Annotated in this window: 49 protein-coding genes and 2 pseudogenes (2 of these 51 running past the window's edge); 34 read left to right on the forward strand and 17 right to left on the reverse strand. The window is 57.6% G+C overall.

What is annotated here, in order from left to right:
• On the forward strand, nt 1-647 hold the 3' portion of the coding sequence (locus CCGE531_RS32985) for a LysR substrate-binding domain-containing protein (RefSeq protein ID WP_120671073.1). Its footprint begins 283 nt before the window's first position; 647 of the gene's 930 nt are visible here — the last part of the coding sequence; the start codon falls outside the window, past its left edge; its stop codon occupies nt 645-647.
• A gap of 71 nt (nt 648-718) precedes the next feature.
• Here the strand turns inward: CCGE531_RS32985 and CCGE531_RS32990 are convergent, their stop codons facing one another.
• Nucleotides 719-1,567, reverse strand: coding sequence for an alpha/beta fold hydrolase (locus CCGE531_RS32990; protein ID WP_120671074.1), 849 nt, complete (start codon nt 1,565-1,567; stop codon nt 719-721).
• Nucleotides 1,564-2,412 carry an NAD(P)-dependent oxidoreductase gene (locus CCGE531_RS32995; protein WP_245459630.1) on the reverse strand — a complete coding sequence of 283 codons (849 nt, stop codon included), beginning with the start codon at nt 2,410-2,412 and terminating at the stop codon, nt 1,564-1,566. The genes CCGE531_RS32990 and CCGE531_RS32995 overlap by 4 nt, the downstream gene beginning before the upstream one ends.
• Nucleotides 2,413-2,928: 516 nt before the next feature.
• Between CCGE531_RS32995 and CCGE531_RS33000 the strand changes: the two genes are divergently transcribed.
• The 3 genes from CCGE531_RS33000 (at nt 2,929) to CCGE531_RS33010 (ending at nt 7,440) form a co-directional block, all read left to right on the forward strand.
• Nucleotides 2,929-3,945, forward strand: a complete 1,017-nt coding sequence (locus CCGE531_RS33000) for a TRAP transporter substrate-binding protein (protein WP_120671075.1) — start codon at nt 2,929-2,931, stop codon at nt 3,943-3,945.
• Nucleotides 3,946-4,044: 99 nt separating this feature from the next.
• Entirely contained in the window at nt 4,045-5,820 is a 1,776-nt protein-coding gene (locus CCGE531_RS33005) for a TRAP transporter large permease subunit (RefSeq protein ID WP_245459635.1), read from the forward strand.
• A gap of 621 nt (nt 5,821-6,441) precedes the next feature.
• Nucleotides 6,442-7,440, forward strand: coding sequence for an MBL fold metallo-hydrolase (locus CCGE531_RS33010; RefSeq protein WP_120671077.1), 999 nt, complete (start codon nt 6,442-6,444; stop codon nt 7,438-7,440).
• Between the two features lie 178 nt (nt 7,441-7,618).
• Here CCGE531_RS33010 and CCGE531_RS33015 read toward each other — a convergent pair whose 3' ends face one another.
• From CCGE531_RS33015 to CCGE531_RS33025, 3 genes are all read right to left on the reverse strand, one after another.
• Complete coding sequence (locus CCGE531_RS33015) at nt 7,619-7,870, reverse strand: hypothetical protein (RefSeq protein ID WP_120671249.1); 252 nt, start codon at nt 7,868-7,870, stop codon at nt 7,619-7,621.
• 584 nt (nt 7,871-8,454) lie between these two features.
• Entirely contained in the window at nt 8,455-10,899 is a 2,445-nt protein-coding gene (locus CCGE531_RS33020) for a glycoside hydrolase family 3 C-terminal domain-containing protein (protein ID WP_120671078.1), read from the reverse strand.
• Between the two features lie 25 nt (nt 10,900-10,924).
• Complete coding sequence (locus tag CCGE531_RS33025; RefSeq protein ID WP_120671079.1) at nt 10,925-11,122, reverse strand: hypothetical protein; 198 nt, start codon at nt 11,120-11,122, stop codon at nt 10,925-10,927.
• A 246-nt stretch (nt 11,123-11,368) separates the two neighbouring features.
• On the opposite strand from CCGE531_RS33025, the gene CCGE531_RS33030 reads away from it, so the two are divergent.
• The 6 genes from CCGE531_RS33030 to CCGE531_RS33055 all read left to right on the forward strand — a co-directional run bounded on the left by CCGE531_RS33030 (nt 11,369) and on the right by CCGE531_RS33055 (nt 18,978).
• Complete coding sequence (locus CCGE531_RS33030) at nt 11,369-13,885, forward strand: methyl-accepting chemotaxis protein (RefSeq protein ID WP_120671080.1); 2,517 nt, start codon at nt 11,369-11,371, stop codon at nt 13,883-13,885.
• An 82-nt stretch (nt 13,886-13,967) separates the two neighbouring features.
• The gene (locus CCGE531_RS33035; RefSeq protein ID WP_120671081.1) at nt 13,968-14,861 is read left to right on the forward strand and encodes an MBL fold metallo-hydrolase; all 894 of its coding nucleotides are present in this window, start codon (nt 13,968-13,970) and stop codon (nt 14,859-14,861) included.
• A gap of 12 nt (nt 14,862-14,873) precedes the next feature.
• Nucleotides 14,874-15,998 (forward strand): zinc-dependent alcohol dehydrogenase family protein, encoded by a 1,125-nt coding sequence (locus CCGE531_RS33040; RefSeq protein ID WP_120671082.1) that lies wholly within the window; start codon nt 14,874-14,876, stop codon nt 15,996-15,998.
• A gap of 21 nt (nt 15,999-16,019) precedes the next feature.
• Nucleotides 16,020-16,796, forward strand: coding sequence for an N-acyl homoserine lactonase family protein (locus tag CCGE531_RS33045; RefSeq protein ID WP_120671083.1), 777 nt, complete (start codon nt 16,020-16,022; stop codon nt 16,794-16,796).
• A gap of 151 nt (nt 16,797-16,947) precedes the next feature.
• Nucleotides 16,948-17,637, forward strand: coding sequence for a GntR family transcriptional regulator (locus tag CCGE531_RS33050; protein ID WP_007636440.1), 690 nt, complete (start codon nt 16,948-16,950; stop codon nt 17,635-17,637).
• Between the two features lie 108 nt (nt 17,638-17,745).
• The gene (locus CCGE531_RS33055) at nt 17,746-18,978 is read left to right on the forward strand and encodes an alpha/beta hydrolase (protein WP_120671084.1); all 1,233 of its coding nucleotides are present in this window, start codon (nt 17,746-17,748) and stop codon (nt 18,976-18,978) included.
• A 340-nt stretch (nt 18,979-19,318) separates the two neighbouring features.
• On the opposite strand, the gene CCGE531_RS33060 is transcribed toward CCGE531_RS33055, so the two are convergent.
• Entirely contained in the window at nt 19,319-20,086 is a 768-nt protein-coding gene (locus CCGE531_RS33060) for an SDR family oxidoreductase (protein WP_120671085.1), read from the reverse strand.
• Nucleotides 20,087-20,216: 130 nt separating this feature from the next.
• On the opposite strand from CCGE531_RS33060, the gene CCGE531_RS33065 reads away from it, so the two are divergent.
• The 16 genes and pseudogenes from CCGE531_RS33065 to CCGE531_RS35140 form a co-directional block, all read left to right on the forward strand.
• Nucleotides 20,217-20,726 carry a flavin reductase family protein gene (locus CCGE531_RS33065; RefSeq protein WP_120671086.1) on the forward strand — a complete coding sequence of 170 codons (510 nt, stop codon included), beginning with the start codon at nt 20,217-20,219 and terminating at the stop codon, nt 20,724-20,726.
• A 72-nt stretch (nt 20,727-20,798) separates the two neighbouring features.
• A complete protein-coding gene (locus CCGE531_RS33070) occupies nt 20,799-21,218 on the forward strand; it encodes a carboxymuconolactone decarboxylase family protein (protein WP_007636445.1) in 420 nt (139 codons plus the stop codon).
• 55 nt (nt 21,219-21,273) lie between these two features.
• Nucleotides 21,274-22,398, forward strand: a complete 1,125-nt coding sequence (locus tag CCGE531_RS33075) for an LLM class flavin-dependent oxidoreductase (protein ID WP_120671087.1) — start codon at nt 21,274-21,276, stop codon at nt 22,396-22,398.
• 128 nt (nt 22,399-22,526) lie between these two features.
• Nucleotides 22,527-23,696 carry an ABC transporter substrate-binding protein gene (locus CCGE531_RS33080; protein WP_120671088.1) on the forward strand — a complete coding sequence of 390 codons (1,170 nt, stop codon included), beginning with the start codon at nt 22,527-22,529 and terminating at the stop codon, nt 23,694-23,696.
• Between the two features lie 67 nt (nt 23,697-23,763).
• On the forward strand, nt 23,764-24,969 hold the full coding sequence (locus CCGE531_RS33085; RefSeq protein ID WP_120671089.1) for an LL-diaminopimelate aminotransferase: 1,206 nt from the start codon (nt 23,764-23,766) through the stop codon (nt 24,967-24,969).
• A gap of 21 nt (nt 24,970-24,990) precedes the next feature.
• Nucleotides 24,991-25,389, forward strand: a complete 399-nt coding sequence (locus CCGE531_RS33090; RefSeq protein WP_028753485.1) for a GFA family protein — start codon at nt 24,991-24,993, stop codon at nt 25,387-25,389.
• 511 nt (nt 25,390-25,900) lie between these two features.
• Entirely contained in the window at nt 25,901-27,460 is a 1,560-nt protein-coding gene (locus CCGE531_RS33095) for a sugar ABC transporter ATP-binding protein (RefSeq protein WP_120671090.1), read from the forward strand.
• Nucleotides 27,460-28,428 carry an ABC transporter permease gene (locus tag CCGE531_RS33100; RefSeq protein ID WP_120671091.1) on the forward strand — a complete coding sequence of 323 codons (969 nt, stop codon included), beginning with the start codon at nt 27,460-27,462 and terminating at the stop codon, nt 28,426-28,428. The genes CCGE531_RS33095 and CCGE531_RS33100 overlap by 1 nt, the downstream gene beginning before the upstream one ends.
• Before the next feature lie 36 nt (nt 28,429-28,464).
• A complete protein-coding gene (locus CCGE531_RS33105) occupies nt 28,465-29,457 on the forward strand; it encodes an ABC transporter permease (protein WP_245459636.1) in 993 nt (330 codons plus the stop codon).
• A gap of 16 nt (nt 29,458-29,473) precedes the next feature.
• A complete protein-coding gene (locus tag CCGE531_RS33110; RefSeq protein WP_120671093.1) occupies nt 29,474-29,983 on the forward strand; it encodes an NADPH-dependent FMN reductase in 510 nt (169 codons plus the stop codon).
• 15 nt (nt 29,984-29,998) lie between these two features.
• Nucleotides 29,999-30,808, forward strand: a complete 810-nt coding sequence (ribB, locus tag CCGE531_RS33115) for a 3,4-dihydroxy-2-butanone-4-phosphate synthase (RefSeq protein WP_120671094.1) — start codon at nt 29,999-30,001, stop codon at nt 30,806-30,808.
• Nucleotides 30,809-30,814: 6 nt separating this feature from the next.
• Nucleotides 30,815-31,004 (forward strand): annotated as a pseudogene (locus tag CCGE531_RS35135) (IS6 family transposase); the annotation flags it as partial.
• A gap of 299 nt (nt 31,005-31,303) precedes the next feature.
• On the forward strand, nt 31,304-32,314 hold the full coding sequence (locus tag CCGE531_RS33125) for an AraC family transcriptional regulator (RefSeq protein WP_205586544.1): 1,011 nt from the start codon (nt 31,304-31,306) through the stop codon (nt 32,312-32,314).
• 271 nt (nt 32,315-32,585) lie between these two features.
• Nucleotides 32,586-34,853: a methyl-accepting chemotaxis protein gene (locus CCGE531_RS33130; protein WP_120671095.1), complete on the forward strand. Its 2,268-nt coding sequence runs from the start codon at nt 32,586-32,588 to the stop codon at nt 34,851-34,853.
• A 173-nt stretch (nt 34,854-35,026) separates the two neighbouring features.
• Nucleotides 35,027-37,726 (forward strand): bifunctional diguanylate cyclase/phosphodiesterase, encoded by a 2,700-nt coding sequence (locus CCGE531_RS33135; RefSeq protein ID WP_120671096.1) that lies wholly within the window; start codon nt 35,027-35,029, stop codon nt 37,724-37,726.
• A 273-nt stretch (nt 37,727-37,999) separates the two neighbouring features.
• Nucleotides 38,000-38,110 (forward strand): annotated as a pseudogene (locus CCGE531_RS35140) (DDE-type integrase/transposase/recombinase); the annotation flags it as partial.
• 433 nt (nt 38,111-38,543) lie between these two features.
• On the opposite strand, the gene CCGE531_RS33145 reads toward CCGE531_RS35140, so the two are convergent.
• Both CCGE531_RS33145 and CCGE531_RS33150 read right to left on the reverse strand, forming a co-directional pair.
• Nucleotides 38,544-39,236 carry a GntR family transcriptional regulator gene (locus CCGE531_RS33145; protein WP_205586545.1) on the reverse strand — a complete coding sequence of 231 codons (693 nt, stop codon included), beginning with the start codon at nt 39,234-39,236 and terminating at the stop codon, nt 38,544-38,546.
• Complete coding sequence (locus CCGE531_RS33150; RefSeq protein ID WP_120671097.1) at nt 39,236-40,009, reverse strand: arylmalonate decarboxylase; 774 nt, start codon at nt 40,007-40,009, stop codon at nt 39,236-39,238. Before CCGE531_RS33150 ends, CCGE531_RS33145 begins: the two co-directional genes overlap by 1 nt.
• Before the next feature lie 160 nt (nt 40,010-40,169).
• Between CCGE531_RS33150 and CCGE531_RS33155 the strand changes: the two genes are divergently transcribed.
• The 6 genes from CCGE531_RS33155 to CCGE531_RS33180 all read left to right on the forward strand — a co-directional run bounded on the left by CCGE531_RS33155 (nt 40,170) and on the right by CCGE531_RS33180 (nt 46,557).
• On the forward strand, nt 40,170-41,315 hold the full coding sequence (locus CCGE531_RS33155) for a Xaa-Pro peptidase family protein (RefSeq protein ID WP_120671098.1): 1,146 nt from the start codon (nt 40,170-40,172) through the stop codon (nt 41,313-41,315).
• Nucleotides 41,316-41,494: 179 nt separating this feature from the next.
• On the forward strand, nt 41,495-42,568 hold the full coding sequence (locus CCGE531_RS33160; protein WP_120671099.1) for an ABC transporter substrate-binding protein: 1,074 nt from the start codon (nt 41,495-41,497) through the stop codon (nt 42,566-42,568).
• A 97-nt stretch (nt 42,569-42,665) separates the two neighbouring features.
• Nucleotides 42,666-43,772: an ABC transporter ATP-binding protein gene (locus tag CCGE531_RS33165; protein ID WP_120671100.1), complete on the forward strand. Its 1,107-nt coding sequence runs from the start codon at nt 42,666-42,668 to the stop codon at nt 43,770-43,772.
• On the forward strand, nt 43,765-45,015 hold the full coding sequence (locus CCGE531_RS33170; protein ID WP_120671101.1) for an ABC transporter permease: 1,251 nt from the start codon (nt 43,765-43,767) through the stop codon (nt 45,013-45,015). Before CCGE531_RS33165 ends, CCGE531_RS33170 begins: the two co-directional genes overlap by 8 nt.
• A 9-nt stretch (nt 45,016-45,024) precedes the next feature.
• Complete coding sequence (locus tag CCGE531_RS33175; protein ID WP_120671102.1) at nt 45,025-45,864, forward strand: ABC transporter permease; 840 nt, start codon at nt 45,025-45,027, stop codon at nt 45,862-45,864.
• Between the two features lie 18 nt (nt 45,865-45,882).
• Entirely contained in the window at nt 45,883-46,557 is a 675-nt protein-coding gene (locus tag CCGE531_RS33180) for a hypothetical protein (RefSeq protein ID WP_120671103.1), read from the forward strand.
• A gap of 96 nt (nt 46,558-46,653) precedes the next feature.
• Here the strand turns inward: CCGE531_RS33180 and CCGE531_RS33185 are convergent, their stop codons facing one another.
• From CCGE531_RS33185 to CCGE531_RS33225, 9 genes are all read right to left on the reverse strand, one after another.
• The gene (locus tag CCGE531_RS33185; RefSeq protein ID WP_120671104.1) at nt 46,654-47,112 is read right to left on the reverse strand and encodes a RidA family protein; all 459 of its coding nucleotides are present in this window, start codon (nt 47,110-47,112) and stop codon (nt 46,654-46,656) included.
• A 36-nt stretch (nt 47,113-47,148) separates the two neighbouring features.
• On the reverse strand, nt 47,149-48,054 hold the full coding sequence (folD, locus tag CCGE531_RS33190; RefSeq protein ID WP_120671105.1) for a bifunctional methylenetetrahydrofolate dehydrogenase/methenyltetrahydrofolate cyclohydrolase FolD: 906 nt from the start codon (nt 48,052-48,054) through the stop codon (nt 47,149-47,151).
• Nucleotides 48,051-48,935, reverse strand: coding sequence for a formyltetrahydrofolate deformylase (gene purU, locus CCGE531_RS33195; protein ID WP_120671106.1), 885 nt, complete (start codon nt 48,933-48,935; stop codon nt 48,051-48,053). The genes folD and purU overlap by 4 nt, the downstream gene beginning before the upstream one ends.
• Nucleotides 48,936-49,034: 99 nt before the next feature.
• The gene (locus CCGE531_RS33200) at nt 49,035-50,009 is read right to left on the reverse strand and encodes a threonine/serine dehydratase (protein WP_120671107.1); all 975 of its coding nucleotides are present in this window, start codon (nt 50,007-50,009) and stop codon (nt 49,035-49,037) included.
• A 33-nt stretch (nt 50,010-50,042) separates the two neighbouring features.
• Entirely contained in the window at nt 50,043-51,167 is a 1,125-nt protein-coding gene (locus tag CCGE531_RS33205; protein WP_120671108.1) for a beta-eliminating lyase-related protein, read from the reverse strand.
• Nucleotides 51,118-51,744, reverse strand: coding sequence for a sarcosine oxidase subunit gamma family protein (locus CCGE531_RS33210; RefSeq protein WP_120671109.1), 627 nt, complete (start codon nt 51,742-51,744; stop codon nt 51,118-51,120). The genes CCGE531_RS33205 and CCGE531_RS33210 overlap by 50 nt, the downstream gene beginning before the upstream one ends.
• Nucleotide 51,745: 1 nt before the next feature.
• A complete protein-coding gene (locus CCGE531_RS33215; protein WP_120671110.1) occupies nt 51,746-54,631 on the reverse strand; it encodes a 2Fe-2S iron-sulfur cluster-binding protein in 2,886 nt (961 codons plus the stop codon).
• A complete protein-coding gene (locus CCGE531_RS33220; RefSeq protein WP_120671111.1) occupies nt 54,628-54,903 on the reverse strand; it encodes a sarcosine oxidase subunit delta in 276 nt (91 codons plus the stop codon). The genes CCGE531_RS33215 and CCGE531_RS33220 overlap by 4 nt, the downstream gene beginning before the upstream one ends.
• Before the next feature lie 10 nt (nt 54,904-54,913).
• Nucleotides 54,914-56,152: an FAD-dependent oxidoreductase gene (locus CCGE531_RS33225; protein ID WP_120671252.1), complete on the reverse strand. Its 1,239-nt coding sequence runs from the start codon at nt 56,150-56,152 to the stop codon at nt 54,914-54,916.
• A gap of 236 nt (nt 56,153-56,388) precedes the next feature.
• Between CCGE531_RS33225 and CCGE531_RS33230 the strand changes: the two genes are divergently transcribed.
• Both CCGE531_RS33230 and CCGE531_RS33235 read left to right on the forward strand, forming a co-directional pair.
• A complete protein-coding gene (locus CCGE531_RS33230) occupies nt 56,389-57,309 on the forward strand; it encodes a GlxA family transcriptional regulator (protein WP_205586546.1) in 921 nt (306 codons plus the stop codon).
• Between the two features lie 164 nt (nt 57,310-57,473).
• Nucleotides 57,474-57,671 (forward strand): IS630 family transposase gene (locus CCGE531_RS33235; RefSeq protein WP_120669925.1); it runs 884 nt beyond the window's last position. Within the gene, nt 57,474-57,671 belong to an annotated coding region that runs on past the window's edge; the region does not span the whole gene.

The raw sequence follows: 57,671 nt of genomic DNA on the forward strand, positions 1-57,671 counted from the left end.
ACATCCTGAATATCCATTCGGTTGTCAGTCTCGCTTCGCAGTGGCTCATGCCTCGCCTGGCGCGGTTCAGCGCCCGCTATCCGGAGATCGATCTTCGACTGCACGCCTCGGGTGACCCGGCCGAGCTGAGGACCGGTAACGTCGATATAGACATTCGCTACGGAACGCAGCCGGTAGAAGTTGGCATCGCCGTCGAGCCCTTCCCGCCGGAGCCAATCATGGTCCTGTGCGCCCCTTCTTTGGTCGAGGGCGCAAACGGACTACGCTCACCGCGGGATCTCACTAGATTTCCGCTCATTCACTCCGAAGTGAACCTCTATCGCTGGCAGGATTGGGCGGACGACCACGGCGTTACGCTCAACATCGCCAGAGGACTACGTTTCGATAGATCTTTCATGTCCATCAACGCGGCCGCAGATGGACTCGGCGTTTGCCTGGAAAGCCGCATACTCGTCCGGCAAGATCTTAAAAGCGGAAGGCTCGTTGCGCCTTTTGGCCTGGAAGGCCCCAGCATCAATTGCCATAGTCTCGTGTACTTACGGTCCAGGGCGAGAACGCCAAAGATCGCTCTGTTCAGACAATGGATCGAAGAGACCCTGGCTGCCGACGCGGCTTCTGGGAGTGAAATCGACGTCGGCGGGAGGTGAGTTGTGACGACTTATGTTCGATGATGCGCGAATGGTGGATCAAACGCGCATCATCGACTTCAGGCAGTCGTTTAGCCGAAGAATTTCCGGAGTTCGCTCGCTATGAATTCGGGAGCTTCTTCCGCAATCCAGTGACCGGAGCCCGGGATCACTCCGCCTCGAACGTCACTTGCCACGCGCTGCATTGATTCCATCGTCTCCATGCCGCGGCCAAAACCACTGTCTCCGCCCAGGGCAAGGACCGGCATTTCGATCTTGCCATCCCTCTCGAGGAATAACTCGTTGTCTTTGACGTCGGTTGGAAACCCGCGATAATAGGCGAGAAGTGTGCGCAAGCCGCCGGGTTTCAGGTAGGTACGGAAGTACTCGTTCTTATCTTCCTGAGACAGAACGTTTGGACGGCTCCCATAATTGTCAAACAACCATTCCAGATAGATATGCTCGCGACCGCCGAACATCGCTTCGGGCAAATCCGGCGTCCTGAAGAAGGGGTGGTGCCAACGCCGGCCGCCTTGCGACATGTCCGCTCCATCGCCAGGAATGGTAACGTCCAGGATCGCGAGCTTGCTAACAGCCTCCCGGTGCTGCGCGGCCAGGGCAAACGCCACCGGGCCGCCCCAGTCGTGTCCCACAAGATTGAAGCGATCGATCTTCAGATGTTCAGAAAGAAGCTCCCACACGTCTGCGGCAACAGTTTTCTTGTCATAACCATCGACGGGCCGGGAAGTGTCGCCGAGGCCCCGCAGGTCCGGCGCAATGATCGCGTACTTGTCGGCGAGGAAGGGGATCACGTGCCGCCATTCGTGCGAACTCTGCGGCACCCCGTGAAGGAGAACCAGCGACTCGCCGGATCCTGCGGTCAGGTAGTGCATGGTGATGCTGGACAGGCGCGCGTAATTGCTTTTGATTTCGGGACTCATTTCTTTGCCTCCTTCTGACCGGCGGTCATACCCCGATACGCACGAATGACCTGACTGTCATCTGCCGAGCCTGACCCCTGCCCGGACGCGGCAAGGAAGAACTGATGCGCAACGGAGGCGAGTGGCAGGGCGGCCTTGGCAGAGGAGCCAGCGGCAAGCACGATACCGAGATCTTTCACAAAGATGTCGACGGCGCTCGTTACCTCAGGGTCCTCCAGAAGCATACGCTGGCCACGATCGTTGAGCATCCAGCTGGCAGCCGCCGAGCCGGACACGATCTCGAGTACCGTTGAGGTGTCAAGACCAGCCCTTTCGGCGAGCGATAGCGCCTCAGCCGCCGCCGCCAAGTGCACGCCGCACAGCAGCTGGTTGACCGCCTTGGCAACCGATGCCTGGCCAGGCCGCTCTCCGAGATAATAGATCTTGGAGCCGAGCACGTCGAAAAGATCGCGGCTCATTTCATAGGTTTGCCTGTCGCCAGCCACCATGATGGAAAGCGACGCGTCGCGCGCTCCGGCGACGCCGCCGGAAACAGGCGCATCCAGAAACCGGTGACCGCGAGCAGTAACCGCCTCGGCGAGCTGTTCAACCTCGCCGGGAGGGCATGTTGACATCAGGACTACGACGCTGGCCCTGGTTGAATTTGCCAGGGCGCCCCGTTCGAAGAGGGCTTGGTGCGCTTGGTCGATGTTGACCACCATCAACATCAAGACGTCAGTCTCGCTGGCGGCTTCCGTAGCGTCTGGATAGGCGGTCCCGCCACTGTCAGCGAAGCTTCTTAGAGCATTCTCCGAGATGTCAAACCCCTTGACCCTGAAGCCGCTTTTCAGGAGATGCGACGCCATGGGCAATCCCATGGAGCCGAGACCGATAAAACCGATTGTCGGTTTTCCCGGTCCTCGTGCCGGGCTTGGCTTTGTTTCTAAAGCTTTGTGCACTTCCGGGTCTCCTCCGAGATACTGGCACGTCATAGGCCGGCACATTCCATAGGCGGGTGCCGTACTCGCATGCGAAGCGGTTACCATGGTCGCTTCCTCCGCATCAAAAGAGTTTGTTCGGTGAACATGTGACCTGGATTCATGTTGCCTGACGCCTGCACCCGGAAACCTTCGTCATCCTCCCGCATCTCGCCGAACTTCCCTGAGCTCAGTTCACCAATGTCCCGTGGCAATTCATTTGCGGACGTTTGGCGCAAGCGCCTATTTTACGTGCAGCCGCACACTGGGAGGCTTCCAGCTTTCAAGGGACACCAATCAAAGGTCAGCGACCTGCGAGTGCTGAGGGACGCTTACGAGGAGAGCGCCTGCACAGCAAATTCCCAAAAACATCGACATAGATCAACACGGTTAGAGGAGGAACCAATGATCACAATGAATCGACGCACGCTTATTATGAGTTCCGTGGCTATGGGCGCCACGCTTGCAGCGCCGCGCATCATGCTCGCGAGCGCGCCTGAGTTTTCGTTTAAATTTGCCAACATCATGCCCGTTGACCATCCGCTCAACACCCGCATGACCGAGGCTTCCAACAAGATTAGCGAGCAAACCGACGGCCGGGTCAGCATTCAGGTGTTTCCCGCGAGCCAGCTCGGCACGGATGCTGATATGCTAAGCCAGCTTCGATCGGGTGGCTTGGACCTTCTTGCGCAGACAGGCCTCATCGCAGCCACACTCGTCCCGCCGGCGGCCATCACCGGCGTAGGATTTGCCTATCCCGACTACGCGCAGGTCTGGAAGTCGGTGGATGGCGAGCTCGGCCGGAGCATCCGGACGGCTTTTGAGAAGGTCAACCTGATCGCCTTCGAGAAGATGTGGGACAACGGCTTCCGGCAGACGACCTCGATCGGCAAACCGATCAAGTCGCCCGAGGACCTCAAGGGCTTCAAGATCCGCGTCCCTCCTGCGCCGCTCTGGACATCGCTCTTCAAGTCTCTCGGTGCCGCGCCGACGTCGATTCCATGGGGCGAAACATATTCCGCGCTTCAGACCCACGTCGCGGACGGTCTCGAAAACCCGCTCGCTGGCATTTACTTTGCCAAGATGTACGAGGTTCAAAAGTATCTCTCCCGGACCAACCATATGTGGGACGGCTTCTGGATCCTCGCCAATCGGGACAACTTCGAGGTGCTGCCTGAGGACTTGCGTGACATTGTCGTCACCGAGATCAATCGCTCGGCCCTCGTGCAACGCGCCGATGTCGAAAAGCTGAATTCCGAACTCCAGGCAGAGCTGACGAGCAAGGGTCTTGAATTTATCGACGTTGATGTATCCAAGTTTCGCGCGACGCTGCAAGCTTCGTCGTTCTACTCCGATTGGAAGGGGCGTTTTGGCGAGGAAGCATGGGCGTTGCTGGAGTCTACCTCGGGCAAATTGATCTGAGGCGTTAACATGGCTACTTCTGAAAATGTCAGCCCCCCAGTGGTCGGCACATGGCCAGTCCTGGCGAAAGCTGAAACGGGCGTCGTGCGCCTGATTGAAATGATCGCGGCAGCACTTGTTGTCGTCGAGGTACTCGTGCTGTCGGCGGGCGTCTTCGCCCGCTATGCCTGGGGCAAGCCGCTCATCTGGTCGGACGAGCTCGCTTCCATGTTGTTCCTCTGGCTTTCGATTGCGGGCGCGGTCCTCGCTTTTCACCGCGGACAGCATATGAGGATGGGCGTTATCGCGGACGCGATGCCGCCTGTCGTAAGGGCAAGGCTGGAGGTGGCTGCACTTGTCTTTTGCCTTTCGGTCTCCGTGCTTCTTCTGCCCGAGGCCACGACCTACGCTCTTCATGAAGTTCCGGTCGTCACTCCCGCAATGGAAGTTTCGGTCGCATGGCGTTCGTTTGGTCTTCCGATCGGACTTGGGCTGATGCTTATCCTTGGCGTGACCAACGCTCTCCAGCGCATCAGGCTGAGCGATTTCCTGGTCGGGGTCCTTGTAGCCGCATGCTTGATAGGGTTGGCGATTGCGGCGAAACCGTTGATCATGGCGATGGGCAACTGGAACCTCGTGCTTTTCTTCGTAGTCTTCATCGCACTGGGTGTGCTGAGCGGCGTACCAATCGCGTTCGTGTTCGCTCTCGCTGCCATCAGTTATGTGGCTCTGGGTACGAGCCGTCCGATAAGCGTAATCGCGGGTCGGCTTGATGAGGGAATGTCGCATCTTCTCCTGCTGGCGGTCCCACTGTTCGTGCTGCTGGGTATGCTGATGGAGGTTACGGGCATGGCAAAAGCGATGCTGAACTTCCTGGCGTCCTTGCTCGGACATGTCAGAGGCGGCCTGTGTTACGTCCTCGTAGCGGCAATGTACCTGGTATCGGGGATATCGGGTTCGAAGACCGCCGACATGGCTGCCGTCGCCCCGGCACTGTTCCCGGAGATGAAGGCGAGAGGATCAAAGCCCGGCGATCTCGTGGCCCTGCTTGCGGCTACGGGTGCGCAGACGGAGACGATCCCGCCGAGCCTGGTATTGATCACCATCGGATCGGTCACGAGCGTATCGATTTCGGCCCTGTTCATAGGCGGTCTTTTGCCGGCATTCGTCTGCGGATTAATGCTTTGCGTTGTCGTCTGGTGGCGCTATCGCAACGAGGACATGTCGGGTTTTCGCAAGCCGCCAGCCAGGGAGATCTTCCGCACATTCCTGATTGCGCTTCCGGCTTTGGCCCTGCCTTTTATCATCCGTACAGCGGTTGTCGAAGGTGTTGCTACCGCCACGGAAGTCTCGACAATCGGCATTGCCTACTCGCTGCTGGCAGGCCTCCTCATTTACCGCCGGTTCGACTGGAAGCGGGTAGGTCCGATGCTGGTGGAAACGGCGGTCTTGTCCGGAGCCATCCTTTTCATCATCGCGGCGGCAACGGCTGTGGCTTGGTGCCTGACTCAATCGGGTTTTTCGCGTGGTTTGGTTCAGACAATGGCGGGTCTTCCCGGAGGAGCGCCGATCTTTATGATCGTGTCGATTGTCGCGTTCATTGTGCTCGGTAGCGTGCTGGAAGGTATTCCCGCGGTGGTTCTGTTCGCACCCCTGGTATTTCCGATCGCCAAGGGATTGGGGATCCACGACGTGCACTATTCGATCGTGGTCATTCTGGCCATGGGAGTGGGCCTGTTTCTCCCGCCGTTCGGCGTCGGTTATTATGCCGCCTGTGCAATCGGCCGTGTGAACCCGGTGGAAGGCATAAAGCCGCTGTGGGGGTACATGATCGCCCTGCTTCTCGGGCTTGCGATCGTCGCGGCGGTGCCCTGGATCTCGATCGGTTTCCTGTGAGGTGTGACCGTAGGCGGCCGACAGATATGTCGGCCACTTCGTTGCGCCACCATCTCGCTGATTTAAGGACGAATGCTGGCTGGCAACGAGCTTGCGAAGCATGGTGCCAGCTCCGAAACATGTCCAGCGCAATGGAAAGTGCGTCCATTGGAAGAACGTGACGTTCGCGCGGTGTGGCGCTTCTTCAAGTAGCCCTGCGCGTCTTCGCGAGCAGAGGTAAGACCCTCGGACGGCTGAACGCCCGTTGGCAACCTGACGCCGAGCCACTCACATGACGATCAGGCAGGCAAGGAGACGGGTGATATTCTTGCCGACATTCGGATGCGAGCCGCGAGCCGCGGTCAATAAGCCAAGAGTTCTTCCGAACTCGCCGAACGCTAACGGGATCGGATGGCCGAGGCAGCGCCGCCCCTCCTAACCTATTGATTCGGTTTATGCACAGCATGTCCGATCGAGATCATTTGTTGAGCGATGCTCATAGAAACGGACATGCAATTCAATTGTCCTACAACTGCTACTTGATACGTTTCCGATGCAGTCAAAGCCGAAATCCGTCGCAAGACAAGCGCGGTGCATTGCGCTCGCACCGCAAACGCACTTTTGCAACTGGGGAGGAGTGAAATGAGAAATGCACGTTTCGAGATCGACCGCCGCAACTTACTATTGGCAGGAGGAGTTGCTTTGAGTGGAGCCGTTTTGGGTGCGAACAGTATAGCGGCTCCCGCTGAGGCAAGCCCCGTTTCCGGCGCACAAGCTCCGGATTTTTATCGATTTCCCATTGGGGACGCCCAGGTAACCGTCGTTTCAGACGGCCCACTTCCGCTCGGCGACCCGACACAAAGCTTTCTCGGCGTTCCTGCCGACGAGATAAGATCCATGCTGACCCACGGCTTCTTGCCCACGGATGAGGTCATTCTCGCTCAGAACGCACCTGTCGTGAACATCGGTGGCAAGCTGATTTTGTTCGACACGGGGATGGGATCGCTCAAGCAATTTGGCCCGACGACTGGCCGTCTCAAGTCTTGCTTGGCCGCCGCGAATATTGCGCTGGAAGATATTGATGCTGTCGTCTGTTCGCATGCTCATTGGGACCACGTCGGCGGAATCTGGGGCGACGACGGGGAACCAACGTTTCCAAACGCCCAGGTGTACATCAGCCAAACCGACTACGATTTCTGGACCGACGAGAAAAAACTTGGAGGCGATCTCAACGGTCTTGTTAAAGCAGCGATCCACAACCTTAAACCCGTGCGGGACCGCATGGTTTTTTTCAAGGACGAACAAGAGTTCCTTCCGGGTATTCATGCCATTAGCGCTCCTGGACACACACTCGGCCATAGCTGCTTTATGATAGAATCGGCAGGCAAAACAATGTGCTATGGCGGCGATCTCACCCATCATCCGGTGCTTCTGTTCGTAAAGCCTTTGATGGAATTTGCCTTCGATACCGATCCCAGACTATCGGCTCAATCCCGTGTGCGTATTTTAAAAATGTTGGCCTCCAATAGAATTCCCTTCATGTCCTACCACTTCCCATGGCCGGGCTACGGGCACGTTGGCATAGCGGGAGACGGTTTCGAGTATTTTCCTGAGCCACTACATCTTAGCCTGTTGGACTGAGTGGTAGAGAAGGGCGCGAGGGCAATGCCTTCGCGCCAATTCCATCGGGAAGGCGGTCGAAGGAAACATCACATGGCGTAGTTGCAGGCGACAAGCAGGGCCTGCGATTCCATCGCATTATTGGACAGGAAGTCGCGCGGGAACGGCAACTGAATCATGAGCGATCGGCGGACCGCACCTAAAGACCATTTGGAAACATATCCTCGCCGTAGTGGTGAAGCCTTGTGTGATGCCGTCGGCATAGCCAGCGCACCTTCAAAGGGTCGTCGTATTGATCATGATGGGCGTCGACCATTTCAATCCCGCAGACCTCACATGTTTGCTTTTCCAGCTCGCCTGCCTTTACGGCTCGCTGCACAGCAAGATGAGCATCATATTTCGCTGGATTAGCACGGCGCCAATTTGATTGGCGGATGTCGGTTTTCAGCATCGCCGCATCCTGTGCCTGTAATTTTGCGCTCTCGACCGACAAATACCTGGAAAGGGCTTCAAGCTCAAGTTTCCGCACAGGGCGACGGCGTCTGTCCGTGGCTTCGCGTCCGAAAACAAGATTTCGCATTGCCAGGAATGATCAGAGTTGGGCCATCGAGATCCAACTTTGCTGCCCGCAATCTTCGCATCGGTGGACCCGATATCGCTCGGGTTGATCGGTGCTCCCGATCTTAGCGCGCGGGATGACTAAGCTGAAACTTCTGCTCGATACAAATGTCCTGAAGGAGATCGGTCGAGCCGAACTGCACGAGAATGTGGCAGCTCGGCTCGATACGATTGGCGATTCCGATCTCGCGACAAGCGTGAGCTCCGTTCGAAAGACTGCGAAACGCATCAAAAAAAGCGTAGGACCGACGCTGTCGCGAACGTGTCCGCCAACGCTTCCGACGCCATCTTCGCCGCATCCTTCCTGTCGATGACAATATCGCCCGTCTTGAGCCATTCTTTCACTCACTCACCGAGCTTCACCGCCACCGCGCTCGGGGACTCAACCACCAACGCAATCATTTATTCCCCGCACAATCAGAGCGGCAAGACAGCGTTCTTTTGCGTGACAGTTCCACTCAAACGGATGTCAGTAGCCGAGAACCCAGCCATTACTGCAAATTCTCCCGCCTCTACCCGCCAGCGCCGCTCGGTCGTGTCGAAGAAGGCAAATGTTCGGGCGTCGAGAACGAAACTCATTTTTCTTTTCTCACCGGGTTCCAGGGCGATTTTCGAGAAGGCTTTCAGTTCTTTCACCGGTCTGGGTACAGATGCTTCAACATCCCCGACATAGATTTGCACCACTGCCGAACCCGGACGCTCGCCGATGTTGGTTAACCCCAGTGTCACTGTCACCGCGCCGGCAGCATCCGGTAGCCCTACCGTCAGGTCCGACATCGCAAAGCTTGAATAACCGAGACCATGACCGAAGGGGAACAGCGGCTTAATGCCGTGGCGATCGTAGTGCCGATAACCGACGAACACACCTTCGTCATATCGCACATGGCCATCCTTGCCTGGATAGACCGCGTCATCCTCGGTATGTGTGGGATTGTCACCCCAGCGCACGGGGAAGGTCTGTGCCAGTCGGCCCGAGGGCTCGGCCTTGCCGAGGAGCACATCGGCGATCGCGTTGCCAGCCTCCTGTCCGGGATACCAGCATTGCAATACTGCACGAGCACCGGAAAGCCAGGGCATTTCCACCGGTCCACCGGTTTGTAGTACGACAATCGTGTTCGGATTGGCCGCAATTACCGCCTCAACAAGCTGGTTCTGCAGACCAGGAAGTGCAATGCCGCTGAGATCGGAACCCTCGGTATCCCAGTCGCCCGTTCTGCCCACGAAGACTACCGCATGATCAGCGTTTGCGGCGACGGCTGCTGCCTCGGCAATCTCCGCTTCGGCCGAAAACCTGCCTATTCCTACCCGAATTGCGGCGATATAGAGGTTGACGTGATCGTGCCGGGCGTACTCGGCGACGACCTCGTATGTACGGCCGGCTTCGAGCGTGATGTCACCCGCGACCTCTTCGCAGCCTTCTTCAAAGAATGTGGTACCGCGTGTCCAGGAAGCCCAGGCGTCCACCACAAGCTTGCCGTCCACATAGACCCGGCCAAGCCCAGCCGAGGTCAGCCCGACGCGATAGACGCCCGCTTCTGACGCCCTGAAAGTGGTGCGCATCCGGGCCGAAAAGCGATGCGGATCGACCGTGCCCTCGGCCACGGGGGGCAACCAAACACCAAGGCTCGACGGTTCCTCGACAACCTTCACCGGCTCGCCAGCAAGTTCCCTTCCTTGGAAAAATTCGAAGGTTGTCGGGTTTTCGATCAGCGGCTGAAACCGATAATTGCTGCAACCCTGAGCGTAGAACAGGTATTCCTCACCCAGCGCGTCCACCAGCCCCTGCCACGGACTGACGACATAGTGAGGGTTCAACTGTGCCGAGCCGCCTCCCATAACCTGCGCGATCTTGGCATTGGGGCCGATGATGGCGACCGTACCTTGCTGAGCCAATGGCAGAATCCCGTCATTCTGCAGTAGAACTGCGCTTTCCGCTCCCGCCCGCCTGATGAGCGCCCTATGTTCCGGCCGATTAATGGCGTACTCCTTAAACTCGCGATGATCGTTGATTGCACCGGTGCGTTCCATCAACGTCAGGATATTGTGCACACAGGCGCGGATCGTCTCGGCACTTACCTCGCCGCCTTCGACCGCGGCCAGTAGCTTGGGGCCGCGGTCGCGGGTCGGGCCAGGCATCTCCAGATCCAGCCCCGCATTCACGGTGGGTGCGGTCGAACGCGAGCCGAACCAGTCCGACATCATCACGCCGTTAAAACCCCAGTCACCGCGCAGAACCTCTTTCAACAGCCAATGGCTTTCCGCCGTGTAAGTACCGTTTAGTCTGTTATACGAAGACATCACGGCCCAGACCTTTGCCCGCTTCACCGCCACCTCAAAGGGTATCAAGTAGACTTCGCGCAGAGTGCGTTCATCGATATCTGAAGAGATGGTTGTACGTTCAATCTCGGACTCGTTGCCGACGAAATGTTTTATCGTGGCACCGACTTTCTTGGACTGCAGACCTTCGATATAGCCGACGGCAAGTTCCGCCGTCAGTATCGGATCCTCAGAGAAGCACTCAAAGTTGCGGCCGTTTGTGACGCTGCGCTGGATGTTAACGGTGGGGGCTAACGAGACGTGGGCACCTTTTGAAAGAACCTCGTCACCTATGGCACTGCCGATTTCCTTGGCTAGGTCCGGATTCCAACTCGCTCCGATGGCGATGCCCACCGGGAAAGCCGCTGCAGTCACACCTCCGACAAAAGACCCCGCCCCGCGGGCGCCGTTGGGGCCGTCGGTCAAGCGCAATCTTCCTACCCCTAGGCGGTCGATGGGCGGTAAAGACCAGAACGTATCGCCGGAAAGTAGCGAGACCTGCTCGGCCAAAGTCATATTATCGAGCAATGCTTTTGTATCAGTCATCTTCTCTGCTCCTCAATCTCAACACTTACCTTTCCCAGATCGGCATCTCGAGATGCATATTGGGGAAGCTGGTGATCTCGGCGCCATGGAGCCGTCCATCCATGAAAAGGACGGCCCGCTTGTTCACCAAGGCGTCGCGTCCCGCCGTCGCGACGACGACGACATGTTCGCGGCCTTCACATAGCCGAGATGCGATCACCGCTTTCCACTGAAACAAGGACATCGCGGTTTGATCGATGTCAGCAGTGAAAGTTGTGCCGGCTGCGGCAGCGCCGGTTCTGTAACGGAGTTATTCCTCCGCAAGTTCGTGAGACAGTTCGAACCTTAGCAAGCTTTATCAGACAATCTGTTGACAGACAATCCTCGGTCGCGCAGCTTTCGTGTCGTCATTGATGATTCGATGCTTCCATCGGAGGCGGATCCCGATTGATGAAGTTTTTTCACCGCCTATGGACAAGGATCGACCAAAATGGACAGGCTGTTGTCCCGTTTCCGGCTACAGACCAAAGTAATCATTTTCGTACTGCCTTTCATAATCAGCATTTGCGCGGTGGGGTTTTTGGGGCACTACGCCGCGGGTCTCCTACAAAGCCGCCTGGAAACCTCGAGCCAGGTGATGCAGGTGCTCTCGGGTTTCCGTGACGTCTCCGCCTCGATGAGAGAGTTTCTCGACGAGGCGTCGGAAGAAAGGCGCGATCGCGTGAAGGCTGACCTGCTCGCCCAGCAATCGCATCTGCAGGCTTTAGTGACGAATGCCGGAGCTACGGGAGAAAGCGAAGGCCTCCTGTCGGCAAACGCGATCATGCGGGACGTGGTGGACAATTTTGGCTCTCTCTGGAGCATCCATGAAAGCGAAGAGCAACTGATAACCTCGATCGCCAATCATTCTGAATCGCTGGTTTGGTCGCAGGATGAAATGCTCAGGCTAGCTGACGAGTTGAGGAAGTCCGGCGAGCAGTCCGAGGGCGCCGCCAAATCGATGTTGCGCGATGCCGACAGGGTGACAGGCTATGCAACCTTCTTTTTAGATTTTGCCGCGGGCTACCAATCCGCCGAAACGACCGAGCTGAAACTCGAATATTTGCGCGGCAAAGTGGGCGAGTTGCGTCGAAGCGCCCGAAATCTGCGGGCTTCCTTGCCGTCGGACGCTACAAAACTGTCGAGCTCGGTCGACGGCGCGGTGAAAAGCGTAACAGAAATTCTGTCGCAGGGCGCCGCATCGGACAACGCCGTAGGCCTCGACACCGCAATGTCCGCGTTCAAGGAAATCTCCGTCGGGATTAACGCGGTGGCGAACCAGCAAACAAAGAAAGCAATCGTCGAGTTCGCAGGTCTCGACCAACGTTTGGCCAAGATCAGCAGCGCCTTGGACGGCAGCCGAAGACTTTCGGACTCCAGCTATCTCATCAGGATACACCTTGCGCGCTTCATAGCCGACCCTACCGAACAAAACCGCGCGCAGCTCGTCCAGAACTTCGACAGAACGAAGAAGGAGATATTGGACATCTGGAGTGCCGCTTCCGATCTCGACCTTTTCAAGGCAGTCCAGAATACGGTCCCTCCGGCGGTAGAGGGTATGACGCAAGACAGTGCGAAGCTCGTCGAGATCTCGGAAGTCAGGCGTGCGCAATATAGGCAAACGACAGACCAGTTGAACACCATATGGGGCCACCTCACGACGTTTGCCGACGCCCAGCGTGCCAGGGCCATCGAAGAGACGGCCCGTGCGAACGGCATTGCCCTCATCACGATATTTGCAGGCGTCCTCGTCGCGCTTCTCGCTGGCTTCGGGATGATTGCGACTTTCAAGAAACCTGTCGTCCGGTTGACCGACGACATGCGGCGTTTGTCCGAAGGGGACCTTGACATCGAGATCGGCGGTTCTGAGCGCGCTGATGAGCTCGGAGAAATGGCCCGGGCACTCTGTGTCTTCAGGGAGAATGCCGTAAGGAAAATTGAGATCGAGAACGACGCGGATCGTCAACGATCAGCTTCCGAAGCTGAACGTCGGCACAACGAAGCGGAGAAAGCCGAGATCGACAAACAGATCGGCGACGCCGTCGACAGTCTCGCCGCTGGGCTAGAGAGGTTATCCAACGGTGATGTTTCGAGCACCATCGATCAACCGTTCTCCGGGCGGCTGGAACAGTTGCGAAAAGACTTCAACAATTCGTTGCTGCGCTTGCAGGCGACGATGTCGGAACTTCGCGGCAACATCGTGCTCATTCGGCAAAATGCAGACAACCTCAGCAGTGGCGCCGATGATCTCTCCCGCCGCAGCGAGCGTCAAGCCGCGTCGTTGGAGGAGACAGCGGCTGCGGTTCATCAACTCACCGCGACGGTGCATTCGTCGACAGAGCAGGCGCAGGCCGCAGCCCGGCTTGTAAAGGAAACCAAGCAGGCCGCGGATGCGTCTGCTTCAGTGGTCACGAACGCGGTCGACGCTATGGGCCGAATAGAAGCGGCTTCCGGGCGCATTTCGCAAATCATCGGCGTAATCGACGAGATCGCTTTCCAGACCAATCTCCTGGCACTCAATGCCGGCGTCGAGGCCGCGAGAGCAGGAGAAGCCGGGCAGGGTTTCGCGGTCGTCGCCCAAGAAGTCCGGGAACTTGCCCAGCGGTCGGCTCTAGCCGCCCAGGAAATCAAGGGACTCATCGCAAGATCGACCGAGGAAGTCGCCTCGGGATCGCGATTGGTGAACGAGGCGGGCAGGGTACTGATTGCGATATCGTCGAATGTTGCCGGAATTTCCGAAAGGGTTGAGCTTATCGCTGCGGCAAGCAGGGACCAGGCGGCTTCGCTTATCGAAGTGAACCAGGCCGTCGGCGAGATCGATGACAGCACCCAGCGAAACGCTGCCATCGCCGAGCAAGCCCACGCCGCCACTCAGGAACTCACACAGGAGACCCAGCGGCTGATGCAGCAGATCGAACAGTTCAACATCGGCAGGCCGAGGGGTCACATGCTTTCGGTCGTTTCCTGACGACAGACTATCATCAATATTCTGTTGACAGATTTTCATACAATCTGTCAAATGGTGCAGCCAATCTGGGAGGATATGCGGCGTGCTCAATGACCAAGCGCATCAGACTAAGTTGCCCTATTTCTATCCGTTCAAGTTCGGAACCGGCAAAATAACGGTGCTTTCGGACGGACCGTTGGAATTGGGCGACCCGCGGGAGAATTTCCTTGGGGTCGACGCGGCCACGGTGACGGAAATGCTCGACAGGAACTTCCTGTCCAGTTCGTCGGTAACCCTCGAGCAGAACATCCCGCTGGTCAAAATCAACGGAAAGACCATCCTGTTCGACACCGGGATGGGGACGTCGAAGATTTTCGGGCCGACGACCGGCCGCTTGCTGAAAAGCATGCAGGAGGCAGGCATCGCCCCCTTGGAAGTCGATGCCGTGGTGTTGTCCCACGCACACATCGACCACACCGGCGGACTTTGCGATCAGGACGGCAAGCTTAATTTTCCCAACGCGGAGATCTTCATAAGCGAAAGCGACTTCGATGACTGGACCGACGGAGGCAAGCTTGATGCCGGTTTCAAGGCTCAGGTGGAAAATGCCCGGAGAAACCTTCTTCCACACCGTGATCGGATAACGCATTTCGTGGACGGTCAGGAGTTCCTGCCGGGCGTGCACGCGGTGCACGCTCCAGGCCACACCTTGGGCCACTTCTGCTTCCTCATGCAGTCGGGCAGCGATCGGCTCTGCTTCCTCGGCGATCTGACCCATCATCATATCCTGTTGATGGAACGCCCGTGGATGGAGTTCAAGTACGACACCGATCCCAAGCTCTCGGCGCGCTCGCGCACCCGGGTGCTGGATATGCTCGCGACCGACCGCATACCCGTGATGTCCTATCACTTTGCGTGGCCCGGGCTCGGCAACGTTGCCCGGGAGCGGGAAGGCTTCCGCTACGTACCCGCCGCCATGCAGATGCTCTCGAGATAGGAATAAACGACAATGCAGATGAAATCAGTCATTCTCCGAGAGTCAGGGCTTCCCAAGCCGTATGCAAGTTCGCGACCTCTCAGTGTCGAGACCGTCGATCTGACGCCTCCTGGCAATCTTGAGGTCCTGGTCAAAATCAAGGCCGCTGGTGTGTGCCACTCCGACCTGTCGGCGATAAATGGCGACCGACCCCGCCCGTTGCCTGTCGCGTTGGGGCATGAAGCGTCCGGCATTGTCGAAGAAATCGGACCCGGTGTCGATACAGTGAAGGTTGGCGATCACGTCGTGATGTCGTTCCTGCCCATCTGCGGACACTGCGATTACTGCGCGGGAGGACGCGCCAGCCTCTGTGAGCCGGGCTATCGCGCAAACGCCGCCGGGACATTGTTGAACGGTAGCAAGCATATCCGTCTTCGCGGCTACGATATCAACCATCACAGCGGCGTATCGGCGTTTTCGGAATACGCGGTCGTGTCGGCGCATTCGGTCGTCAAGATCACCAAAGACGTGGACGTCACGATGGCGGCCCTGTTCGGATGCGCCGTCATGACAGGCGTCGGTGCCGTCGTGAACACATGTGGCGTGAAGCCGGGACAGTCGGTCGCCGTCATCGGCCTGGGAGGCGTGGGCTTGTCGGCGGTCCTTGGAGCGGTGGCCAGCGGGGCAAGCGATATCGTCGCCATCGATTTGATGCCGGAAAAGCTTGAGCTGGCTAGGTCGCTGGGCGCGACGCGTACCTTCCTGGCAACCTCGCCGGATGTGGTCGGCGAGGTCAAGGAAGCGACACGCGGGGGAGTGGACTACGCCATTGAAATGGCAGGATCGAGCAAAGCGTTCGAAACCGCTTATGGCACTACGCGGCGCGGCGGCACGACAGCCACAGCGGGTCTGGCCAATGTGAACACCAAATTCGAGATCTCGCCACTTCCTCTTGTCGGGGAAGAACGCATCATCAAAGGCAGCTATATGGGATCCTGCGTGCCTTCGCGCGATGTTCCCCGTTATATCGACCTGTTCCTCAAAGGTCGGCTGCCCGTGGAGAGACTGCTGTCCAGCACTGGCCCGCTTGAGGAAATCAACGAGGCCTTCGACCGGCTGGACCGTGGCGAGGTGATTAGGCATCTGCTGGTACCCTGAGTCTCAGCAAGGAGCGAGAATTTGACCGACTGGAAAGTCCTGGCGATACATTACGGCACTGCGGTTCGGCCCGTTGGCGAACTCGGCCTGGAAGCAGGAGATCCCCACGACGCCCCAGGCAGGATCGAGTATTTCGTTTGGTTGATCCGCCATGGGGAACGCCTGATCCTTGTTGACACCGGGTTTAGCCCGCAGGAGGCCCAAAGGCGCGGGAGGACCATGTTGATCCATCCGGTCGAAGCACTTGGCCAGCTCGGGATTTCCGCATCGTCCATTACCGACGTCGTCATCACGCATCTTCACTATGATCACGCGGGGAACCTTGCGGACTTCCCCGAAGCCCTGTTCCACTTGCAGGATCGGGAGATGGCCTACGGTACAGGACGATGCATGTGCCATGATCGTCTTCGGCGTCCCTTTGCTGTGGACGCCGTCGTCGCTGCGGTCCGCCTGACGTTTTCCGGCAGGATGCGCTTCCACGACGGGAACGGCGAGATTGTGGAGGGGCTCACCATCCATCTCGTCGGCGGACACTCCAGGGGCCTTCAGGTCGTGAGGCTGGATGATGGTGATGCCGTCGTCGTCATCGCATCGGACGCGCTCCATTTTCAACGTTATCTGGAGCACGACGACGTCTTTCCACTTTTCGCCGATTACCCCGACGTACTGGAGGGATACCGAACTCTCCGTGAGCTTTCAGGACCGTCCGGAATACTCGTACCGGGCCACGATCCCGCAGTCCTGACGGGTTTTCCATCGCTGTCATCCGATCTCGCGTTTGCTAAGGTTCTACGGTAATGGGGACGCTTGGAATGTCCGGTAAGAGACCAGGCTAGGGTGTTCTTCGCTTTTGTCAGACAATCGGGTTGTCTCATCGGGATAACCCACCATATAGTACCATGACTTGCGCGGCCGGTTCCGGCCTTGGTAAAACGGACTTTTGGATCCGATGGGTGATATGGATTTACAGATTGCACGGCAGAGTGCCACTTTGCGCACTCAGGTAGAAGATAAACTGCGGCAGGCGATATCCAGCGGCCGTTTCAAGCCGGGTCAGCGCCTCGTTGAGCGAGAACTGTGCGAGTCGATCGGTGTCGGACGGACATCCATCCGCGAGGCGCTTCGACAACTCGAGGCCGAGGGCCTTATTACCAGCTATCCGCACCGCGGTCCCGTCGTCAGCACTATCACGTACGAAGAAGCCGCTCAGCTCTACAGCGTCAGGGCTTTGCTCGAGAGCTACGCCGGAAAAGAATTCGCTGAAAACGGAACCGCCCAGGATATCCATACACTCAATGAGGCGGTTGCCGAGTTCGCCGAAGCCGCGGCGAGCGGCGGCGGGAGCAGGCTCATCAAGGCGAAAACCGCGTTCTACGACTGCCTGATGCAAGGGAGTGGAAACGTCTTCGTCAAGCAAATGCTGACATCGCTCCACAATCGGGTGACTCTCCTGCGCATGACGTCGATGACGCAGCCGGGGCGCTTGAACCACAGTGTGGAAGAGATAAAGGAGATCGCTGCGGCCATTACTGACCGAAACGGAGCGAAAGCCGCCGCAGCCTGCAAGTACCACATCGATATGGCGGCTAAGGTCGCGCTGGACTACCTTCGTAAAACCTCCGAAAACGACGGCGATTGAAGAAGCGGCAACGCCCGGTATTGACAGATTGTCTGATAATCTGCTTATTCGAAGTCATGGCGCTGCCGACGCGTGCGGCCTGGCGCTCGTTCGAACAGGGAGGTTGCTTTGGGCACTTTTAATGAATTGCGGTCCCGCATGGCGGAGGCTCTCGGGGATCAGGAATTGCCCCGGCTCACGCCAGACCTGACGATGAGCATAGCCTTCTACGTTGGCGATCAGATGATCACCCTCAATTTCGCTGAAGGCGAGGCGGCGATCTTGGGGGAAAGCTTTGACCCCCAGGTGATAGTGAGGGCCGCTCCGGACGCATGGGAGCAGGTTTTGATGACGCCGCCGCCGGCGACCTTTCATTCCTTTACGGCGTTGCAGCTTGCAAATCCTCTCTTCGAGATCGCCGGCTCACCGCTCGCCCTCGCGAAAGCACGCCCGGCCCTGGAGCGGGTGTTCGAGCTCGTCGTCACGTCCCCCGAGATGAAAGCGGAGCGTGCGCAACGCGACCTGCGTCAAATCCGGGGGCAGTATGCCGTCGTCGATATCGATGACATCCCCCATGAAATATATTATGAAGAAGCAGGCGAGGGGGTGCCGGTCCTGTTTCTTCACACCGCCGGAGCAGATAGCCGCCAATTCATGCCTCAATTGGCGGACACCGAGCTTGCGAAAAACTACAGGCTGATCGCGGTTGACCTACCATTCCACGGTCGGTCCATGCCGCCGCTGACATGGGACGGAGCACCCTACAAGCTCACGGCATCGCTCTACCTGAAATGGTGCACGGCCATACTCGAACAGGTCGTTCGCGAAAAGGCGATTGTCGCGGGTGGGTCCATGGGCGCGGCAATGTCGCTGGTTCTCGCCGCGGAACGACCGGAGCATATCCTCGGAATCGTGGCGATCGAGCCACCTTTCCGCTCCAAGGGACGCCGGAACCCATACCAGCACAACGTGAACGTACACGGCTCACTTCATAACTCGGCGTATGTCAGAGGGATCATGAGCCCGCTTAGCCCCGCAGGGGAGCGCAGGAGGTCAAGCTGGATCTATTCGCAGGGAGCACCCGGAGTTTACCCAGGCGATCTTTCCTTCTACAGCGACGAGTTCGACGGAGCAGTGACAGCTCCCCGTATTGACCCATCACGCACCCCGGTGGCGCTGCTCTCGGGCGACTATGACTACTCAGCCACGCCGGCCGACGGTGTCAAGCTCGCCGAACTTATTCCGGGATGCCTCCACCTGGTCATGGGCGGTCTGGGTCACTTTCCAATGTGCGAACACCCGAATTTCTTCCGGAGCTATCTTGTAAAAGGGCTCGAGTTCGTCCGGCAAGCGGCGCGCTAAGCGGTCGGACTGACTCTGGTCGCCCGGTGCAGAACGCCGGGCGATCGAATGCGAAAGTAGGCTAACGCATAACCCGGCTCTGCAATTGGCGTCCCGGCGATGACGCAGGCGGCATCCCTCCCGCGCTCCCGAAAAATTCCCGCTTATCTGGCTGAAGGATCAGGCGCGGCGAGGCGCCTATAAAGGGCTGTAGCGACGTTTCATCGCAGGATTGTGATCACGCAGCCTCGCGCGTGATCTCTATCATTTCCCACCGCGGTCTCTGAGTTTCCGACACGTCGTGCCACAGTAAAAATGCCTCCCGGGGTCAAGGCGAAGGCACCCGTCAGCACCGATGTGCTTAGCGCACCAGGTGGTTCCCGATCGACGATCCTCCGTCGACGGTGAGAATGCTTCCGGTCGCAAACCGCGAGCGGTCCGAAGCGAGGAAAAGCATCGCCTCCGCGATCTCTTCCGGGTTCCCCATCCGGTGTAGGGCTGCACGGGCGTTGAAGTCCTCCCGCAGGGCTTGCGGGTCTGCCGCTTCGGCGAAAATCTTGGTGAAGTAGGGCGAGTCGATCGTTCCGGGGGCGACAGCGTTGACGCGGATCCCGTCCTTTGCGTGGTCCAGCGCCATGGCTCTCGTGAGTGCCGAGATCGCGCCTTTCGACGCCACGTAGGCCGTGCGGTTAGCGATGGCTGACACTGCCGTGTATGAGGTCGTGTTAATAATCGATCCGCTGCCCTGTTCCGCCATAATCGGAACGACGTATTTCGAGCAGAGGAAGATCCCCTTCACGTTCACCGCCATGATCCGGTCCCAGTCGGATTCGGCGATGGTCGTGACGTTTCCGGTCATTCCGAACCCCGCGTTATTGACGAGAACGTCAATACGCCCCCATTTTTCCTTAACCGACCTGACCAACGCCTCGACTTCGGCGGACGAAGACACATCGGCTTTTAACGCGATCGCATCTGTTCCGAGGTCTCGGGCGACGTCTCGCGCGGCATCGATGTTGACGTCGACGACGCCGACCTTAGCGCCCTGGCGCGCAAACAGTTCAGCTGTTGCGCGCCCGATCCCGCTGCCAGCCCCGGTTACCACACATACTTTCGATTCCAGATCCATAATCGTCTCCTCTTTCAATGCCCCGAGAAAACATTTTCGCAGACAATCTGTCAATGACGAATAAAACGTGTTGACAGATTGTCTGCTAATCTGCTTATCTTGGGCTACCGAAAGACTTGGGGAGGTAACCATGGCTGGTGCTGAAATAGCAGCGCAAGCGGCGTTCAAGACCGCTTTACGCCGGTTCACATCGACAATTTGCCTGATCACGACGGAATGGGAAGGTGCCCGTTACGGCATGGCTGCAACTGCCGTCCAATCGGTGACGGCTGACCCGCCGACCCTCCTGGTTTGCATCAACCAATCTGCTTCGATCAGCGGCCCGCTCAAGCTGGCGGGAAAATTCGCGGTCAACATGCTGCATCTAAGCCATGCGCCTTTGGTTCCGCTGTTCAGTGGAAAACTGAAGGGAGAGGAGAGGTTCGCGCATGGTGGGTGGATCACGGCTGGCGGAGTTCCCATCCTTGGCGACGCCCAGGCCGCATTCGTTTGCAGCCTCAACTCCGCCGTTACCGTCGGCACCCATGACGTCGTTCTCGGCGAAGTGGTCGAGGCCCGGTTTATCGAGAATATTGCCCCACTCCTCTACGAGGATGGGAAATTGGTTAGATCGGCCGCGCTGATCGATGCTGCCGCCTGAAACGTCTGGCCGAGCTTTTCGGCCTGTGACATCCACCAAATGCCCTTGGGCCGATAATGAGGAGTTTGATCCGTGACTATTGCCACCGATGTGAAATCGCAAGTGAATGGGCGTCCCGTCAGTGAACGGTTCGAAAAGGGTCTGCAGACCCGTCGGGAGGTTCTCGGCGGTGCATATGTCGACGCTTCGGTAAACAAGGCGACCGAGTTCAACTGGCCGATGCAGGAGCTTGTCACCGAGTATTGCTGGAACGAGATCTGGAACAGGCCGGGCCTCGACCGCCGTTCGCGCAGCCTTCTCAATCTTGGCATGATTTCCGCCCTTAACCGCCCCCACGAGTTGAAGCTGCACGTTCGCGGCGCGATCAATAACGGTCTCAGCAAGGACGAGCTTCGCGAAGTCTTCCTTCAGGTCGCGATCTATTGCGGCGTGCCGGCGGCGATCGACAGTTTCCGCGTCGCGCAGGAAGTCTTCGAGGACATGGGCATCTAATCGGTGCCCGGCTTTCGGGCCGGGAACACACCTACTCTGTGGAGGAGACTTCAATATGACGACCAGCGATGATTTCCGTGCCGCCGGAAACCCTATGTTTAACGGCAACAAGCTGAAGCTTGGCGTATTTGGAACAAATTGTTCGAGCGCATGCGCCATCACCACCGCGGAATCAACGTTCGAACCGACCTTCGAACACAATGTCGAAATTGCCAAAAAGCTCGAAGCTGCCGGATGGGAATGCATGGTGCCGATCGCCCGGTGGCGCGGTTTCGGCGGGCCGACGAACTTCAACGGCGTGAACATGGACACGTTCACGTGGGCCGCGGCCCTGGCTGCCGTGACCACGAAGCTGCAGTTTTTCTCCACGACGCATATCCCGACCCTGAACCCGATCGTCGCGACGAAGATGGCAACGACGATCGACAATATTTCGAAGGGCCGATACGGCCTGAACCTGGTGACGGGTTGGTTTACTCCGGAAATGGAGATGTTCGGCGTTCCGATGATGGAACACGACACCCGCTACGAATATGCCACGGAATGGATGGAAATCGTTGACACTCTGTGGAAGAAGAACGGGGTGACCTATGACGGCCAGTTCCTCAAGGTGAAAGACGCGTTCAGCGAGCCGAAGCCCTTTAACAAGGAGACGGGCCGCCCGGTCCTCATCTGCGCCGGTTCCTCGGGCAAGGGCCTGCACTTCACCGCGAAGTTCTGCGACTTCAACTTCGGCTTCATGCAGGACATGGAATCGGGCGCAGCCTGGGTGAAGAAGGTGAAGGAACTGGCTCGCGAGGAATACAAACGCGAACTCGGAACCTTCACCGCGTGCCCGGTCGTCGTTCGCGAGACCGAAAAGGAAGCTCGGGACTACTATGACTACTACGTGAACCAGAAGGGCGACTGGGAAGCCTGCGAAAACATCTGCGAGGTTCTTCAGGTTCAGTCACAGAACCACTCGGAGGAGATGTACCAGAAGTTCAAAGAACGCTTTATCGCTGGCTGGGGCGGCTACCCGATCGTCGGAACGCCGGAACAGGTCGCCGACAAGCTCGTCGCATTGAGCAATACGGGCGTCGACGGCGCGCTTCTCACAATGGTCGACTACAACGAAGAACTGCCGTTCTTCAACGACCGCGTCATGCCCCTGCTGAAACAGGCTGGCCTCAGGAACTAACCGTTCCGCGGGCGGCGCAAGCCGCCCGCCACCAATCCGAAATCGAAACACGTTTCACTAATTCCGTGGCTCGACGCCAACGGCGTCAACTGCTGTAGCGGATGCAAAGAGGGGAGGAGACCCTACACATGCTGAAGAAGGTTTACACCGCATTGAGCGTGATCATCGGGCTAGGCCTGATGACCACCGCCGCATTCGCGGACGGCTTAGACTCGCTACCACAGGACCAGAAGCAGCTTTACAAGCTCGTGGACCCGGCAATTCCCCTCGGTGGTACGCCGCTCAAGGATTTTGTGGCGAAGCGGCCGCCGCCGTGGAAAATCGGCTACGCATCCACTTATGCCGGCAACACTTGGCGTGCCCAGATCCTCACTGAACTGAACGAGGTTCTGCTTCCGAAATACAAGGAGGCTGGACTGGTATCTGAGCTTGTCGTCACGCAGTCCGATCTGAAGGACGCGACGCAAATCCAGCAGATGCGCCAGATGGTCGACGACGGCGTCGATGCTATCATCATCTGCTGCTCGAACGTGACGGCTATCAACCAGACCATCGAATACGCGCACTCCAAGGGCGTTCCGGTGTTCTCATTCTCGGGTTACGTGACATCGCCCTACGCGATCAATGCGACCGAAAACAACACCCAGGGCGGCTACACGGCCGCGAAATGGCTGGCGGAGGAAATTGGCGGCAAGGGCAACGTGCTGACGGTTTCGGGCATCCCGGGCTTCGCATCGTCGGACAGCTTCAATGTGGGTGCCAAGAAGGCGTTCGACGAGTACAAGGACATCACCGTCGTAGGCGATGTCGCTGGCAAGTGGACCGATCAGGTCGCCCAGGTCGAAGTCCAGAAATTCCTCGCGACCAACCCTACCGAAATCGCAGGTATCCTCGTCCAGTCGGCCTCAGAAAACGGTGTCGTCAACGCGGTCCAGCAGTCCGGGCGCGACATGATGCCAATCGTCCTCGGCGGCGAGGCGTCGGCGGCGTGCTACTGGCGTAAGAATCCCGACTTCATCAGCCAGAGCTTCCATTTCTGGCCGCCGCGGGCCGATGCTCGCCTGGTGTGGGACGTGATGATGAGGACGCTCCAAGGCCAGGGGCCGAAGATCCAGTCGATCCTGCGACCGGCTCTTCCCTACACGATCGACGATGTGAAGGAAGCAATTTCGGAAGATTGCGATCCGAACTCCACGGCGTGGATCGAGCCCAAGGGCGATGCATGGTGGCCCGCGGACGTAGCAGCACAGTACTTCGAGCGCCCGGAAGATCCGCTGGCCTGGCGGCCGAAGAAGTAATCGACGACCTCCCAAGTTGTCCCGCGACCTCCGCGCCGGCTTCATCCGTCGGCGCGGAGGACCTACGATGAGGAACCAGAAGTTGGAATTCCACAAGATACAGCGTTTGCCCCCTTACGTCTTCGACCAGGTGAACCGCCTTAAGTCCAGCGCGCGCGCGGCCGGAGCCGACATCATCGATCTTGGAATGGGCAATCCCGATCTTCCCACGCCAAGCTGGGTTGTGGACAAGCTATGCGAAGCGGTGCAGCACCCACGCACGCACCGCTATTCGGCTTCCAAGGGCATTATCGGGCTTCGCCGCGCGAAGGCTGCGTATTACGCCCGCCGGTTCAATGTGAAGCTTGATCCGGATACCCAGGTTGTTGCGACGCTCGGGTCCAAGGAGGGGTTTGCGAACATGGCACAGGCCATAACCGCCCCCGGGGATGTCATTCTCTGTCCGAACCCTTCCTATCCAATCCATACGTTCGGATTTCTGATGGCAGGGGGCGTGATAAGGTCGGTACCGGTCGAGCCGGATGAGACCTTCTTCCAAGCTCTCGAAATGGCGGTGCGGCATTCGGTACCGAAGCCTCTGGCGCTCATCATAAGCTACCCGTCGAACCCCACCGCTCGCGTCGCGACGCTCGACTTCTATAAGGACGTCATCGCCTTCGCGAAGAAGCACGATCTCATCGTTCTGTCGGATATCGCCTACGCTGAAATCTATTTCGACGGTCCGCCGCCGCCGTCTGTTCTCGAAGTCCCCGGCGCGATCGACGTGGCCGTCGAGTTCTCCTCGATGTCGAAGACATTCTCCATGCCCGGTTGGCGCGTTGGGTTTGCGGTGGGCAACGAACGACTCATCCGAGCGTTGACGCGCGTGAAATCGTACCTGGACTACGGAGCATTTACGCCGATACAGGTCGCCGCCGCTCATGCCCTAAACTCGGGCGGGGAGGACGCCGCGCGGGCCCGAGACATCTACAGGACGCGCAGAGATACACTGGTGAAGACCTTTGCCGATGCCGGGTTCGACGTTCCCGCTCCTGCGGCGACGATGTTCGCATGGGCGAAGATACCCCCGGATTTCCGACACCTTGGCTCGCTGGAGTTTTCGAAACTCGTGCTCGAGAAGGCACAGGTCGCGATTTCGCCGGGTATTGGTTTCGGCGAGATGGGTGACGAATACGTACGGCTGGCTTTCGTGGAGAATGAAGACAGAATCCGGCAGGCTGCACGGAACCTGAAGCGGTGGCTTTCTGCGAGCGCGACCGCCACAACTCGATAAAGCGATGAAAGGATTTTGAAGATGCCGATCCTCGGATCTTGCCAATGTAAAGCGGTCCAGTACGAAGTGTCGGAACTGGATGGCCCGATGTGGAACTGCTTCTGCCAGACATGCAGAAAGTCCCATGCCGCCGATCATAACACTGCCGCCAAGGTGAAGAGTGAGAACTTCAAGCTGATTTCCGGCGAGGATGTCCTTCACAGCTTTGAGTCGACCCCTGGAAAACTGAGGTGGTTCTGCTCACGGTGTGGTTCGCACGTTTATGCCGAACGGCCTGCCAACCCGGAGATGAAGGTGCTGCGGGCAGGCACTTTTGACACTGATCCTGGTTCGGTTCCTATGTCCAACGTCTGGCTGTCCCACGCCAGACCGTGGCTAGCTCACGACCCCGCGAAGGAAAACTTCGAAGAGTTCCCGTGATCCTTTCACGGTTGCGCGCGCCAGGGGCCGATTGACCACGAGTTCGATCTGCCCGTCCCCCAGCGTGGAAGGGCTCGCTGATCGAATGGCACTTGCCGCGTTCGACGCGTGGAGGCTGGGATGTTCCGTATGCCCCAATCGAAACGGTTGGCTTCATCAGATTATCGGACACCCTCAATAGCGCTTTGGTCCTCTCTTGCTCGCGAAGGCCACCAGCTCGCTTCCGTTCTGGGCGGAACTCCGGTTGCAAACCTCTAACCGGCGCCAGGTGCGTGACAACGTGCTTTTGCAACTTTGAGGGCGTCGAGCGACCGACCAATTTCATCGAAACCAACTCGACATCCCGATATGGGCATGGCGGCGCTATTGACAGATTAGCAGACAATCTGTCATTCTAAAGTTCACCGAGTGTGTTCTCGGAGCGTTCAAAGACGGCAGTCACAATTGAGCAAGAGGCCCGGGCATCGGATGTCCTGGCGCGATTTGCTGCTGCCTAGGAGGGAGGATCGGCATGACGAATGACGTCGCCGTAAGCATGACGGCCGTTGCCAAATCGTTTGGCGAAACGAAGGCTTTGAAAAAATGCGATTTTGTCGCCAGGGCAGGAGAGGTGCACGCGATCGTTGGCGAGAATGGCAGCGGCAAGAGCACCATGGCGAAGATCATGTCCGGAGTTATCGCTGCCGATGCAGGATCTGTCCTGATCCTTGGCAAGTCCATCACCTCGCCAGTCGATGCCAAAGGGGTTGGTCTCGCGACGATCTTCCAGGAAGTCCTTGTCGCCGATGAGGCAAGTGTCCTCGACAACCTTTTCGTGGGAAGCGAGGACCTGTTCTCGCTTCGGAAATCCTCCAAGGAACGTGAAAGCGTTGCGCAAGGCCTTCTGGACCGCCTGGTGGGAAAGCCTGTCGATCTCCGGCAGAACGTCGGTGAACTTCCGCTCAGCATCAAGCAATGGATCGTTATCGCCCGGGCCGTTCTGAGGAAACCCAAGGTCTTGATCCTGGACGAGTCCTCGGCTGCACTCGATCTCGACGCGACCGTAAGGCTCCACGAAGAGATCGATCGGCTCCGTTCCGAGGGGTGCGCGGTAATCATCGTCACGCACCGCATCGCCGAGCTCGTCCGGATCGCCGATCGGGCGACAATACTGAGAGACGGTTTCACTGTGGGTGTCCTTGAGAAATCCGAGATCACCGAGGCCAATCTCCTGCGCATGATGACCCCTCAAGACCGCCAGATTTCCGCCGCTGCTTCAACGTCTGCACCGGGCCTGTCGGGTGATCTCAAGGAGGTTCTTTCCGTCCATGGCGCGCGCCCCCAAGAGGCATCGCAACCGTTCGACTTCGTCCTTCCGGAGGGATCTATCGTGGGCGTTGCGGGGCTGGACGGCCAGGGCCAGGACGCCTTCGTGCGACTGGTCGCAAGGATTATGTCGCCGTTCGGAGGGGAGGTCCGGATCCTGAATAGGGAAAGCACCGGCTTCGTCACAGTCGGCGCGCTCGACGACGCCGCGAATAACGGCATTGTGTACGTATCCGGAGACCGGAAGCGGGAAGGAATTTTCCCACAGCAGAGCATTTTCGAGAACCTCGCCATCGGTATCTACCAAAAAAACCTAGGGCCGTTCGGTGTCATCAGGCGGAAAAAGCTGAAGCAGACCTTTGCCCGGGAGGTCGAGCGGCTCCGCGTCAAGATCGGGCACCCGGACAACCGGATTACGTCCCTTTCCGGTGGCAACCAGCAGAAGGTCCTGATCGGTCGTGCCTTCGCCAATGATCCCAGAGTGATCGTTCTAAACGACCCTGCTCGAGGCGTAGACCTCAACACCAAACGCGACCTGTATCGCGAGCTTCGGCTGTTTGCCGAAGGTGGCGGCTCGGTAATCTACCTTTCAAGCGAGATCGAGGAGTTTCTCGGTTTCGCCGATCGCGTTGATGTCTTTCACAAAGGGAGCATCCATCGTTCCCTCGACGGCCCCGACATCAACGAAGAAACCATTCTCGCTGCAATGTTCGGCCGCTCGGTTGCCGACACCATGGAATTCTCCAAAGAGAGAAAGGCACACTGATGTCGCAACGTTTTGGATTTCCTGCGCTCGACAGGTCGCTGACCGTACCGCTCGTTCTTTTCGGAGTGTTGCTCGTCGCCGCAGCCGTGCTCTCGCCGCGGCTGTTCACCGCAACCGGAATGGGCGGAGCAATCATCGTCGCAGCACCTTTGATCCTCACGACGTTGGCCCTGACACCGATCGTGATGGCAGGCCGCGGTTCGGTCGACCTGTCCGTTGGCCCGCTGATGGGTTTCGTGAACGTCACCCTGATCGGCTGGCTCTCGGCAAGTGGTTACACGTCTCCGCTCGCGGTGATTTGCTGGGTGGTGGCAATCGGCGCACTCTACCAGTTGCTGCAGGCGCTCATCATCATCTACGTCCGGGTCGCCCCCATCATCGTCACGCTCTCCAGCTTCCTCGTCCTTTCAGGCTTGAACCTCATGGTCATGTCAAGGCCGGGCGGCGTTGCGCCGGACTGGATGATGACGTGGGGAGCAGGAACGACGATCTTATCTCCGGTGCTGATCATCGTCTTGGCGGCGTTGGCTCTTTGGGCCGTTATGCGCCGGACCACCTTTTACTCCCACCTCCGCATGACAGGCGCTGACGAACGGATGGCCTACACGAGCGGGGTGAAAGTCGACACCGTACGCATCTGCGCCCATCTCCTCGGCGGCGTCTTCGTCGGCCTTGCCGCGCTCAGCTATACGGCATTGATCTCTTCGGGCGATCCCACCCAGGGAAGCAGCTACACGCTCCAGGCGGTTACCGCCCTGGTGCTCGGTGGCGCAAACCTGGCTGGCGGGAGAGGGGGAGCTTTGGGGTCCACGCTTGGTGCGCTGAACATGTTCCTCATCTCGTACCTGCTTTCCGCCTTCAGCTTCGGAAGCGTGACGGGGTTCGTGACGCAAATGGCTTTCGGCCTGATCCTCGTGGCATCGCTCCTCGTCAACGTATTCATGACGGCCCGGCGCACGGCTTTCTAAGGAGGACTAGTAATGACTTCACTCGCAACGGAACAGATGATGAGCCAAATCACAGGACGATCGGTAAAGCTGCAGCGCAGCATCGTAATTGGCTTTGGTCTGCTTGCGGCACTTCTCGTGCTGGGTACGATCCTCGTTCCTGGGTTCATCTCGCCCCGTAACGCGCGTTCGGTATTGCTGCTCGCCGCTTTCCTGGGGCTTGCATCGTTGGGACAGACGCTATGTGCCATGGTCGGCGCGCTTGATCTTTCCATTCCCTATGTCATCGGGGGAGCGAATATTCTCTTTCCAAGCCTGTTGGTCACCGGGATGCCTGCCTGGCTGGCCGTGATAGTGGTCGTTCTTCTGGGAGCAGCAATCGGGCTTGCGAATGGCTTTTTGAGCTTCAGGCTGCAGGGCCAGGCTCTCATCATGTCCCTAGGGGTCGGCTTCGCATTTGTCGGCGCGGTACAACTCTACACCTCCATCGGTTCCGACTACGGCGGAACGGTTTTCGCCCCCGTACCGGACTGGCTCCGGAATATCGCCGCGTTCAACGGGAAGACCTTCGGGCTGCCCCTGCCGCCCGTGGTGCTGGTGTGGCTCCTCGTCACGCTCGTCACCATCTGGGCTCTGTATAACACATGGTTCGGCCGCTCCATCTACGCCGTCGGCGGCAGCAGGACTGCAGCGGCACGGCTTGGCATTTCCGAAACCAAGGTCTGGACCAGCATTCACGGTATCAGTGGGGCGATGTCGGCACTGACGGGCGTATTGCTGCTCGGGTTTTCCGGCGGCGGCTTCGTTGGCGTCGGAGACCCATATCTCTTCACCACCGTTGCGGCCGTTGTGATCGGCGGCACCTCGTTGCTCGGTGGCGCAGGCGGATACGGGGCAACCGTTCTCGGGGTACTCGTATTGACGATATTGACGTCCCTGCTGGTCGGGCTCGGCCTCAGCTTTGCCGCGCAACAGGCGATCGTGGGTCTGCTGATCGTGCCGATGGTGGCCGTCTACGCGCGTACCCCGCATATCCGCAACCAGATCTGATCGGAGGGCCGGCAAAATGAAGATTGTCGCGATAACCGGCAATGTCTCGCGCCCCTCCAAGACGCGGGCGCTCGGGGAATACGCACTCTCGAGCGTCCCGCCCGGCCACGCCCGGTATCTGTTTGACCTGGTCGATGTTCTCCCGGTGTTAGGAACCACGCTGTGGCGTTCGGAGGCTCCTGCTGGACTTGCGAACGTTCTTGACGCAATCCAATCTTCAGACGTCCTCGTTGTGGGGACACCGGTCTTCAAGTCCTCGATGACCGGTCTTCTCAAGCATCTTTTCGACCTCTTCGAAATGACAGCCCTGCAGGGTAAACCCGTTTTGATATTCGCAACGGGTAAGGCCGAGGCCCATGGCGAGCATGTCGAGGCTCACCTGCGCTCATTGATGGGCTTCTTCAAAGCCGAGGTTCGCGGTGACTTCATCTATGCGATGGACGGCGACTTCCCGGATTCGGCACCATCTGCGGAACTTCGGGAGCGGGTCGACCGCCAACTCGCACGCACTCTGGGCCATGGTTAGTTCAAGGAGAAGAACATGAAGTTTGCTTCCATCGAGAGCGCGGTTAAAGCAATCGCCGCCGGAGAGATGATCATCGTCGTGGACGACGAAGACCGGGAAAACGAAGGCGACATCCTCGTTGCCGCGGAGAAGGTGACGAACGATCATGTTGCCTTCATGATGCGTTATGCGCGCGGCCTGATCTGCGTTCCCTTGACCGGGGAGCGGTTGGACGAACTGGATATCCCGCTCATGGTGGAGCGCAACTCGGATTCCTTGCAGACGGCGTTCACGGTCTCAGTGGACCTGATAGAAGGCGTATCGACCGGTATTTCCGCAGAAGACCGCGCCAAGACCATCAGGGCGCTTGCCAACGCATCGACGATGCCGGAGGAGCTGTCCCGGCCAGGCCACATATTCCCCCTGCGGGCAAACCCGTCGGGTGTTCTCGGACGCGCCGGCCATACGGAAGCCGCGGTGGATTTCGCTCGGCTGGCCGGGCTCGAGCCAGCGGGTGTTATCTGCGAAATCGCCAACGACGACGGCACTATGGCGCGTCTTCCCGAGCTCAGCGAATTCGCCGCGCACCACGACCTTCTCATGGTGACCATCGAAGCCCTGATCGATTATTGCCGTGAGATCGATGAAAGCGGCCCTCGTGTAGAGGACGCAGCCGCGGCGGCGATGTCCAATGTTTCGTATCTGACGAGCAGACGTTCCACGTGCCCGCAGAGGGAGAGCGGAACTCCTGCGTTGGTGGTCTCCGATACACCAAAAGAAAAGCGCGTTTCGAAGGTGCCAGAGGCCCTCGTAACGTTAACGGACCTTGGATTCGCTGTGCGATGATTGGGCATGACAGACCGTGATCCACGTTATCGCCGCCACCGCTTTCCAGCTAAAATTATTGCCCACGCGGTGTGGCTTTATTTCCGCTTCCCTTTTAAGCCTGCGGATGGTCGAGGACATGCTGGCTGCTCGTGGGATCATTGTCTTGCACCAGACGATCCGCCTGTGGGCAGAGAAATTTGGTCGTACCTTCGCCAACAACAAGCTTCGATCCTACAACGCTGTAAAACGAGAGTTCATGCCGGATGTAGCGCTTCGGCTCCACCCTGTTCCACACCCCACCCCATGACCTCACCACGAGCCATCATCGCGAACTGGGAGTAGCAGCGATGAACCTATGGGCCCAAATTGCTCGCGCATCACTGACAAAACAGACCGGCGTCACGGGCTCGCCTCTTTGCCCTTAAGTCTAAGATTCCCGTCGAAGTGACGGCGAGGACCGGCTGCAACCCCTCAATTGCCCTGTTCGCCCGTCGATGGCGATAGGCGGACCTCATGCTTGGATACCGTTTCGGGAAGGAAGTGATGATGTGGAGAGTTGAGAGTGTCCCCCTCATTGACCATTTCTCGCTCAAAGGCACTTGCAGCGAGGAACTCGCGGAAGCGCTTTCCAGGCTTTCCCCGCAGTCACCAGCGCATGTAGAGGGCGATAAGACGATCGCCTACGATATACATGCGATCGCCAACGGCCCGATTGCAGTTATTGCTGCGCACTACGAGGGCGACCTCAAGGTACAGCACCTGGGACCGGCGGAGGCAAACATCATCATGCTTCCACTCCATGGGCGATCGGTCGTTACCGTGGACGGCAGACAAATCCCGTCGGAGGGAAGGCGTGGCGTTTTCGTGAACAGCATGTCGGCGAGTGCAACCCAGTTCATTGGGCCCAGAAAACATTTGGGTCTCAGGATCGCCCATGATGAATTGACGCGCCGCTTAGAACGTCGGCTCAATACGCCGATAAGAGGCAGCCTCGATTTCTCGCCAGAAATCGATCTGTCGGTCGGGTTCGGCTCTCTTTTGGTGCAACTGGTACCAGTGCTGTATGCTGGATTACGAGACGGAATCCTCCATCAATCACCGATAGCACTTAATCACCTCACCGAAACGACGATGGAGCTTTTGATCGAAGCTGCGCAGCATCGCTACTCACCTGAGTTATGCCGCGTTGCTGAACCACCCTTACCCAAGGCCGTTAAGCGGGCGATCGACTATATGCGTGCCAATATTGCTCGGCCGCTATCTCTTGAGGAAATCGCAACGGCCTGTGGTGTTAGCCGACGCACTCTTCAGAACGGTTTTCGCAACTTCCGAAATACGACCCCTCAGGCATTTCTGCAGCACCTTCGGTTTGAATCAGTGCATGAGGAGCTGATGAAAGGAGAGCCTGGCCTCTCGGTCACCCAGGTCGCTCTGAAATGGGGCTTCGTGCATAGAGGCAGGTTTTCTGCGGACTATCGGAAGCGCTATGGAGTACTTCCCTCGGAAACATTGCGTATATCATAGGCGGATTGCCGATCAGGCGGCGCGCTCGACCGTCTTGAAGGCGTGATAGCAATAGAACTCTCCAACAACTGGCTGGGCCCAATATCTGTCTTGCTGATGATCCCCTGAACGCAACGATGTTCCGATCTGCGCAACGCAGTTCCAAACCAGTACATGGGTTAATCATCTGGTAAGTGTGCCGCGCTCATCTCACACATAGCGGTCGACATCACAATGTTCTGAACCGCATCGCTAATGGAAGCCGGTGTAATTTTTAGTCCATGAGGAACATATGTCGAGACTGCCGCTATCTCTACTTTTAATGATTTTGGCAATTATCCCTTTGACGGCTTTCCTACTCATAGGAGTATCGACATCACTGGGCTATTACCACGAATACTCTACGTTTCGAAGCGCGCAAACAACGCAGCAACTTGGGCGGGAAGGTGGGTTCCTGGCCCAAGCTGTAGCGGCAGAAGCGTTTGCAGGCGCCGACGTCCGTCGGGCAAGACGAGCCGCATCGGACAGCGCTTTTACAGCGGTCTTTTCCGCTTACGACTCTTGGAAAAAGGCATTCGACGATCCGGCCATAGAGCGGGCAGTACAGATCATTCGGGAAAGGCGGGAGAATATCGACAGCTTCCGCCGGCGCGTCGATGACGGGACCGCTGGCGAGGCGGAGGGAGCCGTTGCCTTGCGCCCAGCTGCCGTTGCGGGTTTGGAGCTCGTCCGTCGCACTGGGGCGACTGTCAATGACTTGGACTTGGCACGTCAAATCACCGGTTTTCACGCGTTGATGCAGATCACGGAAGCAAGTTTGCTGGAGATCAGGCCGGGCCGAGCCTACATCAAAAATTCAGTAATGTCCGTCGATCTATTTTCGTCCCTCTTACAGTCGAAAAATCTAAAGCAGCTTTATGTGCCCACCATGCACGAATTTCTCCCTGCCGATCTCGTCAAATCGTATGACGACTTCGAGGCCAGCGCCGCAGGCAAGTTCATCGCGGACGTTCGCGATCAGATGTATGCGAACCAGCCGGGCGTTTCGTTCCCCGCCGAGACGTTGGATCGATGGAGTGAAATGACCCAACAGCGGGCTGCTTTGTTGACCGAACTCGTTATGCGCACCGGCGACAAGTTGGACGAGATGGCATCTCAGCGGTACGCCGATCTTCGCAATGCCTTTATCGGCTACTCCGGCGCCACACTTCTGATCATGTCGACGGTACTCATTCTGAGCATTTCGGTCGTTCGGAAAATTTCAAGCTCCATTCGAACACTGACAAGCCGGATGAAGGCACTCGCAGAAGGGAATACGTCGGCGCCGGTGCCCTTGACGATCCGACGCGACGAGATCGGCGACATGGCGCGTTGCCTCGAGTTTTTCCGCGGCGTGGCCATACAAAAAAATCACCTGGAGACATCCGCGGAAGCTGAGCGCGTTCGTTCTGACCAAGAGAAGCTGGATATTCAGATAAGGGCTGAAGAAGAAGCAGAAGAGCGCCTCGTCCGAGCGACGACGGCATTGGCAACCGGGTTGAAGCGGATGGCGGATGGAGACCTGATTTATGAGATCGACGAACCGTTAGCGCCACAGTTCGAAAGCTTGCGCAGGGACTTCAACGCATCCATTCGCCAGCTCCGGGACGCGCTTGTTACCGTCGGCCATTCAGTCGAAACGGTCACGAATGGCAGCTCGGACGTCTCGGCCGCATCTGAAAATCTTTCAAGACGCACCGAGCAGCAGGCGGCTTCGCTCGAGGAAACTGCAGCCGCGTTGGAGGAAATAACCGCCAACGTTGTATCGACGACAAAGAGGACGGCTGAGGCGCGCGGAGCCGTCCGACAGATGCGAGATCATGCGGAAATGTCCGGTCGCGTTGTGCGCAATGCTATCGGAGCCATGAACCGCATTGAAAACTCCTCTAAGCAGATTGCGCAGATCATTAGCGTCATCGACGCGATCGCCTTCCAAACGAACCTCCTGGCGCTGAACGCTGGCGTCGAAGCAGCGCGTGCTGGCGACGCGGGAAAAGGCTTTGCGGTTGTTGCCCAGGAGGTCAGGGAGCTTGCACAGCGCTCAGCGACAGCGGCGAAAGAAATCAAGGATCTCATCGGCAATTCAGCTCTGGCGGTCGACGAGGGCGTAAGGCTCGTGAGCGAAACCGGCTCGGGCCTGAGAACGATTGAAGAGCTTGTGCAGGATGTAAATCTTCATATGGACGCAATCGCAACAGCCTCCCAGGAACAATCGTCGGGCCTGCGCGAGATCAACGGCGCGGTTAATCATATGGACCATGCCACTCAAGAAAATGCGAACATGGTCGCGGAGATGAATTCTGCAGGATCACACCTCGCTCAAGAGAGCCAAAGCCTCGCCGCGCTGTTGAGACATTTCCACTTCGAGGAAAAGAGCGCGGATTTCCAGCCACAGACGGTGACGGGCGAACTTGGAAAGAGGTCCCCGGCCGGTCAGACAAGGGTTGGCCGCGGAAACTATCCGATGCGCCGCGGTAACCTAGCACTTGCGCCTTCGAACGATGATTGGCAAGCGTTGTAAATCTTAAAGGCGGCGTCGCCGACCGCAGTAAAATACGCATCTTGGCCGATTGTGAACGAGAGCGATATCCCGGTGGGGTAAGCGGCATAATACTCCGCCAAATGACTTGTGCGGTCCAAAAAAACCGTGGCTTGACACATGATTGTTCAGCCACGTTACAAGAGGACTGGCACATGACACAGATACGTCAATCGGAACTAACATCCCGCCTCGGACAGCTTGTAGAAACGCAGATGGCGACTGATGCTCAAACCATCCAGGGGCGTAACGTCTTACGCAATGCGGTCAATGCCAGTCCTCCGCTTGCCACGGGCATGGCATCGCCATTTTCGGAGGCCTCCGTTATCCGGCCATCGCATGGTCACGACGAGGATGTCGCTAATCTGGGGCAACCCTTTGAGAAGTCTTTTCGGGCGCCCCCCCGGCATTCTGAGTCAACCGTCGACATGCCATTCGACGCCGAAGAGATGTCCAGTGCCGTCGTGCTCGACGCCATCCCACTACCCGTCTTCTTCAAGAACAGGGATGGGGTTCACCTTGGTTGTAACAGGGCGTTTGAAAGCTTCTCCGGCCGCTCAAGAGCAGAGATTATCGGAAAAACCGTTTTTGATTTGGTACCCGCACCCATAGCCGAGACGTATGCCGCGTTGGACGAGGCGCTTTTTGCAAATGGCGGTGTTCAGCAATATGAAGCAAAGGCCACCGCGGAAGATGGTGGCGTGGTTGATCTTTTACTCAGCAAAACAGCGATCACTGATATCGCCGGTAACAGGATCGGCTTGGTTGGCGCGATGTTGGACATCACAGAACGAAAACGTGCGGAGCATGATCTCAAAGAGGCTCTTGAATTCGCAGAGGGAATTATCGCCGCCATTCCTGACGTTCTGTTCGAGGTAGATGCCGACGGTCGCTACCTGCAGGTCTGGGCAAGGAATCAGGAGCTCCTGGCGCAGCGAAAAGAAGTGCTGCTCGGTAAGCTTGTCCGCGATGTGCTCCCTCCAGATCAGGGCGACATCGCTATGCTGGCACTTGAAGAAGCCAATGAAACCGGCGCCTCCTACGGTCGGTGTGTCCGTATCGCCCTACCAAACGGCGAATCCCGTTGGTTTGAACTGTCGGTGGCAAAGCGACCAAGCAGCAATCACTCGACCGTCACTTTTCTTGTGTTATCCCGCGATATTACCGAACGAAAGCACGCCGAGGGAACAACTATTGAAGCTCGAGCCCGCCTCCTAAGTGTCCTGCAGACCATTCCTGACATGGTATGGCTGAAAGACGTAACAGGCAAATATCTGTTGTGCAATCATGCGTTCGAAGGATTGGTCGGCAAGGCAGAAGCGGAAATCGTTGGGAAAACGGACTATGATTTGTTTACTCCCGAACTCGCCCAGTTTTTTCGGGACAAGGATGAGGAGGCCATGCAAGCCGGCCGTATTCTCATCGATGAGGAACGGTTCACCGCTCACGAGGACGGCCGATCAGTGCTTTTGGAAACTCGTAAGGTTCCGGTATTCTCCGGGGGAAAGCTGACCGGGATTCTCGGCGTCGCCCGCGATATCACCGAACTGGACACGTCCCGTAAGAAAATCCGTCAGATGGCATTCTACGATTCTCTGACCGGCCTGCCTAACCGGACACTTTTCAATGAACGGTTACGCGAGATGATCAGGGACGCGGCTTCGGCGGGCCAGCGAGCCGGGGTGATGCTGGTCGACATGGACCATTTCAAAGCAGTCAATGACACTATGGGACATCCAGTCGGTGACGAGTTGCTGCGGCAGGTGGCGACCCGCTTGAAAGAAGGCGTCCGTACCAGCGACACAGTGGCGAGACTCGGTGGCGATGAGTTTGCTGTCTTGCTTCCGAATGTTAAGGACAATGACGATTTGGCTCAAATTGCCAGCAGAATGCTCGCCGCATTCGGAGAACGTTTCATGCTTTCCGACAGGGAGTTCTTTGTATCCTGCAGTATTGGGATAGCGGTATTTCCAAATGACGGCGACGCACCCGACGATTTGGTGAAATATGCGGATTCTGCAATGTATTTAGCAAAGCGTTCGGGGCGTAGCAACTTCCGCTTTTACTCAAGAGATCTCACGATTGGGGCTGAAAAGCGCCTGGCGCTAGAATCAGACCTACGCCTTGCTATGAAACATGGGCAACTTGAACTCCATTATCAACCAAAGGTCCTTTTGGACAACGGAAAGGTGATCGGTTCAGAAGCCCTGCTTCGATGGCATCATCCGAGGTTGGGAATGATCCCTCCGGGCGAATTCATTGGTGTCGCCGAGGAAACCGGATTGATCATCGATCTGGGACGATGGGTGCTGCATGAGGCGTGTCTGACTGCTGCCGTCATGAACGCAGATGGACTGCCCCCGCACAAGATCGCGATAAATTTGTCTCCCAAGCAGTTTCAATGCCCGCATTTGTCGCAAACGATCGCGGACGTATTGCAGGAAACCGGTTGTCGTGCGGAGTGGATCGAGGTCGAAATAACTGAGAGCCTCCTGCTCCACAACTGTGAGGGCGTTTCGACGACACTCTCTCAATTGCATGCGAGCGGAATTTCCATAGCGATCGATGATTTCGGCACCGGCTACTCATCTTTGAGCTATTTGGCCAACTTTCCCATTGATACCCTCAAGATCGACCGGTCATTCATCAATCGATCCGACAAGCGTAGTCGGGAACTGGTGAAGGCAATTCTCTCGATTGCGCGTTGCCTAGGGCAAAATGTGGTCGCTGAGGGCGTGGAGACGGTTGAACAAGAAAAATTCTTGACTGAAAGCGGCTGCGCTGTGGCACAGGGCTTCTACTATAGTAAGCCCATTCCGAAGTCCGAACTTCTCGTCGCGAACGCACGCCCCTGAGGGCATCGTGACGGCAACGGACCTTGGGATTTGTCGTGCGATGATATGGCATGATGGATCGTGATCCACTTTGTCGCCGCGAGCCCTTCTTGCTGAAATTATTGGCTACGCGGTGTGGCTTTAGTTCCGTTTCGTTTTTGAGCCTGCGGATGGTCGAGGACATGCAGGGCCGCTCGTGGGATCATTGCCTCGCACCAGACGATTGGCCTGTGGGCAGGGCACTCTGGTCGTACCTTCGCCAACGACATTCGCCGCCGCAGTTCCGGTCGGCTCGCCCACAAGTGGCATCTGGATCAGACCGGTGTTTCGATCCGTGGCAATAAGCATTGGCTCGGACGAGCCGTAGATCAGGACGGATTTGTTCTGGATGTGCTCATACAAAGCCAGCGACGTACCAGACGGCCATGCGAGCCGCACATCAGCCGGCTGCCGACCTCGTTCCATTCCAATCCTGATTGTCGCGGTGCCGCTGTTGATTGTGCGCGTGAAGCATGCGCTCGAGGCCGACGCATAAACGTCACGGAACCTGATGTCCCAATGTGAGGGACGAGGCGGACCGTCATTTTCACGCTATAAGGAGCGCAAAAATAGCCACTTTATCAAACTATCCCAGTTGCTTAGCTAAAATCACGTAAGCTGAATTATGGAACATCCATATCGTACGAAGCATCGGAGGAGATGAGCCAGATGTCGGAGGCCGCACGGGCCGACAGGGCAAGCAGACAATCGTTTAGCCGGTCTCTATTCGTCTTCTGCCCGGGCGTGCCAGCAAGGCCGCATAAGTGCGAAACACACGAGAAGTTCCGATGATGGCGCGTCAGCCAGTGGAAATGTATCGTGCGACACGCGACAAACCGTAGGAGATGAAATTTCGCTGTACGAAGCCGACAGCTTTCAAATCCCCAGCTCGTAATGCGCGGCAGAGTTCGTCTAGCTCCTCTTTCAAGAAGCGGGTTTCATCTTCCCACATACGGTCAACAAAGGTGTACCAGACCCGGGAAGCCTGGAAGTAGAAGCGATCATGAATGTCACGAACCGCAGAATTGCCAATCAGTGCGTTGACGGCGAAGTGAAGCTCGTGATTGATCTGGAAGAACTGCTCGAAATCGCGAGATTGTAACAGCTCTTCAACGCGAGGGATCAGCGCCTCGATATCTTCGAGAGACTTGGCCGCCCGCTCCGGCCTGCCGAAATCACCGATCATCTCGCTGAGTTTCAGGCGGAATGCGTAGACATCCTTGAACTCCTGGAAGTCGACTCCGGTGACCGTCGTGCCGACGCCGTTACGCGTCTCAACCAAACCTTCATAGTCGAGCCGCTGTAATGCTTGTCGAATCGGAGTTCGGCTCACCTTGAATTCCGCCGCAAGCTCGGTCTCGACCAGCAGCTCGCCGGGACGATATTGCAATAGGCAGATTCTGTCGCGGAGAACGCGATGGATTTCGGTCGCCTGCCCACGCGGAGGCGCGGCTCGTGGCGTCTCGCGCCTGAATGCAGCAGCTTTAGCCATCAGCTCTCTCTGAAAAGGCGGCCATATTTGTCGTTCCGGTCATTGACGCCCGCCAGACGCAAACAATCCCACATCATTGCCTGGTTGCTCGTGATTACCGGCTTTCCGGTCTCGGCTTCAAGTGCCTTAATAATATCTACAGACCGAAGAGCTCCACAGCTAATGAAAATCGCGTCCGATCCAGGTCGATCCACCTGCCTTGCAAACTCGAAGATGTAGTCCGGCGTGACGCGCACCATATCCTCGTCATTCTCGATGTTCAGCCCCTGAATGTTCAATACTTCGAACCCGCGCTCTTCCATATAGACGCGCTCGATCTCGTTGACCGGATCGACGTAAGGCGTCGCGACGGTGATCTTCTTGCCGTTCACGGCATTCAAAGCCCGCATGACCCCCGAAATGATGGAAGTCGGCTTAGCGCCAGGCGCACCGCGCGTGAGCTCCGCAAACACATTGTCTTCGCCAATCACAACGCTGCCAGAGGTACATCCGTAGCAGATAACATCAAGCTGCACTTCGGGGACAATCAGTGCGGCGGCATCTCCGATGCCCGACGCCATGGCGGACAGGGTTCCTACATCCACCCGGTTCGCCATGGGCGCTCGCTGAAAATGCACCCCTACTCCTTCCGGAGCCAGCTTGAACATGTCCTCTTCGATGGTCTGCTCCATGGCCAGGAGCACAAAGCCTATCTTCGCCCTGTGATGACGACCCGCATCAAAACGAATGCCGCCACGCCCGAGGGAATCTTCAACCGCGCCAGTCTTTTGCATAACCGAAACTCCGTCTCCCTACCAACCTGTACACAGCAGCTTTGAATGCCGCAATATTTATCGCTTAAAATTGCCAAACAAGAGTGATTGACAGAATTTTTGGAGCTGTTTACTCATTGCTATATCCAACCTGCATACAGCTCGGAGAAGGCGGAGATAGATGAGACCAGGCAGAGAACGTACCGAGAAACTCAAGAATGCTCTTCAGGCAGCCGGGTTTGAAAGCGCCATCCTGACGAACCCGGATTCCATCGCCTACTTCGGTGAATACCTCGACTATCTTGGAATCGACTTTGGGCGCCCAACCTTGATGACCGTCCCAGTAGACGGCGAACCGACCATCATCACACCGCTGATGGAGTCGGAAATGTGTGGCCGCATGAGCTGGGTCACCGATATCCGTCCTTGGAGCGACGGCATCGACGACGAATGGCGCAGCGTCCTCAAGTCTGCGGTCGAAGGCAAGTCGCGCCGGGTCGCCATCGAGCGGCGCTCAATCCCGGCCCTCGTGGCAAATGATCTGCTTCCCATGCTTCACGGTGCAGAAGTGGGCGATGCTGGCGCCCTCATATCGGAAATTCGGATGATCAAGTCGGCCGATGAGATCGAAATCATGCGCAAGGCTGGGGAAGTCGCGGTCGCGATGGTTAAGGGAGCTCGCGAAGTGATCGCAGAAGGAGTTCCGGAGTATGAGGTGGCGCTGGCAGTAATCGCCGCTGGAACGCGGAAAGCTGCTTCCTTCCTGGATGACAGCAAGGATCGCTTCGTCTCGCCGACCATCTATAATCTGCAGATCCTGCAGTCCGGCACGGACGTCTGCCTCGTTCACCGCCGTTCTTCTGTGCGGGAACTCAAAATGGGCGATCCGGTCTACCTCTGCTTCTGCGGCATCGCGAATTTCCGTAACTACAAGCTTGGTTTCGACCGCGAATTCTTCGTCGGCAGCGCTACCGATGAACAGGCACGGGTCTACGAGACCGCCGTCGCCGCTCAGCAGGCTGCACTCGCGGCAATCAAGCCCGGCATCGCATGCGAGGAGATCAACGCGGCAGCCGAAGCAGTCTATACGGAGGCTGGCTTCTCAGCAGGCTACCGGACGGGTCGCTCGGTTGGTCAATCATTCCTTGAGTCGCCCGAACTCAAGCGCGGCGAAAAGCGACTTCTCGAAGCAGGGATGACCTTCGCCGTCGACGGCGGCATCACGATCGAGGGCAGCTTCGGCGGCCGCATCGGCGACTCGATCGTCGTCACTGACAATGGATTCGAGTACCTGACAAACTACCCGCGCGGACTTGCAGTCGTTTGAGGCGGTGCATTGGGCACCTCCGTACAGCTCGTCACCATTGAGAACCCATAGGGCTAAATGCTGTCGCGCCGACCCTTGAGGGAAAGCATCGAGAAACCAAACAAATTGCGGCATAGCCGCTCTCAATCCAGTTCATCCAAACCGGCGCCAAGATCGGTCAATCCAGAGGAGTAACAGGAATGACACGAATTTCTACTCTGCTCGCGGGTATCGCACTCGTCAGCATCGCTACATCGTCCACGACTACCTTAGCAGCCGACCAGCTCGTGATTGCATCTTTCGGCGGTGCCTATACGGCAAGTCAGTCGAAGGCCTTCATCGAACCGTACATGGCAGAGAGGGGCGCAAAAGTCCTGACCGCCGACTACAATGGCGGTCTCGCTGAACTCCGGTCCCAGGTGCAGTCCGGCAACGGTGCATGGGACGTCATCGATCTCGAGCTGCAGGATGCTTTGAGAGCCTGCGACGACGGTCTCATCGAGAAGATCGACCCGGCACAACTTGCGCCCTCAGCCGACGGCACTGCCGCGTCCGACGATTTCCTGCCGGGCACCCTAATGGATTGCGGCGTTGGCACGATCATGTGGTCGAATGTCATCGCTTATGACAGGACTAAGTTCCAGAACGGCGGACCCAAGACGATCGCCGACTTCTTCGATCTCTCCAAGTTCCCGGGCAAGCGCGGGCTCAGCAACAAGCCCAACGTCAACCTCGAGTGGGCGCTCATGGCGGACGGCGTTCCAAACGACAAGGTCTATGAAACCCTGGCGACCAAGGAAGGTCTCGACAAGGCATTCGCCAAGCTCGACACCATCAAGAAGGATGTAGTGTTTTGGGGCGCGCATGCCCAAGCGCCGCAGCTGCTAGCAGATGGTGAGGTCGTCATGACCGCAGCTGCCAACGGCCGCATCTATGACGCCATTTCCAAGGAGAACAAGCCCTTTGAGATTGTTTGGGATGGCCAGATCTGGAACCTCGACGTCTGGGCAATCTCGAAGGCCTCCAAGAACAAGGATGCTGCGCTTGATTTCGTGAAGTTCTCGACCACTGGTGAGCGCCTTGCTGACGTAACCAAGTACATCAGCTACGGTCCTGTCAGAAAGTCCTCTCAGAACCTGGTACCAGAGGCGATCCGAACCAGCCTGCCGACCTACGAAGCCAACTTCAAGACGTCGCTAGCCAACGATCTCGAATTCTGGGCAGATCATCAGGATGAGATCAACCAGCGCTGGGCAACCTGGATGGCAAAATAGTTCGTTCTCGAATTCACATGGATGGCCGGGGGGATACCTCTGGCCATCCGATTAGACGCGGTGGCCGCGCCAGCAGCACTAGCCAGAATGAGAGATCATGAATTCCGACAACAAAGCGTTCGTGAACTTCCACGAAGTGCAAAAAAGCTATGATGGAACTTCCCTCGTCGTGAAGTCCCTCTCCCTTGCGATAGCGAAAGGCGAGTTTCTTACAATGCTTGGCCCTTCCGGCTCAGGCAAGACAACGTCGCTGATGATGCTCGCGGGATTCGAGCGCCCAACGGGCGGAAAGATCGAGGTCGGCGGTCGCGATCTGACCCACCTTCCTCCACACCGACGCGACATCGGCATGGTATTCCAAAACTATGCGTTGTTTCCGCGTATGACGATCGAAGAGAACGTCGCGTTTCCGCTCGTCGCGCGCAAGATGCCAAAGCCGGAAATAGCGACGCGGGTTCGCGAAGCACTCGAACGAATCCGGATGGGCGCCTTCGCCCAGCGTCGTCCCGCACAGCTCTCCGGCGGCCAACAGCAGCGTGTGGCCCTTGCCCGTGCCCTCGTGTTCGAGCCTTCGCTGGTTCTCATGGACGAGCCCCTTGGCGCCTTGGACAAACAGCTTCGCGAGCACATGCAGATGGAAATCAAGCATCTGCACGAGGAACTCGGCCTGACGGTCGTATACGTCACGCACGACCAGGACGAAGCGCTCGCGATGTCGGACCGCGTCGCGGTTTTCAACAACGGCATCATTGAGCAGGTTGGTCCGGCCCGCGCGATCTATGAATCGCCCGAGACGGTATTCGTGTCCTCGTTCGTCGGCGAGAACAACCACCTTATCGGAACCGTAGCTTCGGTCTCCCAAGGCCAGTGTGTCGTCACCCTGGGTAAGTCCACGATGCATTGCGTCGCGGTCGGCTCCCTGAAGCGGGGAGACGGCGCGGTCTTGTCGCTCCGACCCGAGCGCGTCTCGCTCATTCAGGATGGCGTCAGCTTCGCGAACACGGTCAGCGCCACCGCGAAGGAAGTCGTTTACTTCGGCGACCATCTTCGCCTGTCGTGTCAGCTCGAAGACGGCCAGACTCTGACTATGAAGCAGCCCAATCGAGACGGTATCGCTCAGATAACCGTAGGCCAATCGGTGGTGCTTGGCTGGCAAGCTACCGATGCCCGGGCACTCCTATCCCAGGGAGGCGGTCATGGCTGATGCCTCTGCCGCCGCATTCGCAACGCCTGAAGAGATCAATCGTCAGGTTGCGCGCTCTCGACGCAGCGAAATGCGCAAGGGCCTGCTACTTCTGGCACCTGCTCTGATTTTCCTTTTCTTTACGTTTCTGCTTCCCCTGGGATACATATTTCGTCTGAGCGTCTACGATCCCACGATCCATGACGGCCTTCCGCGAACGGTAGAAGCACTGCGAACCTGGAATGGGAACGACCCACCGGACGAACAAACTTTCCAGGCCCTCGCAGACGACCTGATCGATGCTCGTAAAGCAGACACCGTGGGATCCATTGCCAATCGACTGAACGTCGAGGCAGCGGGTCTCCGGAGTGCCGTCACTAAGACCGCTCGACGGCTGGGTTCCAAGCCGCCTGCGGACCACTACTCGGAATGGTTTCAGCAGGCGGACCCAGTATGGGCCGAACAGAAAACCTGGCAGGCTATCAACCAATTGCGCAGCTCGGTCAGCGCTAATTACTACCTAGCCGCCGTCGACCTCCGGCGAGACGCTTCTGGCAGCGTTGAACTAGCGCCCGAGGAAAACCGCATCCATACGACCCTGTTTGCTCGGACATTCCTGGTGGCGTTTTCCGTCACGGCGCTGTGCATTCTTCTCGGCTATCCGGTGGCATACCTTATCGCCACGTCTTCGAAGGTGGTTGGCTCGATCATGATCGTGCTGGTTCTCCTTCCATTCTGGACATCCCTTCTTGTCCGGACGACCGGATGGATCGTTCTCCTGCAGTCACAGGGCGTCCTGAACGACATGCTCGTCTATCTCGGAATCATATCCGATGCGAATAGAGTAAGGATGATCTACAATCTCGCGGGCACGTTGATCGCGATGACGCATATCCTGCTGCCTTTCTTCATTCTGCCGCTCTACAGCGTGATGGTCTCGATTTCCCCTATTTACATGCGCGCAGCACAGTCACTGGGTGCCCACCGCTTCTACGCATTCTGGAAGGTCTACTTCCCCAACACCCTTCCGGGCGTGGGCTCCGGCGCGCTCTTGGCGTTTATCCTGGCCGTTGGGTACTACATCACTCCTGCCCTGGTCGGAGGACAGTCGGGCCAAATGATCTCCAACATGATCGCGTTCCATGTTCAGTCATCTCTCGACTGGGGACTGGCAGCGGCACTTGGCATGATCCTTCTGTCGGTCGTTCTTGTGCTCTACGCCATCTACCACCGCTATTCCGGCGCCAACCGTCTGGTGAACTGAGGAAGACACATGCACAGTTATACTATCGAGACGGTCTGGTCGGTTCTCTTCAGGATAATCTGCTGGGGAATCCTTATCTTCCTGATCGCACCGATCTTCGTGATCGTTCCGCTGTCGTTCAACGCGGAGCCCTACTTCACATTCACCAGCGGAATGCTGCATTTTCAGTCGGAAGCATTCTCCACTCGCTGGTACGAGGCCTTCGTATCGGATACGGGCTGGATGGTAGCCGTGCGAAACAGTTTCTTCGTCGGCATTCTCTCAACGCTACTTGCGACGACGCTAGGCACTCTCGCAGCGTTGGGCCTCAATAAGCCTCTTCCCATGCGTAGCCTGATTGTCAGCCTTCTGTTGGCTCCCATGATCGTGCCGATCGTCGTATTGGCGGCCGGAACCTACTTCGTATTCGCAAAGGCGGGTCTCGTGGACAGCTACCTCGGGCTCGTGCTTGCACACTCCACATTAGGCCTGCCGTTTGTGGTGGTGACCGTACTCGCGAGTCTTTCGAATTTCGACCAGGGTCTTGTGCGCGCAGGTCTGATCTCCGGTGCCCACCCAACAATGGTTTTCCGGCGTGTCACACTTCCACTGATCGCCCCCGGGGTTATGTCAGGAGCTGCTCTCGCATTCGTCACGTCGTTCGACGAGGCGGTGATCACGCTCTTCCTGTCGCCCAGCCCCGGCTACTACACTGTGCCTCGCAAGATGTGGTCCGGCCTGCGCGAGCAGATTAGTCCCACGATCCTGGCTGTCGCGACGACGTGGATCGTGTTGTCGCTTGTTCTGATGGGGCTAATGGGCGTGCTCCGCCGCCATTCGGCCAAACGCTCTGCCAAGCCAGTCGACTAGCGGTATCTGGAACACGCCATGACCGAATACGTAGGCAAGGATGACCCGCTGACGATCCTAGTCGGCAACAACCTTGGCCGTACAACGTGGGTTTCGCAGGTGCCCGTGGCGAGGCTTGTGCACTCCGCGGTTATTCCGAACGAATTCGCGACGCCGCCACTGCCGGATAAGGGCCCCGCCGACAGCGTTCGGCAGGTTCTATACGGACTCGTGTCGGGCGCGCGAGTTCGAAGGGTCGAAGAGGGCGTGTCGGTTATCTCGGAGTTCGACAGTATCCTGTCGTTTCTAAAGCCCGCGCCAAAGCGCGCGCTCCGACCCGTTCTCGCTCATATCCGGGAAATCATTCCCGATAACATGGCGATACGCGCCGAAAGGATATTTTGGCACACCCGGGAGACCTTGGGGTTCAGAGTTCACATCCCTGTCGACTATCCGTGGCGCCTTATCTCCGGACACGCGGAATATGAGGCGTGCAGCCTGGCGCTCGACATTTGCAACCAAATCGTCAGCACGAAATCTTACCCCGCTGCTGAATACTTTCCGACGGTGCAGGAATTGAGCGCTGGCGACTTGAGGGTCTGGCTTGAAGCCCTTTGCGCTTCCCACTCGTTCACCAAGCTCGCTGCAGAGTTCTACGTTGGAATTTCGCCCGAGGAAGAACGCGAAATCTTCCTCGGGCTAGCAGAGGGCTGAAGGGCAAGGAAGCCGGAAGACTGTCCCTGCGGATTAGCGGGTGACTAGAGGAACGCCGCGACTTGCGCTCGTCCGCTATGCGCAGGATCTTACGGCTCACGAAGTGTCAGCGACGATCGCAGTCAGCTGTATTTCCACCAACGCGCCACCTGGGAGCGAAGCCACTCCCACCGCCGCGCGAGTGCCAATCCCGTCAGGTCCCAACTCCCGGCAAAGCCAATTTGAAGCATGATCAGCAACGCGAGAGTGCTGATTGAAATCGTCCGTCGCTGACACGAACACAGTCATAGTCAACACGCTGCTGATCATCTCTCCGTCCCGCAGCAAACGGCGCGCCGCCGCAATTGCGTTGGAAACAGCCAGTTCAACTGCGTCTTTCGAATCCTCAGCGCGCTGATCATTCGTGAAGGTGCCGGTGTGAATGAGACGACCTTCCCTTCGAGGCGTCATCCCAGACGTAAACACCATGTCCCGATGCCGTTTTGCTAGGACGTAGTTGCCATTCGCTATCAGCGTGAGGCCATCCGTGGCAGCCCCGGTAGTAACGCTTTCCATGAGACGGCTCCCTGCCAAATCTAACTATGATAACGATCAGCTCAGTTCGAAGCTTTCTCCCGCGGTCCTGTAGGCAGCCTTAAGCGTGTTCGCCATGAGCATGGCTATGGTCATCGGCCCAACACCTCCCGGAACAGGCGTAACAGCTCCTGCCACGCTTGCGACTTCCTCAAACGCAACGTCGCCGACGAGCCGCATTCTGCCTTCCCCCAATTCCGTTGCCGGAACACGGTTGATGCCGACATCGATAACCGTGGCGCCCCCCTTAACCCAGTCGCGCTTGACCATTTGAGGCCTGCCGACCGCCGCTACGAGAATGTCAGCCTCTCGGCAGACCACGCTTAGATCCTTGGTTCGAGAGTGAGCGACTGTCACGGTTGCGTTCGCCGCGAGGAGAAGCTGACCCATTGGCTTCCCGAAGAGGTTCGACCTACCAATAACGACCGCCCTCAGGCCCGAAAGATCGGGGCCGTGAATCGCACGCACCAGCACCATAGCTCCCGCCGGGGTGCAGGGAACGATGCCAGTGGTGAGGTCGCCGACCGCCAGCTTGCCAGCATTGACCACACCAAGACCATCGACATCCTTTTGCGGCAAGATTGACTGAACAATCAACCCGCTATCGAGATTTGGCGGCAAGGGCAACTGTACCAAGATCCCGTGAACATTGGCGTCGTTGTTCAGCCGTTCAATCAGTTCGGCGAGTTCAGACTGGGTGGTCTCCTCAGGCAGCGTAAACTGGAAAGATGCGAAGCCGCACTCCTTCGCCATCTTGCTCTTGGCGGCGACATAGGTGTGGCTCGCAGGATCGTTTCCAACAATCACAACTGCCAGACCGGGCTTTACACCTTTATCGGCGTCGAGAACACCAGCTGCCCGCTTCACCTGCGCCACCACGGAGGCCGCAACAGGCTTTCCCTCGATCAGCGTCGCTTGCGTCATCCCATCCGCTCCGACGCGAAGCTGCCCGGGCTTGCGGGGAAGACCACTGTGCGGTTTCCATTCATGAACACTCGGTGGTGGATATGCGCGTGAATCGCGCGTGCAAGGACCTGACTCTCGACGTCTCTGCCAATCGATACGTAGTCATCTGCGCTTTGCGCATGGGTAATTCGGACGGTGTCCTGTTCGATGATCGGACCCTCGTCGAGATCCGCCGTAACGTAGTGCGCAGTTGCGCCGATAAGCTTCACGCCCCGCTCGTAAGCCTGCTTGTACGGATTGGCACCCTTGAAGCTGGGCAGAAACGAGTGGTGGATGTTTATGATCTTTCCCGACATCTTCGCGCACATGGCGTCCGAAAGCACCTGCATGTATCTCGCCAGCACGACGAGCTCGGTGCCCGTCTGCTCAACAATCTCAATGATCTGCGCCTCGGCCTTGGGCTTATTTTCTTTCGTTACCTTGATGTGGTGGAACGGGATGTCGTGGTTCACCACTACCTTCTGGTAATCAAAGTGGTTGGAGACGACGCCAACGATATCGATCGGAAGCGCTCCGATCCGCCAGCGGTAAAGTAGATCGTTCAGGCAATGCCCAAAGCGAGACACCATGAGGAGAACCTTGGTCCTCTGGGTCTGGACATGAAGCTCCGTGGCCATTTGGAACTTCTCTGCGATCGGCTTCAATGCTTCCGCAAGGGCTTCCGCTCCGACGCCATTCTCAGAAATGAACGACACACGCATGAAAAAACGGCCCGTACTGAGATCGTCAAACTGAGAACTGTCGATGATGTTACATCCGGCGTCGAACAGGAAGCCGGAGATTGCTGCCACGATACCTCGTGTAGACAGACAAGTCGCGGTGAGCACATAGGTGGTCATTACTTACCTCCGAATGGTAAATTGGATCCGGCCAGCTGATGGACGGCACTTTGGACATCAGATTGGGAATGCGCAGTGGCCCGCGCGCGGACTGGTACGTCAGGCGGAAGGCTTCAAGTAGCTGTGGAACGCGTCCAGATCGACATTTCCTCCAGAGACAACGGCAACGACAGTTTTTCCTTTCCAACGTTCAGCATTACACAGAACGGCAGCGACAGCGGCAGCCCCGCCCGGCTCGGCAACGAGCTTCAAATGATCAGCCAACGTCTGCATCGCCGAAACCACGTTTTGCTCCGAGACCGCAAAACCACCTGCCAAGAGCGTCTTGTTTATGGGAAACGTTTTCTCTCCGGGAATCTGCGTCACTATCGAGTCGCATATTGAGGAATGACCGGGATCATTGCCCACCCGTTCTCCCGAGAGCAGCGATCGACGGGTGTCGTCGAAGTATTCCGGCTCCGCGGAATAGATAGTGGTTTCCGGCGACAGCTCTTTCATAGCTGTCGCGATGCCAGCGATCAGCCCGCCTCCGCCCGCAGGGCACACCAAGGCGTCGGCCACGATGTTTCGCTTGGAAAGTTGGTTGGCAACTTCGATCCCGATGGTGCCTTGTCCGGACATCAGAATGTAGTCGTCGTAGGGGGGAACGAGTACGGCTCCCGTCTCTTCTGAAATGTCACGAGCAATTTTAGCCCGATCGCCTGTGACCCGGTCGTACGTGATCACCTTTGCGCCATACTCGGCGGTATTGCGCAACTTCACTGCGGGAGCATCTTCCGGCATCACGATTGTTGCCTTCACCCCAAGCTCAGTAGCTGCGGCCGCAACTCCCTGTGCGTGATTTCCGGAGGAGAAAGCAACGACCCCGGACGCTCGTTCCTGTTCCGTGAGCGACGAAATCTTCACGTAGGCGCCGCGGATCTTGAAGGATCCGGTACGCTGCAAGCACTCCGCCTTGACGAGAAGACGAAAGCCTAGGTGCGTGTTGAGCAGCTCGGATTCCAGCAGAGGCGTGACGCGCGTTACGCCTTTGAGAGTGCGAGAAGCCTTGGAGATCATATCGTAGTCGAGCATTTCGTAACTTTCTGAATGCATGTCAGGCGGGCCCTAATAGCGGCCCACGAAGCGGTGACAATCTTGTGCGTAGTCGTGACAGGTTTGCTCAAAGAGACTCAAGTCTTCTGGCGTGTCGCAGTAGCTCATGACGAGGCGAAACCATTCCTTGCCGCTGCCGAGTGGCCAGGGCCGCAGGATCAAGCCCTTGTCAGCCAACGCACGCGTCAGTCCCCGAGGAATTGAAACGAAGATCTCGTTGATCGCAATCGGATGCGCGAACTCGATGCCTTCACAAGACTTCAATGCAACCTCGATGCGGGCAGCATTGCGGTTGGCCTGCGTCGCATTTTTCCGCCACAAGTCGTTCTCGAGAAAGCTGAGAAGCTGTGCCGACATGAAGCGCATTTTGGAGGAAAGATGTCCTGCCCGCTTGTGCATGTGGCCGAGGACCTTGGCGAGGTCCGGGTCGAACGTGATGACCGCCTCGGCGTTCATCGTGCCGTTTTTGGTGGTGCCAAGCGTCAGGATATCCACTCCAGCTTGCCACGTCATCTGAGCAGGCGTCGCCTGCAAAGACACCAACGCGTTCGAGAACCGGGCGCCATCGAGGTGTACCTTCAGCCCAGCCCGATGTGCTGTTTCACTTAGGTCGCCAAGTTCTGCCAGTTCATAAAGTGTCCCTGCCTCCGTTGCCTGCGTGGCGCTGACAGCGCTGGCCGCCATATGGTGAACGTTCCCAATGCCGTGGCTACTCAAGGCTTCTTCAAGCGTCTTCGCCGATACCTTGTTATGTTCACCTGGGAGAAGGGTCATACGCCCGCCGCCACTATAGAATTCAGGCGCGCCGCCCTCGGTGGTGACTATGTGTGAAGCCTGGTGACAGAAAATGGTACCATAGGGCGGTGTGATGGCACCAAGCGCTAGACCGTTGCCTGCCGTGCCCGATCCAACCGGAAAAATGTAGGATTCGCGTTCGAAGAAATCCGAGTAGGCTGATTTGAGCCGCGCGGTCACCTGATCTGCCCCGTATGCCGTCTCAACGCCATGATTGCAGGCGAGCAACGCATTCATGACCTGATCACAAACGGGCGAACCATTGTCGGAATTGAAGTGGTAGGTAGCGATCTCACGTCCTCCCATCCGGAGCGAAGCCGCCGCCGTATTCCGCGGAGGCATCTTCCAGCACTTCCCAAAGGTAGTCGGCGGACGCGAAGTCTGTGAGGAGGTGAAGCCCTTTGGAAGGGGCGCCGATCTCTCTGATGATTACCGCCCCGATGCGTGCGACGATGGTCTGTGCGATTTCACCTTCCGGGAAGTTCGCGAGACGAAGATCGACGCCACAAATCTTGGCCATCATCTCCGGCACTCGTGTGCCCTCAAGGAAGAGCCAGCTGTGGCTGTCAGCGCGTGGCAGCGGATATCCCATTCGAGCGGAGCTTTCAGTGCTTCCTTTCGCCCACGTGGCCTCAAGTTCCGCAGAAACGGATCCGGGGGATTTCCTGCTGTCCAGGACGAGATACTCTTCCTTTCCAAGTCTGGCGACAACCGTGCCATCTGCGAGCGTCACCGCCCTGTTGGGCCGGTCCGGTATGGCGGAAACTTGAGACGCGGTCCAATCGCTCGTTCCAGCGCCCTTAAAGCCTGTCCTTCCGATCGGTGTGAGATCATGGATCAGTACGCTTGCTTGCGCGCCGAGTACGTTGCGGCGCTCACTGATCCGGTGCGCAAAAGGGCTCCTAGCGATCGCAGCCATATTACATCTCCTGCCGCTTGTTGTCGGGATCGTAGAAATGAGGGGAAACAACTTCAGCTGAGTGCTGACTTCCGTCGCTCGCACGAATGATGATCCGGCTTCCCGGGCTTGCGTCCTGGCGATCCGCGTAAGCAAGACCAATGACCTTGGAGAGTGTTGGGGAATGGGTCAGCGATGTGACGAACCCAACGATCTCATTGTTCTTCACCACAAGATTGGATTCCTGCAGAGGCGAAGACGGCATCCGGTCTAGCGAAAAGCCAACCAACTTTCTACTCGACAGAGTTTTGTCTCGAATTTCGAGGCTTCGCTTGCCGACAAAGAATGGCTTTGACTTTGCGACGGCCCAAGTCATGTCGAGCTCTTCCGGCGTGGTCATCCCGTCAGTGTCCTGCCCGACGATAACGTGCCCTTTTTCAAGTCGCATGACACGTTGAGCCTCAAGCCCAAACGGCTTGATCCCGTAATCCTGTCCCGCATCCCGGATTGCCCGCCAGAGTTCTGCTCCGTAGCGCGAGGGAACGTGGATTTCGTATCCCAGCTCCCCGATAAAGCCAACGCGGAAAACCCGGGCGGGAATTCCGGCAACCTTGCCCTCGCGATAAGCAAGATAGGGAAACTGCTCTGACGAGACATCAATGTCATCGGTCAACTTTTCCAAGACCTTGCGGGCATTGGGTCCGGCGAGATTAATCCCTGCATAAGCCGCAGTGACATTGACGATATCAACGTCGAGCCGCCACTGCGCGTTCCACCAGAGCATGTTCCGATAAATTCGGTCGACGCCCGTTGTGGTGGCCGTCACATAGAAATATTGCTCATCTCTACGGCATGCCACTCCATCGTCGATGACGGTTCCCGCCTCGTTGGTCATCAGGAGATATCGCGTCTTCCCAACGGGAAGCTTCACGTAGGCGAACGTGTACATCCGGTTGAGGAACTCAGCGGCGTCCGGCCCTCGTACATCCAGACCGCCAAGCGTAGAAACATCGATCATGCCCACGTTGTTTCGTGCGTTGAGAACCTCGGCTGCAATGCTCTGTTTGTCAGATGCGCCTTCCCCATAGAAGGCCGGACGCATCCAGTTTCCGGCGAGAAGCCACGATGCTCCTTCAGCTTCGTGCATTTCGTGCATAGGCGTGCGGCGCATGGGCGTGAACTTTCGTCCCGCCAGCGTAGCGATCTTCTCCGTCGTGACCGGAGGCCTGGCAGTTGTGACACCCACTTCGCTGATGGTCCGCCCGGTCTCCTTAGAAACGAGCATGGCGGTGGCCAGCGCGGCATGTCGGCCCTGGCTTGGTCCCATGCCCACGGTGGAGAAGCGCTTCACAAGCTCCAGTTCGCGATAGCCATCCGCTACAGCGTTCTTGATGTCCTTGACCTGCAGGTCCTCATCGAAATCGACAAAGTCTTTACCAGCCGGGTGTGGGAAGATGGGACGAGGATAGTTTGGTGACATGGCCGTTCGTGACGGGCGCAAGTACTGCGCGTTGACTGCGTATCTGCAATTCGCTGCGGATCTCGCACCTTGCGCCAGGCCGTCTGCGATGCAGCTGTCGAGGTCGAAGAACCCGTCGACGGATCCTGCAAGCAGCACTGCCTCGTCCTGCCCTGAGATCGTGAACTTCGCGGAAATGTCGTCGTACGAAAGCTTGCCGCGAGCCTGTAGCGGAAGCTGGTAGGCTGGAAGATATCCTACCGACATGCAGATCAGATCACAATCGAAGCGAAGGCGGTTTTTCCCGGCCCTTCCATTCGCATCGAGTTCCGCAACTTCAACCGCTTGAACGTGCCTGTGCCCAGCTGCTGGCATGGCTTCCCAAATGCACCAGCCATCGAGCAATTCTACATTTCTCGCTTTGACTTGCGCCCGATTTGGACCTTCAGCGTTCGATTTTCGGAGATCGCACACTGCTGCAACCCTGACGCCCGAATCGAGAAGATCCAGCGCGACACCGTATGCATCGTCATTCGCCGCCAGCAATACTGCCCGCTGTCCGGGCTTCACGCCATAGAGCTTGATCAGCCTCTGAGCAGCGGAGCCCTGCATGATCCCCGGCAGGTCGTTGTTGCGGAATTGCGATGGCTGTTCAATCATGCCCGTCGCGAAGATTACCTGCTTGGCCCGAAGCTTATAGAGTCGGTTGCCCCGAATGACCGGAAGCCAGTTGTCCGCATACCAAGCATTGCAGGTAGCGTCCGTCCAGACCTCGATTTTCGGATGCACCGCTACCTCATGTGCTAGGTCGCGCCCCATCTCCAGACGGGCATAGTTCGTCGCGCCGCCAATAATCGGATTCTCGTCGACTATGAGGACCGACGCGCCAGCATTTGCTGCGGCGATGGCTGCGGCCATGCCTGCAGGTCCGGCTCCCACGACGAGCACGTCATACCAGCCGTACGCTTTGTCGAAGTAGCCCTCGGTGGGCTGCTGGATATCCAGCTTGCCTAAGCCTGCCTTGGCTCTGATACGCGGCTCCCAAACTCTCTCCCATACGCCCTTGGGCTTGAAGAACGTTCGGTAGTAGAATCCCACAGGCATGAACCGGGAGAAGCGGTTCATCACAAACCCGCTGTCCTTCCGCGCGGAATGGCTTACGTTCTGAGCCCGCACCACGAGTCCTTCAGAAATCGGGTGCCTGTCAGCGAAAACGCTGACTTCATTTCCGATCTGCACGAGCGTATTGGCGTCTTGAGCAGCCATCGTCAGAACACCGCGCGGCCGATGGTACTTGAACGATCGCGACAGGATCCATTCATCGCTAGCGGCGAGCGCCGACGCGATCGTGTCTCCGGCAACGCCTTCGAACTCTTTGCCATCGAAAGTAAAACGGATTCTCTTCGACGAGTCGATGAGCTTTCCCTGTCTAGCCGTCCGAGCGCTCATTTGACTTCTCCCAGTGGGCCATCCGCAGGTACGGCGAAAGTGGCAAGAATTTCGTCAGTCACAGTGTTTCGCTCCGCGAGGAACCAGTAGTTCGATGGCGTATGGCACCACCATTCGCGAACAACGCCCGCTGTGTTGTTCGACATCCAGAGATAGTCCGACCATTCCTTGTCACTGACACTTGTCGGATCCACCTCGTGGTGCACCTCGCCATGGCACTGGAACTCGGTGATGTTGCGGGGCCCATTGAGAGGGCATATCATGATTTTCACGTTTTGCTCCTCAGTGGCTGGCGGCGGTAGCGCCCATTTCGTTGACCAAATCGAAGCGGTCGAAGCGATCGAGTTGGAAGGGCTGTATTTCTTCAGGAACGCGGTTGTCGGCTATGGCCTTCGCCATGAAAAAGCCGCTGGCGGGCGTCGCCTTGAAGCCCCACGTGCCCCAACCCGCATCGAGCCAGTAATTCGAGATCGGGCTCTTCCCCATGATCGGACTGTAGTCAGGTGTCATATCGGTGATGCCTGCCCACTGACGGAGCACTTTAAGCTCGCCGATAAAGGGAAATAGCTCCAATGCCGAGGCCGCAAGACCCTCTTTGATCTCGAGAGTTGAGCGGGTGCTGTAGAGCTCGTACGGATCGGAACCGCCCCCGATCACAAGCTCGCCTCTCGCTGATTGCGAGATGTAGCAATGGAGGGCGGTTGAAGAAACCATCGGGTCAAGGAAAGGCTTGACCGGATGCGTGACCATCGCCTGCAACGGATAGCTCCGGATAGGCAACTTCAGGCCAACCATTTTCGCCACGACGGATGAATACCCAGCGACGCACTGCACCACGAGACCTGCCGAGATGTCACCCCGGTTTGTCCGAACGCGGGTAACCTTGTTGTCGGCCACGTCCATTCCAAGCACTTCCGTGCGCTGATGCAGTTCAACGCCGCGTTCGCAAGCTCTGATCGCATATCCCCAAACGACCGCGTCGTGGCGTGCGATAGCCGCGTTCCGGTGCCATAGCCCCGAAAGGATTGGCATGCCCTTGATGTCGAGATTGAGCGATGGGACCAGATCCTTGATCTGCTTTCGATCGAGAATTTCGTTCGCTTCACCGCAGAAGACACCAGCGTCCGCACGGAGTCGCAGCGACCGCGACACACCATCGGAATGCGAGAGCGTCAGTTGTCCGCGCCTGGAGTACATCATGTTGTAGTCGAGTTCGTTGGAGAGAGACTCATAGAGCCTCAGCGACTTCGCGTAGAACTTGATCGAGCGCTGATCGGTGTAGTTCGACCTGATCACAGTGGTGTTTCGAGCGGTGTTTCCGCCTCCCAAATAGCCCTTCTCCAAAATCGCAACCTTGCGAATGTTGTGATGCTTGGCCAGGTGATAGGCGAGCGACGCTCCGTGGCCGCCACCCCCTATAATCACGACGTCGTAGTGCGCCTTGAGATCGGGAGTTAGCGGAATTTCCTGACGAGCCGGGTAACGTCCCGCCATTCCATATTTCAAGAGCGCAAAAACCATGATGTTAGTCCCGTCACTGTGGATCCGGAAAAGCTGATCCGTATCGAGCAGGCTGTCGCCAGACGCTCGTGCCGGGTCATGTCCAGAAGAGAATGACAGATGAGGCGGCTGCGTTATTGCCTCAGGGGGACGCCCAATATACATTTCCTGCCATCGCAACAAAGCTTGACAGCGAGTGACCGAAGGACTGCAGACTGATGCGTTTGGCTTTCATACTGACTAGCGGTTACTCGCTGATGGCTACCGCATCTGCGGTGGAGCCACTGCGTGCTGCTAATCACCTTGCTGGCCGAAAACTCTACGACATCAGCTTCCTTTCCACAGACGGGGGACGGTCAAGATCTACCGCGGGCGGAGAATTCGACACATTGCCTATGGCAGAGGCAAACTTGAATTTTGACATCGTTTTCGTCGTCGCTGGCGGCAACCCGATGAGCTACGAGGACCCCGAATTGGATCGTTACCTGCGTCGGCTTAACAGCCACAAGGTGAAGCTCGGAGGCATATCGGGCGGACCCGCCATTCTCGCTCGGCGAGGACTGATGGAAAATCGACGATTCGCAGTTCACTGGCAGCACATCGAAGCCTTGCAGGAGCTGTCGTCTGACTTTCTCGTTGAGCGAAGACTGTTCGTGATTGACCGGGACCGATACACGTGCGCTGGAGGAGTGGCGGCGCTCGATATGATGCTAGCCATCGTCGCTTCAGAGCATGGGACCAATTTTGCTCAGGCGGTGAGCGATTGGTTCATCCACACACGGATGCGGATGGCTGATGATCCTTCAAGATCAACGCTCGCTCAGCAGCTCAACATCACCCATCCGGCCTTGATAGCAGCGACAGACCTCATGGCAAGCCACCTGGCAGATCCGTTGAGCGAGCAGCAGATAGCGGATCTGGCGGGATTGAGCTCAAGGCAGCTGCAGCGGCTTTTCGCCGATCAGATTGGGGAACCAATGATGCAGTTTTACAGGAGGATGCGCCTCGAGAAGGCCAATGAGCTTCTTCAGCAGTCCGCGCTGCCTATTACGGAGGTAGCTATCGCCGCAGGGTTCTCCAGTCTCTCGCATTTTTCCCGCGCATTTCGGGAACACTTCAGTCTCACGCCGCGCCAGCGAAGGGTGGACAGTCGGCGGAACATGACTGTGGTCGCTTGATCTCTGGGATTCGTCAAACGCCCGGGAGTTACCCGGGCGTCCATTTGCTCAAGACTCAGCAGGAAGCTTAAGCCGCTGCGCCTCAACGATTTTCGAAAGACTTATACCAGAGCTTGATGAGGACGACTCACGCGATTCCATTTTCCGGCAAATCATGATTCAAGATGGCGAAAGGAGATTTCGCCATGGGAACAGCGCTGACCATTCGTGGAGATTATACGGCTGATGATCTGCGTCGGCTGGCAAGGCAGAGCCGTGACGCGGATTGGTCGCGCCGATTGTTGGCCTTGTCGATCATTTACGAGGGTGGTTCGCGCAGCCAGGCAGCATCGATGGGTGGGGTCGGTTTGCAAATTGTCCGT

The sequence above is a fragment of the Rhizobium sp. CCGE531 genome (assembly GCF_003627795.1).
Classification (GTDB): domain Bacteria; phylum Pseudomonadota; class Alphaproteobacteria; order Rhizobiales; family Rhizobiaceae; genus Rhizobium.

Coding starts and splice junctions, on each gene's coding strand:
- CCGE531_RS32990 (WP_120671074.1), bottom strand. CDS start 1,567: ATGAGTCCCGAAATCAAAAGCAATTACGCGCGCCTGTCCAGCATCACC.
- CCGE531_RS32995 (WP_245459630.1), bottom strand. CDS start 2,412: ATGGCGTCGCATCTCCTGAAAAGCGGCTTCAGGGTCAAGGGGTTTGAC.
- CCGE531_RS33000 (WP_120671075.1), top strand. CDS start 2,929: ATGATCACAATGAATCGACGCACGCTTATTATGAGTTCCGTGGCTATG.
- CCGE531_RS33005 (WP_245459635.1), top strand. CDS start 4,045: ATGATCGCGGCAGCACTTGTTGTCGTCGAGGTACTCGTGCTGTCGGCG.
- CCGE531_RS33010 (WP_120671077.1), top strand. CDS start 6,442: ATGAGAAATGCACGTTTCGAGATCGACCGCCGCAACTTACTATTGGCA.
- CCGE531_RS33015 (WP_120671249.1), bottom strand. CDS start 7,870: ATGCTGAAAACCGACATCCGCCAATCAAATTGGCGCCGTGCTAATCCA.
- CCGE531_RS33020 (WP_120671078.1), bottom strand. CDS start 10,899: ATGACTGATACAAAAGCATTGCTCGATAATATGACTTTGGCCGAGCAG.
- CCGE531_RS33025 (WP_120671079.1), bottom strand. CDS start 11,122: ATGTCCTTGTTTCAGTGGAAAGCGGTGATCGCATCTCGGCTATGTGAA.
- CCGE531_RS33030 (WP_120671080.1), top strand. CDS start 11,369: ATGGACAGGCTGTTGTCCCGTTTCCGGCTACAGACCAAAGTAATCATT.
- CCGE531_RS33040 (WP_120671082.1), top strand. CDS start 14,874: ATGCAGATGAAATCAGTCATTCTCCGAGAGTCAGGGCTTCCCAAGCCG.
- CCGE531_RS33050 (WP_007636440.1), top strand. CDS start 16,948: ATGGGTGATATGGATTTACAGATTGCACGGCAGAGTGCCACTTTGCGC.
- CCGE531_RS33060 (WP_120671085.1), bottom strand. CDS start 20,086: ATGGATCTGGAATCGAAAGTATGTGTGGTAACCGGGGCTGGCAGCGGG.
- CCGE531_RS33065 (WP_120671086.1), top strand. CDS start 20,217: ATGGCTGGTGCTGAAATAGCAGCGCAAGCGGCGTTCAAGACCGCTTTA.
- CCGE531_RS33075 (WP_120671087.1), top strand. CDS start 21,274: ATGACGACCAGCGATGATTTCCGTGCCGCCGGAAACCCTATGTTTAAC.
- CCGE531_RS33080 (WP_120671088.1), top strand. CDS start 22,527: ATGCTGAAGAAGGTTTACACCGCATTGAGCGTGATCATCGGGCTAGGC.
- CCGE531_RS33085 (WP_120671089.1), top strand. CDS start 23,764: ATGAGGAACCAGAAGTTGGAATTCCACAAGATACAGCGTTTGCCCCCT.
- CCGE531_RS33090 (WP_028753485.1), top strand. CDS start 24,991: ATGCCGATCCTCGGATCTTGCCAATGTAAAGCGGTCCAGTACGAAGTG.
- CCGE531_RS33095 (WP_120671090.1), top strand. CDS start 25,901: ATGACGAATGACGTCGCCGTAAGCATGACGGCCGTTGCCAAATCGTTT.
- CCGE531_RS33100 (WP_120671091.1), top strand. CDS start 27,460: ATGTCGCAACGTTTTGGATTTCCTGCGCTCGACAGGTCGCTGACCGTA.
- CCGE531_RS33105 (WP_245459636.1), top strand. CDS start 28,465: ATGATGAGCCAAATCACAGGACGATCGGTAAAGCTGCAGCGCAGCATC.
- CCGE531_RS33110 (WP_120671093.1), top strand. CDS start 29,474: ATGAAGATTGTCGCGATAACCGGCAATGTCTCGCGCCCCTCCAAGACG.
- ribB (WP_120671094.1), top strand. CDS start 29,999: ATGAAGTTTGCTTCCATCGAGAGCGCGGTTAAAGCAATCGCCGCCGGA.
- CCGE531_RS33125 (WP_205586544.1), top strand. CDS start 31,304: ATGCTTGGATACCGTTTCGGGAAGGAAGTGATGATGTGGAGAGTTGAG.
- CCGE531_RS33130 (WP_120671095.1), top strand. CDS start 32,586: ATGTCGAGACTGCCGCTATCTCTACTTTTAATGATTTTGGCAATTATC.
- CCGE531_RS33135 (WP_120671096.1), top strand. CDS start 35,027: ATGACACAGATACGTCAATCGGAACTAACATCCCGCCTCGGACAGCTT.
- CCGE531_RS33145 (WP_205586545.1), bottom strand. CDS start 39,236: ATGGCTAAAGCTGCTGCATTCAGGCGCGAGACGCCACGAGCCGCGCCT.
- CCGE531_RS33150 (WP_120671097.1), bottom strand. CDS start 40,009: ATGCAAAAGACTGGCGCGGTTGAAGATTCCCTCGGGCGTGGCGGCATT.
- CCGE531_RS33155 (WP_120671098.1), top strand. CDS start 40,170: ATGAGACCAGGCAGAGAACGTACCGAGAAACTCAAGAATGCTCTTCAG.
- CCGE531_RS33160 (WP_120671099.1), top strand. CDS start 41,495: ATGACACGAATTTCTACTCTGCTCGCGGGTATCGCACTCGTCAGCATC.
- CCGE531_RS33165 (WP_120671100.1), top strand. CDS start 42,666: ATGAATTCCGACAACAAAGCGTTCGTGAACTTCCACGAAGTGCAAAAA.
- CCGE531_RS33170 (WP_120671101.1), top strand. CDS start 43,765: ATGGCTGATGCCTCTGCCGCCGCATTCGCAACGCCTGAAGAGATCAAT.
- CCGE531_RS33175 (WP_120671102.1), top strand. CDS start 45,025: ATGCACAGTTATACTATCGAGACGGTCTGGTCGGTTCTCTTCAGGATA.
- CCGE531_RS33180 (WP_120671103.1), top strand. CDS start 45,883: ATGACCGAATACGTAGGCAAGGATGACCCGCTGACGATCCTAGTCGGC.
- CCGE531_RS33185 (WP_120671104.1), bottom strand. CDS start 47,112: ATGGAAAGCGTTACTACCGGGGCTGCCACGGATGGCCTCACGCTGATA.
- folD (WP_120671105.1), bottom strand. CDS start 48,054: ATGACGCAAGCGACGCTGATCGAGGGAAAGCCTGTTGCGGCCTCCGTG.
- purU (WP_120671106.1), bottom strand. CDS start 48,935: ATGACCACCTATGTGCTCACCGCGACTTGTCTGTCTACACGAGGTATC.
- CCGE531_RS33200 (WP_120671107.1), bottom strand. CDS start 50,009: ATGCTCGACTACGATATGATCTCCAAGGCTTCTCGCACTCTCAAAGGC.
- CCGE531_RS33205 (WP_120671108.1), bottom strand. CDS start 51,167: ATGCCTCCGCGGAATACGGCGGCGGCTTCGCTCCGGATGGGAGGACGT.
- CCGE531_RS33210 (WP_120671109.1), bottom strand. CDS start 51,744: ATGGCTGCGATCGCTAGGAGCCCTTTTGCGCACCGGATCAGTGAGCGC.
- CCGE531_RS33215 (WP_120671110.1), bottom strand. CDS start 54,631: ATGAGCGCTCGGACGGCTAGACAGGGAAAGCTCATCGACTCGTCGAAG.
- CCGE531_RS33225 (WP_120671252.1), bottom strand. CDS start 56,152: ATGGTTTTTGCGCTCTTGAAATATGGAATGGCGGGACGTTACCCGGCT.
- CCGE531_RS33230 (WP_205586546.1), top strand. CDS start 56,389: ATGGCTACCGCATCTGCGGTGGAGCCACTGCGTGCTGCTAATCACCTT.